The organism is Rhodospira trueperi (assembly GCF_900101965.1).
Classification (GTDB): domain Bacteria; phylum Pseudomonadota; class Alphaproteobacteria; order Rhodospirillales; family Rhodospirillaceae; genus Rhodospira; species Rhodospira trueperi.
This window is the reverse complement of record NZ_FNAP01000003.1, coordinates 287,513-333,296: the sequence shown is the minus strand read 5'-3', so window position 1 is coordinate 333,296 and position 45,784 is coordinate 287,513. Positions and strand designations below refer to the sequence as shown.

45 protein-coding genes and 1 other RNA gene (1 of these 46 only partly in view) are annotated in these 45,784 nt (G+C 66.8%); 15 read left to right on the top strand and 31 right to left on the bottom strand.

Annotation, left to right across the window (positions count from 1 at the left end; all coding sequences use genetic code 11):
* Window positions 1-51: 51 nt before the first annotated feature.
* The 8 genes from BLS85_RS19770 to csb2 all read right to left on the bottom strand — a co-directional run bounded on the left by BLS85_RS19770 (window position 52) and on the right by csb2 (window position 5,259).
* Complete coding sequence (locus BLS85_RS19770; RefSeq protein ID WP_425438471.1) at window positions 52-525, bottom strand: SIR2 family NAD-dependent protein deacylase; 474 nt, start codon at window positions 523-525, stop codon at window positions 52-54.
* 312 nt (window positions 526-837) lie between these two features.
* Window positions 838-1,281 (bottom strand): hypothetical protein, encoded by a 444-nt coding sequence (locus BLS85_RS06535; protein ID WP_092783987.1) that lies wholly within the window; start codon window positions 1,279-1,281, stop codon window positions 838-840.
* A 3-nt stretch (window positions 1,282-1,284) separates the two neighbouring features.
* Entirely contained in the window at window positions 1,285-1,431 is a 147-nt protein-coding gene (locus BLS85_RS18650; RefSeq protein WP_143027110.1) for an IS3 family transposase, read from the bottom strand.
* A 98-nt stretch (window positions 1,432-1,529) separates the two neighbouring features.
* Window positions 1,530-1,670, bottom strand: coding sequence for a hypothetical protein (locus tag BLS85_RS19615; RefSeq protein WP_342729218.1), 141 nt, complete (start codon window positions 1,668-1,670; stop codon window positions 1,530-1,532).
* 695 nt (window positions 1,671-2,365) lie between these two features.
* Window positions 2,366-2,830, bottom strand: coding sequence for a tyrosine-type recombinase/integrase (locus BLS85_RS06525; RefSeq protein ID WP_245699109.1), 465 nt, complete (start codon window positions 2,828-2,830; stop codon window positions 2,366-2,368).
* Between the two features lie 245 nt (window positions 2,831-3,075).
* The gene (gene vapC / locus BLS85_RS06520) at window positions 3,076-3,474 is read right to left on the bottom strand and encodes a type II toxin-antitoxin system tRNA(fMet)-specific endonuclease VapC (protein WP_092783978.1); all 399 of its coding nucleotides are present in this window, start codon (window positions 3,472-3,474) and stop codon (window positions 3,076-3,078) included.
* Window positions 3,474-3,707, bottom strand: a complete 234-nt coding sequence (gene vapB, locus BLS85_RS06515) for a type II toxin-antitoxin system VapB family antitoxin (RefSeq protein ID WP_092783975.1) — start codon at window positions 3,705-3,707, stop codon at window positions 3,474-3,476. The genes vapC and vapB overlap by 1 nt, the downstream gene beginning before the upstream one ends.
* A 181-nt stretch (window positions 3,708-3,888) precedes the next feature.
* The gene (csb2, locus tag BLS85_RS06510) at window positions 3,889-5,259 is read right to left on the bottom strand and encodes a type I-G CRISPR-associated protein Csb2 (protein ID WP_143027109.1); all 1,371 of its coding nucleotides are present in this window, start codon (window positions 5,257-5,259) and stop codon (window positions 3,889-3,891) included.
* On the opposite strand from csb2, the gene BLS85_RS06505 reads away from it, so the two are divergent.
* The 3 genes from BLS85_RS06505 to hslU all read left to right on the top strand — a co-directional run bounded on the left by BLS85_RS06505 (window position 5,179) and on the right by hslU (window position 7,665).
* Window positions 5,179-5,565, top strand: coding sequence for a BrnA antitoxin family protein (locus BLS85_RS06505; RefSeq protein WP_245699108.1), 387 nt, complete (start codon window positions 5,179-5,181; stop codon window positions 5,563-5,565). The two genes, csb2 and BLS85_RS06505, sit on opposite strands and share 81 nt — an antisense overlap.
* A 163-nt stretch (window positions 5,566-5,728) precedes the next feature.
* Window positions 5,729-6,298, top strand: a complete 570-nt coding sequence (hslV, locus tag BLS85_RS06500; RefSeq protein WP_092783969.1) for an ATP-dependent protease subunit HslV — start codon at window positions 5,729-5,731, stop codon at window positions 6,296-6,298.
* Window positions 6,299-6,351: 53 nt separating this feature from the next.
* Window positions 6,352-7,665, top strand: coding sequence for an ATP-dependent protease ATPase subunit HslU (gene hslU, locus BLS85_RS06495; RefSeq protein ID WP_092783966.1), 1,314 nt, complete (start codon window positions 6,352-6,354; stop codon window positions 7,663-7,665).
* Between the two features lie 57 nt (window positions 7,666-7,722).
* On the opposite strand, the gene BLS85_RS06490 is transcribed toward hslU, so the two are convergent.
* Window positions 7,723-8,946, bottom strand: a complete 1,224-nt coding sequence (locus BLS85_RS06490) for an amidohydrolase family protein (protein WP_092783963.1) — start codon at window positions 8,944-8,946, stop codon at window positions 7,723-7,725.
* Between the two features lie 202 nt (window positions 8,947-9,148).
* On the opposite strand from BLS85_RS06490, the gene BLS85_RS06485 reads away from it, so the two are divergent.
* Window positions 9,149-9,508 carry a YqcC family protein gene (locus BLS85_RS06485; protein ID WP_092783960.1) on the top strand — a complete coding sequence of 120 codons (360 nt, stop codon included), beginning with the start codon at window positions 9,149-9,151 and terminating at the stop codon, window positions 9,506-9,508.
* Between the two features lie 166 nt (window positions 9,509-9,674).
* Here the strand turns inward: BLS85_RS06485 and BLS85_RS19040 are convergent, their stop codons facing one another.
* From BLS85_RS19040 to BLS85_RS06440, 10 genes are all read right to left on the bottom strand, one after another.
* Entirely contained in the window at window positions 9,675-9,827 is a 153-nt protein-coding gene (locus BLS85_RS19040; protein ID WP_176793425.1) for a hypothetical protein, read from the bottom strand.
* A 514-nt stretch (window positions 9,828-10,341) separates the two neighbouring features.
* Window positions 10,342-11,151: a M48 family metallopeptidase gene (locus BLS85_RS06480; RefSeq protein WP_245699107.1), complete on the bottom strand. Its 810-nt coding sequence runs from the start codon at window positions 11,149-11,151 to the stop codon at window positions 10,342-10,344.
* Entirely contained in the window at window positions 11,148-11,669 is a 522-nt protein-coding gene (locus BLS85_RS06475; RefSeq protein WP_092783957.1) for a YcgN family cysteine cluster protein, read from the bottom strand. Before BLS85_RS06475 ends, BLS85_RS06480 begins: the two co-directional genes overlap by 4 nt.
* Window positions 11,670-11,707: 38 nt before the next feature.
* The gene (locus BLS85_RS06470; protein WP_092783954.1) at window positions 11,708-13,102 is read right to left on the bottom strand and encodes a cobyrinic acid a,c-diamide synthase CobB; all 1,395 of its coding nucleotides are present in this window, start codon (window positions 13,100-13,102) and stop codon (window positions 11,708-11,710) included.
* A 6-nt stretch (window positions 13,103-13,108) separates the two neighbouring features.
* On the bottom strand, window positions 13,109-14,212 hold the full coding sequence (locus BLS85_RS06465) for a response regulator (protein ID WP_092783951.1): 1,104 nt from the start codon (window positions 14,210-14,212) through the stop codon (window positions 13,109-13,111).
* Between the two features lie 194 nt (window positions 14,213-14,406).
* The gene (locus BLS85_RS06460; RefSeq protein ID WP_092783948.1) at window positions 14,407-15,261 is read right to left on the bottom strand and encodes an ABC transporter permease; all 855 of its coding nucleotides are present in this window, start codon (window positions 15,259-15,261) and stop codon (window positions 14,407-14,409) included.
* Between the two features lie 17 nt (window positions 15,262-15,278).
* Window positions 15,279-16,553 carry an ABC transporter permease gene (locus BLS85_RS06455; protein ID WP_092783945.1) on the bottom strand — a complete coding sequence of 425 codons (1,275 nt, stop codon included), beginning with the start codon at window positions 16,551-16,553 and terminating at the stop codon, window positions 15,279-15,281.
* Between the two features lie 312 nt (window positions 16,554-16,865).
* Window positions 16,866-17,966, bottom strand: coding sequence for an ABC transporter substrate-binding protein (locus BLS85_RS06450; RefSeq protein WP_092783942.1), 1,101 nt, complete (start codon window positions 17,964-17,966; stop codon window positions 16,866-16,868).
* A gap of 77 nt (window positions 17,967-18,043) precedes the next feature.
* The gene (locus tag BLS85_RS06445; protein WP_092783939.1) at window positions 18,044-19,144 is read right to left on the bottom strand and encodes an ABC transporter substrate-binding protein; all 1,101 of its coding nucleotides are present in this window, start codon (window positions 19,142-19,144) and stop codon (window positions 18,044-18,046) included.
* A 70-nt stretch (window positions 19,145-19,214) separates the two neighbouring features.
* Entirely contained in the window at window positions 19,215-20,306 is a 1,092-nt protein-coding gene (locus BLS85_RS06440) for an ABC transporter ATP-binding protein (RefSeq protein WP_092783936.1), read from the bottom strand.
* A gap of 482 nt (window positions 20,307-20,788) precedes the next feature.
* Between BLS85_RS06440 and BLS85_RS06435 the strand changes: the two genes are divergently transcribed.
* The 3 genes from BLS85_RS06435 (at window position 20,789) to BLS85_RS06430 (ending at window position 24,776) form a co-directional block, all read left to right on the top strand.
* Window positions 20,789-21,511, top strand: a complete 723-nt coding sequence (locus BLS85_RS06435; protein WP_092783934.1) for an N-acetylmuramoyl-L-alanine amidase family protein — start codon at window positions 20,789-20,791, stop codon at window positions 21,509-21,511.
* A 245-nt stretch (window positions 21,512-21,756) separates the two neighbouring features.
* Window positions 21,757-22,398, top strand: coding sequence for a hypothetical protein (locus BLS85_RS18645; RefSeq protein ID WP_143027107.1), 642 nt, complete (start codon window positions 21,757-21,759; stop codon window positions 22,396-22,398).
* 566 nt (window positions 22,399-22,964) lie between these two features.
* The gene (locus tag BLS85_RS06430; RefSeq protein WP_176793423.1) at window positions 22,965-24,776 is read left to right on the top strand and encodes an ATP-binding protein; all 1,812 of its coding nucleotides are present in this window, start codon (window positions 22,965-22,967) and stop codon (window positions 24,774-24,776) included.
* An 86-nt stretch (window positions 24,777-24,862) separates the two neighbouring features.
* On the opposite strand, the gene BLS85_RS06425 is transcribed toward BLS85_RS06430, so the two are convergent.
* The 11 genes from BLS85_RS06425 to BLS85_RS18640 form a co-directional block, all read right to left on the bottom strand.
* Window positions 24,863-25,492 (bottom strand): thiamine phosphate synthase, encoded by a 630-nt coding sequence (locus BLS85_RS06425; RefSeq protein ID WP_245699106.1) that lies wholly within the window; start codon window positions 25,490-25,492, stop codon window positions 24,863-24,865.
* A 7-nt stretch (window positions 25,493-25,499) separates the two neighbouring features.
* Complete coding sequence (locus tag BLS85_RS06420) at window positions 25,500-26,723, bottom strand: CoA transferase (protein ID WP_092783928.1); 1,224 nt, start codon at window positions 26,721-26,723, stop codon at window positions 25,500-25,502.
* 63 nt (window positions 26,724-26,786) lie between these two features.
* Window positions 26,787-27,650, bottom strand: a complete 864-nt coding sequence (locus tag BLS85_RS06415) for an HTD2 family dehydratase (RefSeq protein WP_092783925.1) — start codon at window positions 27,648-27,650, stop codon at window positions 26,787-26,789.
* 108 nt (window positions 27,651-27,758) lie between these two features.
* The gene (locus BLS85_RS06410) at window positions 27,759-28,349 is read right to left on the bottom strand and encodes a protein-methionine-sulfoxide reductase heme-binding subunit MsrQ (RefSeq protein ID WP_092783922.1); all 591 of its coding nucleotides are present in this window, start codon (window positions 28,347-28,349) and stop codon (window positions 27,759-27,761) included.
* Between the two features lie 265 nt (window positions 28,350-28,614).
* Complete coding sequence (locus tag BLS85_RS06405; protein ID WP_092783919.1) at window positions 28,615-31,347, bottom strand: DUF4159 domain-containing protein; 2,733 nt, start codon at window positions 31,345-31,347, stop codon at window positions 28,615-28,617.
* A gap of 104 nt (window positions 31,348-31,451) precedes the next feature.
* Complete coding sequence (locus BLS85_RS06400) at window positions 31,452-32,420, bottom strand: LAPAL motif-containing putative phage structural protein (protein ID WP_092783916.1); 969 nt, start codon at window positions 32,418-32,420, stop codon at window positions 31,452-31,454.
* Window positions 32,421-32,528: 108 nt separating this feature from the next.
* On the bottom strand, window positions 32,529-33,350 hold the full coding sequence (locus BLS85_RS06395) for a TIGR00282 family metallophosphoesterase (RefSeq protein ID WP_092783913.1): 822 nt from the start codon (window positions 33,348-33,350) through the stop codon (window positions 32,529-32,531).
* Window positions 33,350-33,991, bottom strand: coding sequence for a 5-formyltetrahydrofolate cyclo-ligase (locus tag BLS85_RS06390; RefSeq protein ID WP_245699105.1), 642 nt, complete (start codon window positions 33,989-33,991; stop codon window positions 33,350-33,352). Before BLS85_RS06390 ends, BLS85_RS06395 begins: the two co-directional genes overlap by 1 nt.
* An 81-nt stretch (window positions 33,992-34,072) precedes the next feature.
* A non-coding RNA gene (gene ssrS / locus BLS85_RS06385) (6S RNA) lies at window positions 34,073-34,231 on the bottom strand.
* Window positions 34,232-34,240: 9 nt separating this feature from the next.
* The gene (locus BLS85_RS06380; protein WP_143027106.1) at window positions 34,241-34,609 is read right to left on the bottom strand and encodes a cell division protein ZapA; all 369 of its coding nucleotides are present in this window, start codon (window positions 34,607-34,609) and stop codon (window positions 34,241-34,243) included.
* A 7-nt stretch (window positions 34,610-34,616) separates the two neighbouring features.
* A complete protein-coding gene (locus BLS85_RS18640) occupies window positions 34,617-34,934 on the bottom strand; it encodes a hypothetical protein (protein WP_143027105.1) in 318 nt (105 codons plus the stop codon).
* Between the two features lie 121 nt (window positions 34,935-35,055).
* Here BLS85_RS18640 and BLS85_RS06375 point away from each other — a divergent pair, with 121 nt between their 5' ends.
* From BLS85_RS06375 to cysN, 5 genes are all read left to right on the top strand, one after another.
* Window positions 35,056-35,496 carry a hypothetical protein gene (locus BLS85_RS06375; protein ID WP_092783907.1) on the top strand — a complete coding sequence of 147 codons (441 nt, stop codon included), beginning with the start codon at window positions 35,056-35,058 and terminating at the stop codon, window positions 35,494-35,496.
* A 138-nt stretch (window positions 35,497-35,634) separates the two neighbouring features.
* Entirely contained in the window at window positions 35,635-35,898 is a 264-nt protein-coding gene (locus BLS85_RS06370) for a hypothetical protein (RefSeq protein ID WP_092783904.1), read from the top strand.
* A gap of 111 nt (window positions 35,899-36,009) precedes the next feature.
* Entirely contained in the window at window positions 36,010-37,158 is a 1,149-nt protein-coding gene (locus tag BLS85_RS19035) for a hypothetical protein (protein ID WP_092783901.1), read from the top strand.
* A gap of 181 nt (window positions 37,159-37,339) precedes the next feature.
* Entirely contained in the window at window positions 37,340-38,233 is an 894-nt protein-coding gene (gene cysD, locus BLS85_RS06360) for a sulfate adenylyltransferase subunit CysD (RefSeq protein WP_092784079.1), read from the top strand.
* Entirely contained in the window at window positions 38,233-40,143 is a 1,911-nt protein-coding gene (gene cysN / locus BLS85_RS06355; RefSeq protein ID WP_092783898.1) for a sulfate adenylyltransferase subunit CysN, read from the top strand. The genes cysD and cysN overlap by 1 nt, the downstream gene beginning before the upstream one ends.
* A 33-nt stretch (window positions 40,144-40,176) precedes the next feature.
* Here cysN and BLS85_RS06350 read toward each other — a convergent pair whose 3' ends face one another.
* The gene (locus BLS85_RS06350; protein WP_092783895.1) at window positions 40,177-40,827 is read right to left on the bottom strand and encodes an MlaC/ttg2D family ABC transporter substrate-binding protein; all 651 of its coding nucleotides are present in this window, start codon (window positions 40,825-40,827) and stop codon (window positions 40,177-40,179) included.
* Between the two features lie 561 nt (window positions 40,828-41,388).
* Between BLS85_RS06350 and BLS85_RS06345 the strand changes: the two genes are divergently transcribed.
* The 3 genes from BLS85_RS06345 to metH all read left to right on the top strand — a co-directional run.
* A complete protein-coding gene (locus BLS85_RS06345; protein WP_245699104.1) occupies window positions 41,389-42,399 on the top strand; it encodes an ArsR/SmtB family transcription factor in 1,011 nt (336 codons plus the stop codon).
* 44 nt (window positions 42,400-42,443) lie between these two features.
* Window positions 42,444-43,340: a methylenetetrahydrofolate reductase gene (gene metF / locus BLS85_RS06340; RefSeq protein WP_425438470.1), complete on the top strand. Its 897-nt coding sequence runs from the start codon at window positions 42,444-42,446 to the stop codon at window positions 43,338-43,340.
* Window positions 43,341-43,470: 130 nt separating this feature from the next.
* Window positions 43,471-45,784 carry the 5' portion of a methionine synthase gene (gene metH, locus BLS85_RS06335; RefSeq protein ID WP_092783889.1) on the top strand. 1,217 nt of this gene lie beyond the right edge of the window, so only the first 2,314 of its 3,531 coding nucleotides appear in the window; the start codon lies at window positions 43,471-43,473; its stop codon lies beyond the right edge, outside the window.

Sequence of the window (45,784 nt, the reverse complement as noted above, 5' to 3'; positions counted from 1 at the left end):
TCTTTGGTCCACATCGTGCGTCGCTCGGCTGTTCATACCAAGCACCTTGAATCACGCACCCAATCCGGGCGCAAGACCCTTTTGGGTCAGGCTCTTATCCCCCATAATGCGCTTAACTCGATTGAGAATATCTCCGAAGTTTGGGTCAGAAATAGAGTACCCGACGAACAAGACAGTGCGGTTGAATAGCGTATCTTCGAGCCGTCGGCTTGCCCGAGGGTTACGTTCACCCCAACATCTATAATCCTCTCGCGTAAGTGTGTGAGGGTTGTCTAAGTTTCCATGTATAGCGTATATCAATTTTTTAACTGAGTGAACTCCTTCCCATAGATATAAGTCCTCCGTTATGATCGACCGAAACTTATTGTCTTTATTTAGAAGGTCATCGTAGTTTGTCGTTACGAAGTAGGCCCATGGCAAATCTTTCAACTCTTTATGTGCTTTCGATGGATCAAAATTTTCGGCATCAATACAATTTGCGACTTCCGCGATCAGAGCTGGACGATCCCTAACCGTCACCGCCATATCCAGCACTCTTAGGGGATCATCGCTGAATTCCGACCTGTTTATTCCGAATTCCTTTGCAATGTGGTCAAGCAAGCCATCCCACAACGGCAGTCGGCGTCGGCTCCCGTCCTTCGCTGGGGCGAGGTGCGAAAGCCCAGCCCCCACAAACAGAACCAGACGTCCCGCTTGGAGTTCCTTTGCCAGAAATTTCAGGGGTCGCTCTGGCACTGGATCGTGACGCGCCACATTGGGCCTCCCTCACTGTTCGCAATCAGAGCATATACACGCTCATATTCAACGTTAACAGGCTGCGGAAAAAGTCCGAATAAGCTAACCTGGAAAATTCTGAGCTGGCCCCAAGACTCTGGACAGGCGCTCGGCCGGCGTGCGCCAGCCGAGCGCGCCGTGCGGGCGAACGTGGTTGTCGTCGTCGCGATTGCGGCACCACCCGAGCACCGCGTTCGAGGCGAACTCGGTCCCGTTATCCGAGATGATCAGGCCCGGTCGGGCGCACGCGTCCACCAGCCGCAACAACTCGCGGACCACCCGACGGCCACTGATCGATGTGTCGGCGATCGACAGCAGGTTGACCCGGTTTGCCACGTCGATCACCATCAGGAATCGGATTCGCCGTTCACACGCCAGGCTGTCGGACGCGAAGTCCAGCGCCCGCGCCTGATGCGGTCGATCATAGACCGCCGGGACCTGCCGCGATCCCAACGCCCACTTGCGGCCCCGACGCCGCCGCACCGCCAGTCCGTCGTCCGTGTACATCCGTTAGGCCCGCTTGTGGTTGATGCGAAAGCCCTCGCGCCGCAACAGAACTGTCAGCCGGCGATAGTCGAACCGGCGCCGTTCCGCGGCCAGCGCCCGCAGACGCTCCCGCTCCGGCCCATCTGGCGGTCGTCGCGTACGGTAGCGCATGCTCGACCGCCCAACCCCAAGAACCCGGCACCCCCGCCGCTGGCTCACCCGATGATCCGCCAACAGATGGGCCACGACCTGCCGTCGAACGGCGGGCGTCACGTTTTTTTTGACGCCACATCCTTCAGCATCGCGCTGTCCAGCTGCTGGTCGGCGGCGATCCGCTTCAGCTGCGCGTTCTCCGCCTCCAGGGCCTTCAGCCGCTGCGCGTCCGACACGTCCATACCCCCGAGCTTCACCTTCCATTTCTAGAACGTCGCCTCGCTGAAACGGCTCTCCCTCATGATCGTCCGGTACTCTTTTATTGGGTAGGACCCTACTCAATCCCGGACCACTTTCCAGAGGCAGGGTCAGTTTGCCCCCCCCCCCCCCACCCGCCCCTCATGCCCGCTGCGGAGGCTCCGCAAGATGTCTCCCCGTTTCCTTTGTTATTTCAAAAGGTTGGGGGCGAAGCGCTCCAAAGGAGGAGGGTCGCCTCTTGAAAAACGATGTGCAGACAATAGGATAGACGACATTGGAGGCGTTCTTTTGTCTTGCCTTCTTTCAAGGTACATTTCCCAGTACGCTCATTTACGCTCTCCTGTACTACCATATCTCCAAATTCAAACCATGACTTTTGGTTATTATTGTGAATTTTGCACTGGGGAGTAGATTTGCCCGCGACCAAGCGGCGGGTTTGGTCCCGGCCTCGCCCGCGACGGAAACTGCCCAGCGTCGTCGCCGGTCAACATCGGGTCCCCATGCGCATTGACCCAATCTTGTTTATCCCTCTGTTCGACCGGACCCACGGCCATCCCTCCGTCCCGACCTGCCAGCCGAAACGCCAGCGGGTGATGGGTCGGTCAAGGAGGGCCGAAGGCCCCCGCGCGACGCGCGGCATGTCCTTGACCGGGCCGAGACCGATGGCCCGCTGGCAAGGGTCGGGCGGAGGGGTTCAGGGCTCCAACCTGTTGGCGATGTCTTCCGCCACCCTGTCGGCCGCGAGACGTTGCGCGGCGTCGATGTGCACATAGCCTTGCGTGACCCCGCGCGCCGCGTGGCCGAGCAGCGCGGCGATGGTGAGTTCCGAGAACCCCAGGTCCCCGGCCACGCTGGCGAAGGTGTGACGTAGGGTATGCGGCGTCACGTCGGTCAGGCCGGCCATGGCACACAGCCGGCGAAGCGTGTCCGGCGCGGCTGTGAACGGGCCGTCGCCCTGATCGGCCGGAAACACGAAGGGCGACCCGCCGGGACCATGCGGGGGTGTCAGCAGGTCCAGGGCGCGGCGCCCGATGACCCGCACCTGCGGCCCGCTCTTGGTGTCCGGGAAGCGGACGCAGCCCTGCTGGTGATCGATCCAGTCCCATCGCAGGCCCCGGGCCTCGCCGATGCGGAATCCGGTCAGCAGCAGAACACGCACGACCGCCAGTCCGGTCGGATGAAGGCCGGCCGCCCACGGGGCGCCCTTTGTCGTGCGCGAAACCCGGGGAAGCATGGGGGACGCAGGCGGGGGGATGTTTCGGTGCGATGCCAAACCGTGAAAGCGTCGGTACGATGCGTTGACGCTTGGCGCGGCCGGGCCGGTGGCATGGCATCACGGTCGTCGTTCTGGCTATTTCGACCAGCCAACACTCGGATGACCAGCAACGAGCGTCCACCGCCGCGCTACAGCCAGTTCTCAACCCGCACGCCCGGCATGCGTGCGAACTCCCGTACATTGTTGGTGACGACGATGAGCCCCTCGCTGCGGGCGTGGGCGCCGATTTGCATGTCGTGCGGACCGCACGGCGTTCCGGCCCGTTCCAGTTCGGCGCGAATTTGCCCGTAATGGGCGGCGGCTTTGCTTCCGAACGGTAGGATGTCCAGCCGGGCCACGAAGTGCTCGATCGCCGTAAGGTTCTCGACTCGGCGGGCCGACTTCTCCGCGCCGTAGTGCAATTCCCCCAACGTGATCGACGATATACAGAGTTGTTCCGCCAGCGCGTTGAACGTTTCGCGCACCTCTGGCGGATAGGTCTTCATCACGTGGATGCAAATATTGGTATCGAGCATGTAGGAGAGCATCAGAAGGACTCGCGTGTCTCCACGACAGGTTGTTCACGTTCGGCCATGAAGTCGTCGCTCACGCGCGGCCCGTTCAGGAACAGTTCGTCCCACCGTTTGCCTTGGGGCACGATGACGCGACTGCGGCCGATAATGAGAATATCGACCTGATGCACGTCCTTGGGGAAGGCGACGGCCTTGGGCAAGCGAACAGCTTGGCTCCGATTGGACGTGAAAACGGTCGAACTGGTCATGCCATGTCTCCACGCGGGATATTCCACTGGGATATACATAGCGCGAGGCCAGCAGAGGTTCAAGGCGTTGAGGAGAAACGGACTACGAAAAACCCTCGCCCGGGGCATCTTGAATGCCTTGCTCTGCATCGCCACACGAAACGGGATTTCACCCGATCAGGATCCCTCGGCTCACGTTTGGTCAGGGTCCAAGGGAGGGACCGAACAGGCCGAGGCCGTAATGGCGTCCGAAGCCCTCCAGCGCCAGAGACCATTCCCGCGCCGCATCCATCCACAGCCTACGCAGGCCGGAAAGTTTGGCTTGCGCGGTTCCGTCGAATCCGCCGGGCAGCCAGACCGTGACGTGGTCGATCCAGCCGTCGTTGTCGCCGTCCTCCGGCAGCCAGAAGGCGTGGGCGTGTTCCGGGACGCGCAGCGCCTTGTTATCCTCACCGTGGCCGGAGATCTCTGGCGGGGCGTTGAAGCGACCGGTTTGTTTGTCCCGGCCAAACGTGCTCATGGCCGCGAGACGCATCAACTCGCCAATGCGGATGGTGTCCTCCACGCGCGGGCGCGGGCGGCCGGTCAGCACCCAGCGGGCGACGGTGGGACGCGCCTTGCCCGCGTGGATGGACGGCCCGGTGGGGCGGCGACGGCGGCGGGCCGTGGGGGACAGCGGCGGCCGGACATAGACGACTTCTTTTGATGCCGGCGGACGGGTCCAGCCCACCTTTTGCAGGTCGCCGGTGTCCAGCGACAAAGCGTCGAGCAGGGCGTCGGGGAGGGTCCCGCCCAGGGTCTTTTTGACCTTCTCGGCCAGGGCCTTGGTCGTCGGCGGCTTCTTGCCGGTCGCAGTGTGTTCCGCCGTCAGTCGTGCTTCGGTCTCCCCGATCAGGCGGTCGCGTTCCTCGGCATACCGGGCCGCCGGCAGCGGCGCGAGCACACGCACGGGATCGCCCTTGGCGTCGGTCTGGCCGGCGCCGTTGACGGGCCGGCAGTTGGCCTTATCGACGGGCCACTCGGTTGAGGCCGTCGCCTCGACCCAGCTTTCGGCGCGACCCAGATACCCCAACCCGCCCGCCAAATCCTCGGCGAGGGCGTAGAGGTCCTCGTCCAGGGTCACGTCGGGCCAGGCGGCGACAATCTCGGTATCGGCGGGCAGATGGGCGAAGGCGTCAAAGATGAGCGTCGTCTTCACCGGCGCCGCCATGTAGTGGCGGGTGTGGCTGTGAACCGCGTCGTCCGGCAGGTGAAAGACGGGCGGCGCCTCGGTCAGGGCCTCGATCAGGCGGGCGAGCGTGTCCCGGGGCCAGCGGTCGTGATCGCCCTTGCGCCACCACGTCGCGATCAGCGCCCGCAGCAGCCGCCCGGCTTGCCCGGCGGAATCAGCGGCGCGATAAGCGCCCAGTCCTCGTCGTCCACGTGCCTCGCGACGGGATGACGCGGGTGATCCGTTATCGCCGCGCCGGCCCCGTGGAACGGGAGATGTATCGTGTCTGACTTGAGAACGAACAGCATGAGCCTTGGGGAGGTCAAGGACGCCGTCCGCACCCTCACCGTGGACGGGGATCATGTGTGGGACGGCCAGGACGAGGATGATCGCCCCGCCACGGAGGAGGAAATGCGCGCCGCCCGCGAGGCGGGCATGGCGCGAAGAGAGGTTCTGGTTCACCCGGGCCGGACGCCCGTTGTCCTGGGCGTCGACACCGACGTCGTGGAGGCCTTTCGCGCGGGCGGTCCGGACTGGCGCGCGCGCATGACCGCGGCGTCGAGGGCATGGGTGGACACACACCCGGCGGAATCCCCGCCGGGCATTCCACCCTTGACCGGGGTCGAGTCGGCTCCCCATGTAGGGCGCGCCCATGCCAGCGGCGGATGAGTTTGACTCATCCGCATTTCGGCACCGGCCCGCTCCCCCACCCGGCCACCCAACGCCAGTCTGTTGCGGAACGCCGGGTGGGGGAGCGGGCCGGCCACGGACTTCAACGGTCATGTCAATGATCGTTGGAATTCCTTTTCCGTCCGGTCCGGAGGTTTCCCGTATGACGCCCGCGAACCCGCATGATCCCATCCAGTGGCACGGCACCACCATCCTGACGGTGCGCAAGAACGGGCGGGTCGTGATCGCCGGTGACGGTCAGGTCTCGTTCGGCCAGACCGTCATGAAATCCAACGCCCGCAAGGTCCGCCCCCTGTCCGGCGGCAAGGTGCTGGCGGGCTTCGCCGGGGCCACGGCCGACGCGTTCGCCCTGCTGGAGCGGCTGGAAGGCCAGCTTGAGAAGCACCCCGGCCAGCTCACCCGCGCCTGCGTCGAGATGGCCAAGGACTGGCGCACGGACCGCTACCTGCGCCGGCTGGAGGCCATGATGGCCGTGGTCGACAAGGAGGTCTCGCTGGTCCTGACCGGCAACGGCGACGTGCTGGAGCCCGAGGACGGCCTGATCGGCATCGGCTCCGGCGGGACGTACGCCCTGGCCGCCGCCCGCGCCCTGGCCGACCGCGACGACATGGACGCCGAGGCCATCGCCCGCAAGGCCATGGCCATCGCCGCCGACATCTGCGTCTACACCAATCACAGCGTGATCGTGGAAACGCTCGGCGGTGACGCCTGACCGCCGCGCGCCAGACCCTTCGCCCGTCCCGTCAAAAACCTTCGGACACCGTCATGCCTGCCTTTAGCCCCCGCGAGATCGTCTCCGAACTGGACCGCTTCATCATCGGCCAGGGGGACGCCAAGCGCGCCGTCGCCATCGCCCTTCGCAACCGCTGGCGTCGCCAGCAACTGCCCGAGGGGCTGCGCGAGGAGGTGCTGCCCAAGAACATTCTGATGATCGGCCCCACCGGCGTCGGCAAGACCGAGATCGCGCGTCGCCTCGCGCGGCTGGCGGAGGCGCCGTTCCTGAAGGTGGAGGCGACCAAGTTCACCGAGGTCGGCTACGTCGGTCGCGATGTGGAAAGCATCGTGCGCGATCTGGTCGAGGTGGCCATCACCGAGACCCGGGAGCGCCTGCGCAAGCGCGTCCATTCCAAGGCCGAACTGGCGGCCGAGGAGCGCGTGCTCGACGCCCTGGTCGGCGATACCGCCAAGGACACCACGCGCCAGAACTTCCGCAAGATGCTGCGCGAGGGCCGGCTGGCCGACAAGGAAGTGGACATCGATGTCCGCGACACCGGCGGCACGTCCATGCCCATGCTCGACATTCCCGGGATGCAGGGCACCCAGGCCGGCATGCTCAACCTGAACGACATCTTCGGCAAGGCCTTCGGCGGCCGCACCACGCGCAAGCGCATGACGGTCGAGGCCAGCTACGAGGTTCTGGTGCGCGAGGAGGCCGACAAGCTGCTCGACGAGGATCAGGTGGTCAAGGAGGCCATCGAGGCCGTGGAGAACAACGGCATCGTCTTCCTGGACGAGTTGGACAAGATCACCGCCCGCAGCGACGCGCGCGGCGGCGCGGATGTCTCGCGCGAGGGCGTGCAGCGCGACCTGTTGCCGCTGATCGAGGGCACCACGGTCACCACCAAGCACGGGCTGGTGCGCACCGACCACATCCTGTTCATCGCGTCGGGCGCCTTTCACATCGCCAAGCCGTCGGACCTGCTGCCCGAGTTGCAGGGCCGCCTGCCCATCCGCGTGGAGTTGTCGGCGCTGGACCGGGACGACTTCGTGCGCATCCTGACCGAGCCGGAGGCCAGCCTGATCAAGCAGTACAAGGCGCTGATGGGCACCGAGGAGGTGACGCTGGACTTCGACGACGCGGCCATCGTGGCCATCGCCGATCTGGCCGCCGAGATCAACACGTCGGTCGAGAACATCGGCGCCCGGCGCCTGCACACCGTGCTGGAACGGCTGTTGGATGAGATCTCGTTCACCGCCTCCGACCGGAGCGGCGAGACCATCGTCGTCGACGCGGACATGGTACACGAGCGCGTCAGCCCGCTGGCCAAGTCCTCCGACCTGTCGAAGTTCATTCTGTAGGAGGCAGTCCTCCGGCGCCGCCGCGGGCGTCGGAGAAGCCCCTCGACCGGCACGCGGTCAGGCGAAGTGCCAAGTGCTGGGCTCGGCCGGCCGCGGCGGTGGGGGGACGCCGGGCCCCATCGGCACAACGGGCGTGTCGATACCGTCGCCGAGGTATGCGAGCGGGTTGGTTTCGGCGATCTGCCGGAAGGACTCCAGTCCCAGCCCGTGGCGGATGCGGATGCAGTGCTCCCGTTCGCTCAGGGTCTCGTTCTCGGACATGTAGAAGTCCGATCCGAACAGAACCTTCGGCTTGATCCTTGGGTCTTCGAGCAGGACACTGAGCATGGCAATGTTGGAGTCAAAATCAAACATGGTGTACGAAATATCAGCGTAAACATTGTCGTATTTTTCCATGAGATCGCGGATATCCTTGAGCCACGTCTTGTTGGCTTCTTTTTCGTATTGTCCGTCGCCGTCCGGGTCACGCATGTAGGCGTTCCACGCTACTGATCCCCCGAAGTGCCCCATACACAGTCGTAGATTCGTGAAACGCTTGAGAACGGGTTCATATCGTTTGGGCGACGCCAGCGCCGATGCATAGTCCTTGCGGTCACGATATCTTTTGGCGCGAACGGATCCGGTGGAGCAGTGGACCATCACGGGCAGCTTCTTTTCGTCGCAGTACTCAAGAACCTCAAGGTACCTGAATTCGTCTTTCTCGTTTCCGCCCGCATCTTTTTCTTTCACGGTTTCATCCAGACTGTAGCCAAGGGGCGGGTACAGTTTCACGCCTTTGAACCCGCGTTTTTCAATCCAGTATTCGATGCATTCCTTGGCGTTTTTAGGGGAGTCGCCATTTTCTTGACGAGGGCCGTCATTTTCGCGACGGGGATCGAAATGGACAAAGGGTATCACCTGCCCATTTGTTTTGACGCTCAGGGTTGCCAGTTCTTCGTGTTGCGAGGCAATCCCATGGTCTTCGCCATTTTCGCCTTTGGCCGGCTTGCCGTACCCCATGCCCTCCATGTCCATGGGCAGAACAATAAACCTCGTATCGTCCGGATAGAACTTGGCAATGTCGTTGAAAACCGCCTCTTGGCTTTTGTTGAAGCCCGCCTTGGTGAATTTGGCGAGACGGTCAAGACGATCCGTATCGGAAAACGGATTCGCGACCTTCATCCCCTTCGACGCGATTCTTAACAGGCGCGGATGTTTCTTAAATACCCGCGCCACGCCCATGTAATCGTCCGGAACATGCTTCATCGTGAACAGATGAATATGGCAGTTGTGGATGGTCATCGGTGCGTCCCCCAAACCGCGTCGCGTCAACGAAAAGACAAGGGGGACTGTGCCTCTGAATTATGGCGCGAATACGATAACCCGTGCCAACGCGCCTCGACACTCGCATTCGATGAGAGCGGCGGTGCCCCCGGCATCCGGCATGGACATCCCCAGGGACCGGCGACCATAAATGCGAGGGCTCAACGGTTCGGGAGGCACCATGGCAACCGAAGCGGAACGCACCGCCATTCTGGCGCGGCTGGATGAGGTCGAGACGGAAATGAAGCGCGCCGGCCTGTGGCTGGAGCCGTTGCCCGATCCGCCCGCGACGGGTCCACTCGACCCGGCGACGGGGTTCGAGGCGTGGCTGCAGGGCGTCTTTCTGCCCAACGCCCGGCGGGCGGCCGAGACCGATTCCCTGCCGCCGCGCAGTCAGGTCGGGGTGATGGCGATGCGGCAGTATGACCATGATGGCGCGATGCCGGAGGCGCTCCTCCTGGTCAGCCTGTTGCACGACGTCGATCGCATGATCGAGATGGTGGCCCGGAAAAAACGCCCGAGGAAGAAGGCGCGGCGCTGAAGAAGAGCCAACCGGTTTTTCCGCGGCCCGCGAAAGCAGATCCCGAGCGACTCCCCAAAAAAAAAGCTGGCGGTGCGCCAGCCGTGTTTCACACGCTGCCGTTCCGCCAGCTCTTCATTGTCGGTCGCGATGCATCACAGGATGCCGTTCCCTCTGAATGTCTCGCTTACATCGCCGGTGTTTTCGGCGGGCCCGCGAGAACCGGAACCACCTTCGTCAGGCGGTCTTCAAACGCTTTCATTTCCGCCGCGACATGATCGTCGATGCGGGGGCCATGAAACGACATGGCGTACCGGAAGAAAACCAGGAAGCGCAACATAACCGCGTCCTCCCTTTCTGGGGTGAACCATTCGACCTTCGTCGTCGATGGTTTGAATATAGCAACGACGTGGACGGAGCGCAACGAAAAAAGCGCACCGGGTGCGCAAAAACGGGAAAACACATTACATACCAATTTTGTATTGATCGATCTCATATGTCGAAAGGCGCAACCATGCGTCAGAAGCGGGATCGTGGGGGGCGGGAGGCGCGCGACGACGGAGCGGGCGCGGGACAAAGTGTGACGCCGGTCACAGCGGTCTGCCCCCGTGTCGGTCATAGTGAGTCTAGGCCATAAGTTCTATGCCGAAGGTCCGATAGCGGCACAGACGCAGACCTTGATCCCGGCGGGTCTCTCCAACCTGGGCATCGGGCTGGTTTCGGCGGCGGTCGGTGACACGGGGCGCCGCGGACCAGGAGAGGGGCTCCAGAACGGAGATCCGCACATCATGATCCCCAACTTCCCGGGGGCGGCGGTTTCGTCGCCCCCTTTCTTTTTGTGACACCCAGCCGGGTCACCCCGTCGTTGTCCTCCGGGTCGACCCGGTCGCGCCGCCGATCCGGTGCAGGGCGGCGGCGTGCTCGCGCAGCCAGGTCCGGGCCGGCCCGCGCAGGCCGGGCGCCAGCGTCTCGACATGACGCCAGAAGGCCGGCGCGTGGTTCATCTCCCGCAGATGGGCGACCTCGTGCGCGGTGACGTAGTCGAGCACCCAGTCCGGCGCCATCACCAGCCGCCACGAGAACGAGAGACCGCCGGAGGGCGAGCAACTTCCCCAGCGCGAGCGGGTGTCCCTGAGGGTGATCCGCCCGGGCGAGACCTGCAGACGGTCCGCGTGGGCGGCGACGCGGGCGGAGATCTCCTCGCGTGCCCGCGCGCGCAGCCAGTCGAGAACGCGCCGGGGCAGGTGCTCGGCGCGACCGGAGACACACAGGGCGCCGTCCTGTATCCACACGCCGCGCCGCGCCTCTGGGCGGTGGCGGATGCGGTGCGGCACGCCCAGAATGGGCACGGTCGCGCCATCGGCCAGCGTCTCCGGCGGCGGCAGCCGCCCCAGACGCTCACGCACCCACTCCGTCTTGCCATCCAGGAAACGCAGCGCCCGCGCCGCGTGGCGGCGGTGTGGAATGACCAGAACCACCCGATCGGCGACCGCGTCCACCTTCAGGGCGATGCGGCGCGCCCGGGGATTGACCCGCGTGACCACCGGGATCTCGCGGTCACCGAGCCGGACCGGCGGCGCCGCCGTTTCCTCGATGGCGGCTGGCGGCGGTCCCAGGCGCGACCCAAGGCGCGGGCCACCCCACCGCCGCCGCGCGCCGCTCACAGGTCCTCCCAATCGACCACATGGTCTTCCAGATCGTCGGCCTCGCGTTCGCTGATTGCCCGGCCGCGCACCGAAACCCCGGCGCGATGGACGCTTTCGGCGTCACCCGAGACCAAAGGATGCCAGTCCGGCAGCGGTTGGTTCTCCGCCAACAGCCGATAGGCACAGGTGGACGGCAGCCAGGCCAGCCGAGCCACCATGCCGGGCACCAGCTTGACGCAGTCCGGCACATGGTCCCAGCGGTTGGCGTAGTCGGCACAGCGGCACGAGTCCAGGTCCAGCAACAGGCAGGCCGCATTGGTGAAGGCCAGGGCGCCGGTGTCCTCGTCCTGGAGTTTGTTGAGGCAGCATTTGCCGCACCCGTCGCACAGACTCTCCCACTCGGCGTCGGTCATCTGGCGCAGGGTCTTGCGCTCCCAGAACGGGCGCGAGTCGCCTCCGTCCGCCGCGTCGGCGGCGGCCGACGGCCCGGCGGCGCCGACCGGGTGGCGCGGATGTTTGCGGCGACGGAAGCGCATGGCCGTACTTCACCTGACCCGGCCGGGACACGCAAGGCTCAAGGCCCCGCCCCCGCCGGTTCGGCCGCGATCAGGTGAATGAAGGAACCCGCAACCCCGCCCACGCGCAACCCTGTGGTGCCCAGGTCCTTGCCCCGGGCATCGCGCGCGGTGAACAGCGGGTCGGCCGGCCCCTCCTCCGTGGTCCGCGCGAAATGGAACTCGTGCCCCCGATAACGACGGCCCGCCGGCCCGAGCGCCGTCTCGCCCAGAGTCGTCACCCGCCGATAGCCCAGGTGCAGGCGCCGTTCGGCGAAGCTGGTTTCAAGCGGCAACAGCCCGGCCATTTCGTGACGCGCGCCGTCGGCGTCAACCAGACCCCGGCCCAGCACCATGTAGCCGCCGCATTCGCCCAGGACCGGCGCGCCCCGCGCCGCCGCCGCGCGCAGGCCCTCCAGGAACCGCGCCGCCCCTGCCAACCGGCCGGCGTGCAGTTCCGGATAGCCACCGGGCAGCACGACGGCGTCGGCGTCGGGCGCCGGCGCCTCGTCGGCCAGCGGCGAGAACGGCAGAACCTCGGCCCCGGCGGCACGCCACCCATCCAGGGTCGCCGGATAGGTGAAGGCGAAGGCGATGTCGGCGGCCAGCGCGATCCGCTGTCCAGGGGGCGGCACCGGCACCGGCGCGGACGCCGGCGGCGAGACCGGACGGCCCGGCCGCGCCAGCGCCGTCAGGGCCTCCAGGTCGATGTGCCGGGCGGCGCGATCGGCGGCCCGGTCCAGGAAGGCGGCCAGATCGGGATGCTCACCGGCCTGCACCAGGCCCAGGTGTCGCGACGGCAGGGCCAGCGCCGGATCGCGCGGCATCGCCCCCAGCACCGCCACCCCCGGCGCCAGCGTTTCCGTCGCCACTCGCAGGGTCTCGGCGTGGGTCGGCCCTCCGGTGCGGGTGAAAATCACGCCGGCCACATCCACATCCGGACGCGCCGTCCGGAACCCGTGCACCACCGCGCCGGCGGACGCGGCCATGCCGCGTGCATCCACGACCAGCACCACCGGCCAGCCGAGACGGGCGGCCAGCGCCGCCGTTGAGCCGTCCGCCAACGGATCGTGCCCAGGCTGGCCGGGCGTCATGGCGCCGTCGAGCAACCCCATGACGCCCTCGCACAGGATCAGGTCGGCCTCGTCGTCGGAGGAAAGCCGCGCGGCGAGCGTCTCCAGCAGCGGCGGTGCCATGGCCCAGGCATCCAGATTGACGCAGGCGCGACCGCCGGCGGCGGCGTGAAACGCGGGGTCGATGTAGTCGGGGCCGGCCTTCGCCGTGGCCACGCGCAGCCCACGCCGGGTCAGCGCCCGCACCAGGGCCAGCGTGACCGTGGTCTTGCCCGATCCGCTGGACGGCGCCGCCAGGATCAGGCCGGCGCCCGGCGACGCGAACTTTCCGGGGTTCGGCATCGCGCGTTACCGGGCCCGCCGGGGCGGCGCGGGTTTCTTTGGCTTGGCGCGGTTGCGGCTGTGCTTGGCGATGGCATCGCGCAGGGCTTCCAGCAGCAGACGCCCGACCTCTCCGCCATCGCCCTTGACCTTGTCGCGCACCACGATGCGCATGGTGTCGATATGGGCGCGGATGATGGCGACGCTGTCGTCATCCTCCGGGCAGCCGGGTTCCGTGGCCTCGAACAGGGACAGCGCCAGCGTGGTCATCAGGGGATAGCCGAACAGGCCGCCCTGTCCGCGCAATTCGTGGGCCAGTCCGTTGATGTCGCGGTAGATGCGGCGCCGGGCGTCGGCGTTCGCCTCGGCCTCGGCCAGCATGCGACCGAGCCGGTTGAGGTAGTCCCGCGCCCAGTCGTGGAAATCCAGCGCCACTCGGTCGAGTTCGGCCTCCGCCCGTTCCAGCATTTCAAGCGGAAGATCGAACACCGCCTGACTGCCCCGCCCGAGCTTGTCCTTCAGCGTGTTGGGTAGGTGGAAGATCCAGACGTCGGCGTTCTTGGCCGGCTCGTTGATCTTTTCCGATGAGAAGCTGGTCTTGACCGGACGGTTGGGATCGCGGCGCTCGCCGACCTCGATCGGTGGGGGCAGTGCCTGACGGCGCCGATCCGGCCCGAAGTAATCCTTGGTCAGGATGAAGGGGCGGGGCCGTTCGATCAGTTCGCGCAGGTGCTCCAGCACGGAGTTGATGGAGAACGGCTTGGCCAGGAACTCGCCGACGCCCAGGTGGCGGCTGGCCTCCACGTACTCCTCGTCCGCCGCTCCGGAGAGCATGACGAACGGCATGAACCGGTTGGGGCTGTCCTTGCTGGTGCGCACCCACTGCAACAGTAAGAGGCCGTTGATGGGAGTCATCAGCAGGTCGGAGATCACCAGATCCACGCCGGCGGTGCCGGCGACGTCGGGGCGACGCCTGACCTGACGCAGGAAACGGATGGCCTCCTCGCCGTTGTGGGCCTTGTGGATGCGCTCGAACCCCAGGTGGCGCAGCACCCGGTCCAACAGGTCCAGCATGAAGGTGTTGTCCTCGACCAACAGAATGGTGAGGTTTTCCAGGCCACTGGTCTTCATGCCCCGGGGCCCCGCGCGGACGCGCAACCGGAACGAACGGGGATGCCCGGGGGGGGCAAGCGGCGGGCGCGGACGGACATGGCGCGAGGACTTTCTGGGCGCGGGGCTCCTGTCCTCCCCACCATCGCGGAATCGGCACCGTTTGAAAAGGCTTGCGTGCGCGTGTTCGGGGGACGGGAGACCCCTTGCGACCGTTACGACGGGGTCAGCCCGCGCAGCCGCTCGCCGCGCCGGCGCAGCAGTTCCAGCGTCATCAGCAGGACCACCGACACGCAAATCAGCAGTGTCGCCACCGCCAGAATGGTCGGGCTGATCTGCTCGCGGATGCCCGCCCACATCTGGCGCGGGATGGTGCGTTCCTCGAACCCGGCCAGGAACAGCACCACCACCACCTCGTCGAAGCTGGTGATGAAGGCGAACAGCCCGCCCGAGATCATGCCCGGCAGGATCAAAGGCATGGTGATGTTGAAGAAGGTGTAGGTCGGCGTCGCCCCCAGGCTGGAGGAGGCGCGGATCAGGTTGGTGTCGAAGCCGGACAGGGTGGCGGTCACGGTGATGACGACAAACGGCGTGCCCAGCGCGGTGTGCGCCAGAATGATGCCGGGCAGGGTCTGCGCTAGGCCGATGTCGGAATAGAAGAAGTACATGCCGGCCGCCGTGATGATGAGCGGCACGATCATCGGCGAGATCAGCAGGCCCATGAACAGGGTGCGGGCCGGCATGTGCGCCCGGCTGAGCCCCAGCGCCGCCAGCGTCCCCAGGCTGGTGGCCAGGATGGTGGCGCTGATGGCGACGATGAAGCTGTTCTTGATCGAGTGCAGCCACTGCTCGTTCTCGATGATGTCGCGGTACCAGCGTAGCGAGTAGGCCTCGGAGTCCAGGTTCAGCATGCCCTGGGTGAAGGTGAAGTACGGCTCGGCGTTAAAGGACAGCGGCACGATCACCAGGATCGGCATGATGAGAAAGAACAGGATCAGGCCGCACAGGACGCGGAAGGCGTAGAACCAGAGGCGTTCCAGCGGACTGGCATAGGGCGGCAGGGTGGACATGGTTGCGCCTCCGGGCCTTATCCGAACTTCATCTTGTCGATGCCGATCAGCCGATTGTACAGCCAGTACAGCACCAGCACACCGGCCAGCAGAAGCGCGCCCAGGGCGGCGGCCAGCCCCCAGTTCAGCGACTTCTGCATGTGATAGGCGATGAAATTGGAGATGAGCTGGCCGGTGCGTCCGCCCACCAGCGCCGGCGTGATGTAGTAGCCGATCGACAGGATGAACACGAGGATCGACCCGGCGCCCACCCCGGGCAGCGTCTGCGGCACATACACCTCGCGGAAGGCCCGGAAGGGCGTCGCCCCCAGGGAGCGGGCCGCGCGCATGTGGCTGGGCGAGATGGTGCGCATGACCGAGTAGATCGGCAGCACCATGAACGGCAACAGGATATGCGTCATGGCAATGATGGTGCCGAACTGGTTGTAGATCATCTGTGCCCGGTTCTCGTCAGCGATCAGGCCGATCCACACCAGCACGTCGTTGATCACGCCCTCGGTCTGCAACAGCACGATCCACGATGTCGTGCGCACCAGCAGCGAGGTCCAGAATGGCAACAGCACCAGGATCATCAGGATGTTGGACTGGCGCATGGGCAGGGTGGCCAGCAGGTGGGCCACCGGGAACCCCAGCACGAGGCACAACGCCGTCACCAGTCCGCTGATCCACAGCGTGCGGCCGAACATCATGACGTAGATCTGCTCGCGCTCCGGCTGCTCGACGATGTTGCCCTGCCAGTCGTAGCGCAGGTCGAGGGCGGCCAGGAAAAAGGACAGGGTATAGCGCGGCGACGCCTGCTGGATGATGCCCCAGGTCTCGGGCTCGCCCCAGCGCTCGTCGATGGCGATGAAGGTTTCCATCCACGGCGGCTCGCCGCGCCGGGCGACAGTGCGCGCCGTCTGGGTGATCAGGCTGCGCAGGCCGCTCTGCTCGTAGTTCAGGCGGATGCCGACCTTGGCGACCTCGCGCACCTTGTATAGCTGGATCATCTCCTCGGCGAGCACGGCGAACACCGCTTCGTCGGGCGCGCTTTCGCCGTCCCAGGTCTCGTTGAGCAGCGCGACGGTGCGCGGAATCTGTTCCTGCAACACAGGGTTGTCGACGGCCCGGAACAGCATCATACCGATGGGGCCGACAAAGGTGACCATGATGAAGGCGAACAGCGGCATGACCAGGGCTAGCGCGATCAGGCGCTGGCGCCGGGTGACGCGGCGCAGCGTGATCTTCAGCGGTACGCCGTCGTTGGTGCGGAGCACGCCGTCGGCGGCGGAGGCGGTGGGCGCATCGGTCATGGTCGGTGCCCTGGTCGGTCGTGGGAAGGCGGTACGGCGGTGGGGAGGCGATGGGCGCCATGCTGGTGCCGGTCCCGACCGCCTCCGTGTCAACGTGTCGCCATCAGCGTCGGCGAAAGCCGACCGGAAAAACGAACTGTCATTGCGACCCCTCGTCGAAAGACGAGGGTGAAGCAATCCAGAGCGGAGGATACCACTGTTCGCCCTGGATTGCTTCGTCGCTTCGCTCCTCGCAATGACAAATGAAAGGAGAGTTGTGTGGTTCAGATGGCTGTTCACGGGGAGGGGTGGGGTGAGGTCTTGTCCCCCGCCCTACTGCGCCAGCCAGGCGTTGAAGCGCTCGTTCATCTCGTCGGCGTGGTCGGCCCACCAGTAGTGATCGACCTGCAGCGCGTTCTGGAAATTCTCGGGCGCCGTCGGCATGTGCGGCCCCATCTCGATGCCGGTCTCGACATGGCGGCCGATCATCGGCACCGAGGACTGGCGCGGCGGGCCGTAGGAGATCCAGGAGGCCAGGGCGGCCTGCTGTTCGGTCGCCGTGGCGAATTTGATGAAGTCCCAGGCCAGGTCGCGCTTTGGTGTGTCGCGCGGGATGACGAACAGGTCGAGGTCCCAGATCTGCCCGTCCCAGACGATCCGGAACGGCTTGCCCTCGACCACCCGCGCATTGAAGATCCGGCCGTGCGGGGCGTTGGCCATGACCACCTCGCCATCGGCCAGCATCTGCGGCGGCTGGGCACCAGCGTCCCACCAGACCACTTGGTCCTTGATGCGATCGAGCACGGCGAAGGCCCGGTCCACGCCCTCGGGGGTGGAGAGCACGTCGTAGACCTCGGCGGCCGGCACGCCGTCGGCCATGAGCGCCATTTCCAGGTTGTACTTGGCGATGCGACGCAGGGCGCGCTTGCCCGGGTAGGTCTCGGTATCGAACAGGTCGGCGATGGCGCTGGGCGGATTGTCGGGGTAGCGGCTTTCGTCGTAGGCGAAGATGCTGCTCCAGACGATGGCCCCCACGGCGCAGTCGGTCAGGGCGCCGTCCAGGAAGTCCTGGGTGGCCGGGGTCCCGTCGGGCGCCGGCGGCAGTTCGTCCAGCGGCAGCAGTTCCAGCACGCCTTCGTCGCACAGGCGAATGGCATCGGACAGTTCGACATCCACCACGTCCCAGTCAACGTTGCCGGACTCGACCTGCGCCTTCACCGGCGCGACGCTGCCGTCATAGTCGATGGAGTTGATGGTGTGGCCGGTTTTGTCCTCCCATGGCGAGTAGTACGCCTCCATCTGAGCCTTGGTGTAGGCTCCCCCCCAACATACCACGTTGAGGTCTTCGGCGAGGGTCGGGGACGACACCCCAGCCAGGACCAGGGCACAAGCTCCGGCCAGCGAGGCGCGGGCCGTCTTGATCGCAAGCGACATGGGATCGAAACTCCTTGGTCTTGTTGGTGTGGGGATGCGCGCCGCCGGCTGCGGGCGCACCCCCAGGCTTAGCCGCGCTACTGCGCTAGCCAGGCGTTGAAACGCTCGTTCATCTCGTCGGCGTGGTCGGCCCACCAGTAGTGATCGACCTGCACGGCGGTCTCGAAGTTCTCCGGCGCCGTCGGCATATGCGGGGCCATCTCGATGCCCGCCTCGGCGTGCTTGCCGACCAGCGGCACGGAGGACTGGCGCACCGGGCCGTAGGAGATCCACGCCGCCTGATCGGCCAGCGGCTGGGTGCCGGTGGCGAACTTGATGAACTCCCACGCCAGGTCCTTGTTGGGCGCGCCCTTGGGGATCACGAACAGGTCGATGTAAAACACCTGTCCGTCCCAGATGATCTTGAACGGCTTGTCCTCGACGGCGATGGCATTGAAGATGCGGCCGTTGTAGGCGCTGGTCATGGAGACCTCGCCGTCCGCCAGCATCTGCGGCGGCTGCGCGCCGGCATCCCACCAGACGACGTCATCCTTGATCTTGTCGAGCATGGCGAAGGCGCGGTCGACGCCCTCGGGCGTCGACAGCACGTCGTAGACGTCGCCCGGTGCCACGCCGTCGGCGACCAGGGCGAATTCCAGGTTGGCCTTGGCGGTGTTGCTGAGGCCGCGCTTGCCCGGGTAAGTCTCGACATCGAAAAAGTCGGCCATGGAGGATGGCGGATTGTCCGAGAACTGGCTTTCGTCATAGGCGATGGCCGTCGACCAGACAATGTTACCGACGCCGCAGTCCATCACCGAGCCGTCGATGAAGTCCTCATCGGCCGGGGTGCCATCGGCGGCCGGCGGCAGGTCCTCCAGCGGCAGGATTTCCAGCAGGCCCTCGTCGCACAGGCGCACGGCGTCGGACAGTTCGACATCGACCACGTCCCAGTCAACGTTGCCGGACTCGACCTGCGCCTTCACCGGGGCGACGTTGCCGTCGTAGTCGATGGAATTGATGGTGTGGCCGGTCTTTTCTTCCCACGGCGTGTAGTAGGCTTCCTGCTGGCTCTTGGTGTAGGCTCCACCCCAGGAAACGACGTTCAGATCCTCGGCCAGGGCTGGGGACGCGGCACCGGCCAGCGCCAGGGCGCAAGCCGCCGCCAGCGGCGCGCGGAAGCGTTGGGTCGCAGAGGTCATTGGATGTGTCCTTCCTGTTCCAGGGTCACGGTGAACGGAGGCCGCCCGCCCTGTGGCATTCGGCGGGCGGTCAGGCGTCCAGGGCCCGGCAGTCCTCGGCGTGCCAGCCCACGCGCAGGCTCTCGCCCGCGCGCAGATGAACGTGCCCGGACCAGTTGGGCACCTTGACGATGAAATCGTCGTGGCCGCACACCCGCATGCGCGAGCGGATGTGATCGCCCACGTAGATGACTTCCAGCACCTCGGCGTCGAGGATGTTGGGCGTGCTGCCGGGGTCGGGATTGATCGACACCCGCTCCGGCCGCAGCGACATCAGCGTCCGTTCGCCGATGCCTCCGGCCCGGATGTTGACGGCGCGGATGCTGGCGCCGCTGTCGGATCGCACGGTGCACAGCGGGCCGTCCACCGCCTCGACATGTCCCATCAGGCGGTTGTTCTCGCCGATGAACTGGGCCACGAAGGCGTTGGCCGGCCGCTCGTACAGCGTCGCCGGCTCGTCCAGCTGCTGGATGACGCCGTCGTCGAACACGGCGATGCGGTTCGACATCGTCAGCGCCTCGGTCTGGTCGTGCGTGACGTAGACCATGGTCACACCCAGGCTTCCGTGGATGTGCTTGAGTTCGTACTGCATCTGCTCGCGCAGGTTCTTGTCCAGCGCGCCCAGCGGCTCGTCGAGCAGAACCAGTTGCGGCTCGAACACCAGCGCGCGGGCCAGCGCGACGCGCTGCTGTTGGCCGCCGGACAGTTGCGCCGGACGGCGCCGGCCCAGGTGGCCCAGTTCCACCATGTCCAGCGCGCGCTGGACGCGGCGCTCCATCTCATTCCGGGCGACACCGCGCACCCGCAGGGGGTAGCCCACGTTCTCCGCCACGCTCATGTGCGGAAACAGGGCATAGTTCTGGAACACCATGCCGATGCCGCGTTCGTGAGGCGGTACGTTTTTGATGGGTTGACCGTCCAGCGTGATCTGACCGTGCGTGGGGGACTCGAAACCAGCCAGCATCATCAGACAGGTGGTCTTGCCCGACCCCGACGGACCGAGCAGGGTCAGGAACTCGCCCCGGGCGATGTCGAGGTTGAGGTTTTTGACGACCAGCGTTTCGCCGTCGTAGCTCTTCTGAACGTCCTGGAACCGAACGAACGGATCCCGTGTCTCGGACATGCTGCCCCGCCGTGCTCCGAATGCGCTGCCGTGTTGGGTGAGTCACCGGGCGATGATTGGCGCCGCCCACGGGCTCACCGTGGAATTGAACGAGACGGTAGCATGGCAGAGCAAAAAAACAACAGGCGGAACAAGCCCTCCCAAATAGACGCTCAAGGGTTCTTGAAATGAAGAAGGTGCGACACCCAGAGGGTAGATCAAAAACCGAAGAGATGAATTTCAAGACGTTGGGAAATGTTGCGACTCTCTGCGCCATGTTGCCGGCAAAGCCCGCTGGTTTCTCGCTCAGGCAAGGCCAAGTTTCAGTGCGCCGCCCTTGCGCTTTTCGTCTTGCTTGGCGTGGCAACTGCCCGCGCCTTGGGCACAATGCCCGCAGAATCTTAATGAGCTGCCTGCGCTTTTTGCATACGTGGAGACCGATCATCCGAAGGGCGGTCCTGCCAAGGAACAGCGGCGCGGGCCGGTTCGGTCTCATCGTGCTGATGCTGATGACGGTGTGGGGGGCCGACTCGGGCGCGGCGGCCTGTGATCGGGATCGCCTGATTGTGGCGCTGGACATCGGCCACTCGGTGGCCTCGCCCGGCGCGACGAGCGCGCGGGGGCGGCCGGAGCATGCCTTCAACGTCGATCTGGCGTCACAGGTGCTGGCGCACATGCACGCGGCCGGACTGTCGGGGGCCGCCCTCATCGCGCCGGCCGATGCCGCCCTCGACCTGTGGGAGCGGCCACGCCGGGCGGCGGCGATGGGGGCGCACCTGCTGCTGTCCATCCATCATGATTCGGTGCAGCCGCGCTATCTGGAGCAGGGCACGCTGGACGGCCGCCCGGCCCGCTTCAGCCGCCATGCCCAGGGGTATTCGCTGTTCATCTCCGGCAAGAACCTGTTCCCGGAGGAGAGCCTCGCTGTCGCCAAGGCCATCGGCCGGGCGCTGGCGGACTGGGGCCTGTCCCCCAGCCTGCACCACGCCGAGCCCATCGCCGGCGAGAACCGCCCGCTGTTGGACCCCGACCTCGGCATCTACGATTTCGCCGATCTGGTGGTGTTGAAGGCGGCGGCCATGCCGGCGGTGCTGATCGAGGCCGGGGTGATCGTCCATCCGGAAGAGGAGGCGCGCCTGCGGGACCCGTTCCACCAAGACATTCTGGCGGAGGCCATCACCCGGGGCGTGGTCGAGGCGTGCGGGGTGCTGGTGGGGGGGGAGTAGGGCGCAATGATGGTCCGGCCATCAAGGCCGGGTTCAGCGCCGGGTTTAGCGGAAGAACAGCGCGGCGATGCGGCAAGGACCCGCGCCCGCCATCTCGGAAAAAAAGCGCCCAGGCTCTGCCGACGCTGCGCGACGCGTAACTGAAGGGCTATAATGCTAACGTTGCTTGATTGTGGGTTATGGCGCCCATAGAATGTCGCTTTCGAACCGTGGAGTCCGGGCTTCTTGTGACAAGGGAGAATGCCATGCGCCTCTATGATATCGGAGAAGCCTTTGTTTCTGGTGTTTTTTCTATTCCGGTCGACCTTTATTATGGCAGCAGAAGAACATTCGAGGACATGGGGTTGTTCGGCGAAGAAGTCCAGAATGAGAATGCTGCAGAGCGCGGGCGGATTGCCGATCTAATAAAAAAGGCCTTTAATAATAAGCAGGTTATATACAAACTCGTGCAGATTATTCTTGATGATTTTTTTGCACAACTCCCAGAGTCAACCAAGGGAAAACTCAAAGAAGCGCTCGACAAGGCGGGGATATGGACGGCTTCTCGGTATGGGGCCCAAATCACGCTGTCGAGCTATTTAGGTCAAAAAATCGCCGCAGCCGTTGTGACCAAAGCGATTGTCAAGAGGCTTGTCTCTGTTGGGGTCGGCGCTATTGTTTCCGTTATCGTTACGCAAGGTATAATTGAGCGTTCGTCGGAAGCCTCGAAGAGACTCCGGAGAGCGAATCCACGATTGCATCAAAAGCTAAAGAGAGAATCTCTCGATGTTATTTACTTCCTTGTTGAAGAAGAATTGGCTCCATTGATTGAGTGCAATACAATATCTTTGAGAAATCCAGGGGCGATAGAGGAATTTGTAAAAACAATAGAAGAGAGCATAAAATGAAAAAACTACTTATTCGGATCATCTGCGCTGCATGGGAGATTGTAGTCTCCTTTTTTCAGGGGATCTATATTTTTATTTCGATTGTCGTTTCTTTCATGTCATTTTATTTATTTCATGACTGGTTTTCGTCAAGTGGCGTTGAAGATCCGAACCTATTGTCGGCCGTCCTTGCTGTGGTGTTTTTTCTGTTTTTATTGGCCTTGTACGTACTGACGCCATACGTGCTGAGTGCTGTTTTCAAACGGACAGCCGGCCGATGATAGATCATGTCGCGATCCGCCCTTGGTGGCCGATCCCCTGTGCCGCACCCCACCGCGCCTCAGAGTTTTGCAAGAGGCTCACCAGCCATTCCTTTTAGAGCGAGTGTTTTTCTGCTCGCGCTCCCATCGATTGCACTGTCCGGCACTTGGCAGGTTTTTGTTTTTTCCGCATCGGTGTTGCCGGATTTTTTTCAAGGGCGTTACACTTCAGTCCGGCGCGACGCGCCACCCCGGCGCGCGGGCGCAGGTCTGGTGGAGCGGGCGTCAAGACCCGGTCAGCCTCCGGACGAGGAGACGTCCTGGAACATGTCGGTTCGAATCCTCCGGGCCGTGTCCCTGGCCTTGGTCGTCGTCGCCATGATGATCGTGGGGTACTTGGCGTGGGCCATTACCGCGACCTATGAGCATGAATACGTCCTCGCGCGGCACTCCCTCGCCCGCACGCTGACCCACCGCATCGACTCCGTTATTGAGCGCACCCTGTTCATGGCCGATGCCGTGGCTGCCATGCTGCTGGCCAGTGACCACGTGACCGAGGCGGAGTTCGCGGCCTTTGTGGAGAGCGTGAATCTGTTCGGTCCCCCCGAGGCGGTGCGGGCGGTGGGACTGTCGGTCCTGGTGGACTCAGAGCAGTGGCCCGCGCTGGCGCGGTCCCTGACCGAGCGCCAGGCGGAGCGGGCCGCGCTGGGGTATCCGCCCCTGGTTCTGGCCGCGCCGCCCGGTCCCGCCGCCGGGGCCTATGCGGCCCCCATGCTGTATGCGGAATCGCCGGAAGGCCGCGCGGGGATCATCGGCTTCGACATGGCGTCCAACGCTGAGCGATTGGAGACCCTGCTGGCGTCACGGGACGCAGGGGAGGCCCGCGTGACGGCGCCCGTACGCCTGTCGCAGGATCCTCGGGGCGCGCCGCCCAGCATCCTCATCATGAAGGTTCTGGCTCAGCAGATTCCGCTGGCGGTGAATACGGGGGATGCCCCCGGCGTCATCGCCGTCAGCCTGACGCCGGGGCGCCTGATCGGCGCCGTCCTGGGGGACGGCACGGCGGCCGCCGCGTCGCAGCCGCGCGTCCGGGTGGAGGATGTGACCGGGGACGCGGTGTCCCGGGATCTCTATCACTCGCCCGGTCTGGGGCCGGACAGTGAGGCGTTCGACGCGGTTCACCTTCCAATTCTGAACCGGACGTGGCGGGTTTCGTTCTATCCGCCCCTCGCCGGCGGTGATGGGCACCGCACGTGGCTGGTGAACGGTCTGACCGGGGTGGCTCTGCTGGTTCTGGTGGCCCTGGGTCTGGTGCTCGATTCCAACCTGCGCTTCCGCGTCACGCTGCAACAGCGGGTGGACGAACGCACGACCGAGTTGACCCGGGTGAACGCCGACCTGCGCGACACCGCCCGGCGCGCCGAGGCAGCGAACGTGGCCAAGTCCGAGTTTCTGGCCAACATGAGCCATGAACTGCGCACGCCGCTGAACGCCATCATCGGCTTTTCCGAGCTGATGGCCAACCGGGTCTTGGGGCCGTTGCCCGAGACCTATGCCGAGTATCCCGATCTGATCGGGGGCAGCGGCCGCCACCTGCTGGAAATCGTCGACAACGTGCTCGACCTGTCGCTGATCGAGGCCGAGTCCATGAAATTGGAGCGCGAGCGGTTCGGTATGAGTGCGTTGGTGAATGAGGTGCTGGCTCTTCTGTCGCGGACGGCGCGCGACAAGGGGGTGTCCTTGGAGAACGGGACGGATGCCCTGCACGCCTTGTTTTTGGATCGCAAGCGGATACGGCAGACGCTGTTCAATGTGATCGGCAACGCGGTGAAGTTCACCCCGCCGGGCGGGCGCGTGGTGGTGCGCAACCGGTGCGGTGACGGCTCGCACCGCCTCATCATTGAGGACACCGGCCGAGGCATGTCGGCGGCTCAGATCGCCGTCGCCCTGCGCCCCTTCGGGCAGGTCCACGGCGACCCCATGACGCGCCAGCACGGCGGGGCGGGGCTCGGCCTGTCACTGTCGGCGGAAATCATGCGGTTGCACGGTGGCCGGCTGGAGATCCACAGCCGCCCGGAGGAGGGCACGTGCGTGATCCTCGCCTTCCCCGCCGACGCCGACAACCCCGCCCACGACTGATCGAGGCGGGTGACCGAAGGGCCCCCGCCGGCTCTCGACTTGGCGGCGGCTGTCTTTCGGCCAGCCGCCCGACAGGTGCGGACCATTTAACCGGAAACCGTATGATCCCACCCGGACACCGCCGCCAGTCCGGCCGCGCCGCTGTGACGTAGACGGGGGGCGGTGGCGGGAGTGATCCCGCCCAGGGCAACCGTCGGCAGGCCCGCCCGCCGGCTCATCAGGGTGAACCGCACCGGGCCGAGCGTGGCCGCGTCCGGATGGCTCGCGGTGGGAAAGACCGGCGACAACACCGCCATGTCCGCGTTCAACGCGCGCGCCCGGGCCAGGGCGCGGGGACCATGGCACGCGACGCTGAGCAAGCGTCCTTGCCTTTTCGCCCACGCCAGCGCGGGGGCCAGCACACTCCGGCGCGCCAGTCCTTCCGGCAGGTGCAGGCCGTCGGCGCCCAGCACCGCCGCCAGCCGCCAGTCCCCGGCCACCAGCAGCACCATGCCCCGCGCCCGGGTCCGGCGCCGCAACGCCCGGCCGCGCGCCAGGGCCTCCGCCCAGGCGAGTCCGTACGGGCGCCAGATCAGGCCGGCGCCGCGCGGCATCCGCCTCAGAACCGGCATCGGATCCGGCAGACGCGCCGGATCGCTCACCAGCCACGCGGCGGGCAGCGGCCGGTTTCCGACCGCCGTCAGCCGTCGCGCGGAGTCCGCCAGTGATCCCGCCACCAGCGTCCTATCCCTTCCGGGGGCCGCCGACGACGCCGTCGTCGAACAGCCTGGAGACCTGATGGTCGTCAAGACCCAGGATGCCGGAGAGAATATCCTCCGTGTGCTCGCCCAGGTGAGAAGCCCTGACCGGCGGTTCCCGCTCGGCCGCGCTGAACTCGAACGGCGAGCCCGGCACCAGGTATTCCCCGATGCCCGGTTGGTCGATCATCTCGAACATGGGATGGGCCGTGCTCAGGTCGGGGTCGGTCTCGACGGCTTGTTTGAAGCTACGGAACTCCGACCAGGTCACGCTGTTCTGATTGAACAGGTCGGCGAAGTCCTCGACGCGTCGATCCGCAAACCAAGGCTTGAGGATTTCGGTGATGGCGTGGCGGTGGATGAAGCGCTCGCCCTCCTTGTTCAGGTCCGCGCCCAAACGCTCGCCCAGCGCCGTGAAGGCGTCCGCCAGCCCGGTGACCTTACCCAGGCCGCGCCATTGCCGGTCGGTCAGGGCCACCAGCATAATGCGCCGGCCGTCGGCGGTGATGAAGTCCTGCCCATAGGCGCCGTACAGCGCGTTGCCGTACTTGGGCCGGTCCACGTCGTTGACCATAACCTCGCCCAGGATGCCCAGATTGCCGAGCATCGCCAGGGCCACATCCTTCAGCGCCAGTTCGACCAACTGGCCCTCGCCGGTCAGGCGGCGGTGTCGTTCCGCCGCCAACAGGCCGAGTGCCGCCTTCTGCCCGGTGATGCAGTCCCAGGCCGGCAGCACGTGGGCAATGGGATCGCTCGATCCCTCCGGGCCGGTGGCGTGCGGGAAGCCCACGGCGGGGTTGACGGTGTAGTCCACCTGGGGGGCGCCGCCGCGCGTGCCCAGGATGGAAATCATGATCAGGTCGTCGCGGTGCTGGCGGAGAGAATCGTAATCCATCCAGCCCCGAACCCGCAGGTTGGTCAGGAAGATGCCGTTGCCGGGGCCGGGCGCGCAGATCAGGTTGGTGACGATCTCCTTGCCCCGATCCGTGGTCATGTCCACGGCGATGGACTTCTTGCCCTTGTTGAGGCCGGCCCAGAACATGGACCGGTTGTCGGACGTCACCGGCCAGCGGTAGTGGTCCAGGCCGCCCTGAAGGCGGTCGAACCGGATCACCTCGGCGCCCAGTTGCGCCAGGGTCATGCCCGCCAGCGGGGCGGCCACGAAGGACGTGCCCTCGACCACCCGGAGCCCTTGCAGGAGTTGCGCCACCTCGATCCTCCCCGTTTTGTTTCAACCCAGTTCTACGCCTTGGGTGTTCGCCCGGATCTCGGTTCACCCCTCCGTCCAATGCACGGTGGCCTTCATGCAGACCAAGCCGTCTCCGTTCACGGTCATCAGGTCGTGGCCGCCGTCGTCGCGCGCGTACCCGTGCACGGCCACGGGATCGAAATCGAACAGCGGCCGCACGCCCCGGAAGGCGTAGGACGCGACCCGCCGCGTCGGTTCGCGCCGCCGCGCCGATTCCATCAGCATCATGGCCTGAAGCGGCCCGTGGACGACAAGGCCGGGATACTTCTCGGTTTCCATCGCATAGGGACGGTCGTAGTGGATGCGGTGGCCGTTGAACGTCAGCGCCGAATAGCGGAACAGCAGCACCGGATCGACCGCGACCGGGTCGCGCCAAGCCGGATCGGCCGGCGCCTCCTGCGGCGGCGGCGGTTTGAAGACCGTGGGCATGGCGATGTAGACGATGTCCTGCTCCTCTTCCACCGCCAGACCGCGCGGCGTCGAGACACGGTGGCGCACGGTCACGAACACCATGTCGCCGGCCTTGCCGCTCTTCTCCTGAACGTCGAGGATCTCGGAGTCCCTGGTGATCGTGTCCCCGACCCGCAACGGATCGCCCTGGAACGTCAGGCGCCCGCCGGCCCACATGCGCCGCTCCAGGGGGATGGCCGGCAGGAACCCGCCGCGCTTCGGATGGCCGTCCGGCCCGACGTTGGACATCGGCGCGTCCGGCAGGAAGTACAGCCAGTGCCACAGCGGCGGCAGCGCATCGCCGGGGGTCGGCTCTACCGCCGCATCATTGAGGGTGGCCTGCATCAGCTTGACGGGTACCGGGGTGGCCAGGTCGATGGCGGTCTGGTACCGGCCGATGGCGGTCCGGGGCGAGTCCTCCGGAGCGTTGGGGGGCATCGGGTGATCTCCTGAGGGCGGCGAACGACGGTGGGGGCGGGCGGCCCCGTCCTCCAAGGTTGGGACGCGAGCCGCCGCCGACAACCATGCGGGGGCGGCAAAAGGCTACTACACCGACCGTCCGGCCTGCCAGCGGCCGAGACGCACGGCGTACAGCACCACCAGGGTGGTGATGTAGATCATGGGGTCCAGGATGTCCGCCTTGACCATCAGGACATAGTGCGCGGCGGCCAGGGCGCCGGCCACGTAGACCAGCCGGTGCAGGCGCTTCCAGCGTTTGCCGCCCAGGCGCTTGATCATGCCGCTCGTGGAGGTGGCGGCCAGCGGGATCAAGGCCACGAACGCCGCCATGCCGACCATGATGTACGGCCGTTTGGTCAGATCGCCGAAGAACGTCGGCCAGTGCAGGCCGATGTCGATCACGACGTAGGCCAGCACATGCAGGCAGGCATAGGCAAACGCCCACAGGCCCATCATGCGGCGATAGCGGATGAAGCGCGCCGTCCGGGTCAGGTGCCGCAGCGGCGTCAACGCCAGCGTCAGCACCAGCAGACGCAGCGCCCAGTCCCCCAGGTGTCGGACGATGGTCTCGATGGGGTTGACGCCCAGGTCGCCCGTGACGGCCCACCAACCCAGCGCCAGAAGCGGCAGCGCGCAGCCGATGAACACCGCCCACCACTCGATGCGGTCGCGGGTCATACCGCCCTCCGAAACGGAAGATCGTTTCGGAGGGTGGCCGGCGCACGCGCGCCGGCGGGCCGAAGGCCCGGAGCCGCGCGCCCCGAAGGGGCGTTGCGGCGAACGAAAAACCAAGACTCACGATCTCTGGTCCGTCGCAGAGATACCGTGCTGGACGAGTCAATCCTCTCGTCGGCCAGGATCAGACAGCGGCGGCTGTCATCGGGTCCAGTTCCGCGCATTCCCCGTCTCCCTTCAGGCCACCCGATCCGGGTTCGGTGAGTCCTCAGTTCGTCAGCCGTTCCATGATCGCCGGCAGGTGCACCTGATCACCCTTGTAGTTACCGGTCAGGGCGTACAGCACCAGATTGACCCCGAACCGATAGGCCATTTCCCGCTGCCGGTTGCCGCCGGGCACGGTGGCGAACAGCGCCCGGCCGGTCTCGTCCGTGGCCCAGGCGGCGGCCCAGTCATGGGCGCCCACCACCAGGGATGACACGCCGTCGTGGGTGGACGGATCGGCCTCGACCCACACCGTCTGACCCTGGGTGCGGCCCGGGAAGCGGTCGAGCAGATAGAAGCTGCGGGTCAGGACGTGATCCTCCGGCAGCGGCTCCAAGGGCGGAATGTCCACACCGTCGAGCACGCGCGCCGGATCGCCGCCGGGATGCACGTCCAGCAGGATCATGCCGCCACCGCGCAGATAGGCGGCGATGGCCCGGCGGGCCGACGATGTCACCGGGGGCTGTCCCGGCGTGATGGTCCAGTACAGCAGTGGAAACACCTCCAGGGCATCGCGCGCCGGATCGACCGCCACCGGCTCGGCGAGTTCCGCCGACGTGCGCCGCGCCAGCACCCGGGTCAGGGCGACCAAGCCGGCTTCGGTGACGCGGTCGGTCTCTGCCTCGCCGGTGTCCACCCACGCCAGCCGGGTGTGCAGCGCCCCGGCCAGTGCCTTCGGATCGATGGGCGCGTCGTCCGCCCGCGCCGGCCCCGGCCCGGCCAGCGCCGCCGCACCGACGGCCAGCAGCACGGCGGCGGCGGTGGTCGCCCGCGCCGTCCGACCCGGCAGCAGGCCGCGAAACGCCAGCGACACCAGCAGGTCCACCAGGGCCAGAACCAGGGCGGCGGTCAGCAGCGGCGGGCGCAGGTCGCGCTCGCCGGCCGTGGCGTTCAGGCTGGCCGCGTGCGCGTTCTCCGGCAGCGCGCCCAGCATCTCCGGCGCCGACAGCGCCGCCCCCAGCGTGTGGGCATGCAGGTGTCCCGGGGGACCGTACAGACCGGGCGGGTGCGCCGGATCGATCCGGGGGGCCTCAATCATCGCCGACGGCAGCGGACGGGTGCCGGGCGGCGGATCGACCGCGCGGCCGAAGCCGTCCAGGATCCGGTACGGCGGCAGCGGGGTGCCCGCCTCGGTGCCGGTGTCGCGTCCCCCGACCCCCGCGCTCGTGTCGATCAGACGGCGCAGCATGTCGATGAACAGGCCGGACATGGCCAGCGAGGACCAGCGCGGATCGGCGGTGACATGCACCAGAACCACCCGGCCGCGCCCCACGGTCGCGCCGGTCACCAGGGGTGTGCCGTCCTCCAGGCGCGCCCAGGTGCGGGCGGGCAGGTCGGGCGCCGGCTCGGCCAGCACCTGCCGTGACACCGTCACGTCGTCGGGCGGGGTCAGGCCGGCGAAGGGTCCGGTGTCGGGGAAGGGGGCCAAGTGGGCCGGCGCGGTCCATGACAGCGCGCCGCCCATGGCGCGCTCCCCGGGGCGCAGCCGCACCGGCAGCAGCTCGGGTGCCAGCTCCGGCAGGCGCGGCCCGGCGAAGCGCACCAGCGTGCCGCCGTCGCGCACCCAGTCCACCAGCGCGGCCACCGCCTCGGCGTCCGGATGGGCGCCGTCGGTCATCAGCATCAGCGCCAGCCCGCCCTGAAGCAGGTCCGTCACCCCGCCCTCGCGCGGTCGGGCCAGCGGCACCAGCGCCTGCCGCAGATAGTGGGTCTCGTCCAGTAGCGGCACCGGGGCGCCTTCGCCCGCGCCGGTGCCAACCACGAGGCCGACCGGCCGGCGTCGCCAGCGTCCGTCCGCCGGCACCACGGCGGCGGCGCCTTGGTGCCCGGCGATCTCCACCCGGCCCAGGTCCGGCAGCACTTCCGCCGGCAGGTCGAGGCTGACCGGGGTCGTCGTGGCGCCCTCCGGCAGGGTCGCGGGAACGCTCAGCACGGCGCGGCCCTGGGCATCCAGCGCCCGCACGGTGACGGCACGGGCCGGCAGCCGGTCGGCGGCGGGCCGGGTCACCTCCAGGGCCGGGCCGGATTCGCCCGGTGTGGTCAGGGGCCGCAGGATCAGGGGGCCCTCGTCGGGGGCGGCCCGGTGGACCGTCAGGCCGCCAAGGTCACCCAACGCGGTCATCATGGCGTCGGTGTCCGGCGCGGCCAGCCCGTCGTGTACCCAGACCGCGCGGCCCGCCTCGGGCCGGGCCGACGCGAGGCGATCCAGGGCGGCCGTCAGGTCCTTGTCCCAGGGTTTGGGGTCGAGCGCCCGCAGCACCGTGGCCGCGTCGCCGGGCGCCATCGGCGCCGGCGGATCGGCGACCGCGTCCGGGGCCTCGGCGGCGGTGGTCAGCACCATCACCGCCCGCCCGTGCCGCCCGGCCCGGGCGACGAGGTCCAGCATCAGGGCACGCCGCTCCGACCACGTGGGCGCCGCCGCCCAGGTGTCGTCCACCACCAGGATCAGGGGACCGTCACCGTCCGCCGCCGTGTCTCCGGCCGGAGATAGAACCGGCCCGGCCAGTCCCAGGATCAGCACCAGGGCGAGCAACAGCCGCAGCAGGATCAGCCACCACGGCGTGCGCACGGACACCTGTTCCTCGGCCCGCAGGCCAAACAGCAGGCCGACGGCCGGAAACGCCAGACGGCGCGGTGCCGGCGGCATGGCGCGCATCAGCCACACCAGCAGCGGCAGCGCCGCCACCGCCAGCAGCACCCAGGGAGCGCCGAACGCCAGAGGACCCAAGCTCAGCATTGTCACCGGCCCTCGCGGAGGTTGCCACGACTCATTCGATGGTATGTATGTCGCCCCGGGCGACGGATCGAGGCTTGGCCGTCAGTTTCCCGCCTGGTGTGCATTTACTCATCAGAAAGTGCGTCGCCTTCCCGGAATCTCAGTGTTTTTTGTTCCGGCGGAAGAAGAACATCGTGAACTTTGACGACGCGATAAGTTGCCTCGCCAATGATCTCGCTATTCTCATTCATAATGTATGATTCTTCAAGGTCAACATCCAAGGAACTGCCGGGCGGCGCGTTCACTGCGCCAGACTGGAATGTGTTGAGCCAATCGAGATCATCTATCGACGCATCAATCGCCCTTTTATAGACAAGGGTCCACTTTGAGGTGCCCTCGTACACCGCCTTTCGAATGCGGACGCCCGTCCGGATGTTCGATTTCTGGAGATTCTGCGGGATCACTTCGGGCAAATCCGAGCCGCCGGGCTCCGGAATCTCGTCCGAAGAAAACTCGGTGAACACCGTGTCGCCATCATAGAACTTTAGTGAATCATACCCCGTCTCTCGCAGAGGAGCCAGCACATCAAGGGTTTTTCGCCTGATATTCTTGTCGGCATATAGCTCGTAAACCGCCTTGCTGATGATGATCGGTTCGTCGGCGCCCTCAACCCGAACCTCTATAACACTGTTTCCATCTTTCATTTTTAGTACCGTGACTGACTCAATTTTCCTTCCTCGAATATGCTTAATAAATTTGAAAAGGCCCCAACCAACTCCGCCTGCGGCTCCTCCGACCAGACCTATCCATTCCGCTATTTCCTTGGCGGCCACAATCCGTTCGTCTGTGATGAGAAGTTTGGCTTGTTCCCAGATCGTCAACGCGAGTTCAAGATTCAACTCGAAGCACTTCTGCTCCAGGTTCGCGTTGACATAGACTTTGACGCCAGCGCGGTCCCCATTGGCGAATGTGTTGGCGGCTTTCACCACCTCGCTGAGAGACAGCAGCGCGGGAGCCAAATGGGCAACGTCCATCGAATGCCCGCTCAGTGCGGGACCGTCGAAACGGATGACAGAATGGACGCGCTCAACCATGGGAACTGCTCCTGTCCCATCACTATACGGACGTTGAAGGCGGAAAGGAATCCCTCAGGATCAGGATCGAGACGCCCCCTGCGGATCGAGTCCGCTGGGCACTGGTGCCTACGGCGTCGTCGCCAGCAACCGTCCGCCCCGGCGCAACGGCACGATGGACCGCGCCAGTCCGGTGGCGTCGTCGGTCTCCACCACCACGCCGCACAGGGTCGCCGGCCCGGACGCGGGCTTTAGCCGGTCGGTCGGCATCTTGCGCACGAACCGCTGCGTGGCCGGCACCTTGATCATCCCGATCACCGAGTCATAGTCGCCGCACATGCCGGCGTCGGTCTGATAGGCGGTGCCGCCGGGCAGGATCTGGGCATCCGCCGTCGGGATGTGGGTATGGGTGCCGATGACCGCCGAGACGCGTCCGTCGAGGAAATGCCCGAAGGCCATCTTTTCGCTGGTGGCCTCGGCGTGGAAGTCCACCAGAATGGCATCGGCGCCGCGCCCCGGCGGCCCGCCCAGCGGCGCCGCCTCGACCTCCCGCAGCGCGGCGGCGAAGGGATCGTCCAGCGGGTCCATGAACAGCCGCCCCATGACCTGCACCACAAGCAGCCGTCGCCCGCGCGCATCGGTGATGAGCACGGCGCCGTTGCCCGGTGTGCCCGGCGGATAGTTCGCGGGGCGCAGCAGGCGCGGCTCGGTGCCGATGTAGGGGATGATGTCGCGCTGATCCCAGGAATGATTGCCCAGCGTGATGGCGTCGATCCCGGACGCCAGCAACTCCTCGCACAGACGAGGGGACAGCCCGAAGCCGTGGGCCGCGTTCTCGCCGCAGGCGATGACGACATCAAGGGCCAGTTCGTCGCGCAGGCCCGGCAGCGCCGCGCACACGGCATCGCGTCCACTGCGTCCGACAATGTCGCCCAGAAAGAGAATGCGCATCAGCCCGGGCCTTTCGAGAGATCATCCGGCCGGATCACGCCGCGTTCCGTGACCACGGCGGTGAGCGGAACGTCGTGCGGTTCGACAGGAACTCCGCCCTCGGCCAGAGGCACCTCCTGACAGGCGAAGGCAAGGCCGACGGCGGTTGCGGCGCGGCCGTCTAAAAACCGGTCATAGTAGCCCGCCCCAAAGCCCAGTCGGTGGCCGCGTCGGTCGAATCCCACCAACGGCACCAGGATCCAGTCCGGCTCCACCGCCGGGGCTGTCGCCGGAGGCTGACGGGTGTGGAACGGCCCCGGCTCCAGCGCGTCCGGATCGCCCTCCCAGACGCGGAAGATAAGGCTCGGAGCGGCGCCGGGCGGTGGCGTGACGGGCAATGCGAGGGGATGCCCGCGCGCCCGCAGCGCCTCCAGCAGGGGACGGGGGTCGATTTCCCCCGCCAGCGGCCAGAACCCGGCCACCACCGCGCCCGGCGGCGGTGACGGGAGGGTCAGGGCGTGGTCGCGCGCGGCCAGCGCTGCCTGGGCGGCGGTGTCCGGATCCAGCGCCCGCCGCGCCGCCAGCAAGTGCCGACGCAGTGCCGCCTTGTGGGCGGCGGCGGCGCACAGTGTTGGATCGCAGATGAGAGAAGAAGCGGTCACGCGCGGCCCTCGCGGAAACCTATGCGAACAGCCGCCGGACCCAAACCGTACGGCGGGCCGGGGTCGCTGACGGGAAGACGGTGCGGAGCCACCCTGGCCGTTGGCGGTGCGACCTCCACATGGGCCGCGGACACAACGTGGGCGCCGTGTGACGAGACCAGGGTCCCGACAGGGACAGCTCCCTTTCTTAGACGTATAGCCCCCGGGAGTGTGCGTGCCTGACGAACCGGGCAGCCCCGCCCCCTCAACCTAGGCCTGGTCCAGGTGCGCGGCAAGGGCCTCGATGCGCTGGGCCATGGCTGCGATGACGGCGGCGGCCTGATCCTCCGCCTCCGCATGGGCGCGGTCGCGGGCCTCGGCCCGCTCCGCCTCGACGCCCATGGGCTCCACGCGCGCCAGCAGTTCGTCGCGCTCGCGTTCCACGTCGGCCAGCGAGTCGGCCAGTGTCAGCCCGATCATGATCAGGGCCATGCCCTCGCTGAGGTGACCGAGCCGCCCGCTGAGGTCGTCGGCCATTGAATCGAGCCGTTTGCTCAGATCGATGACGTTCTGTTCTTCCCCCTCGCCACAGGTGATGCGGTAGTCGCGGCCGTTGACGGTGATGGTAACCTGCGGCATGGGCCGTTCATCCTTCCAGGTCGAGAAGGGCGCGCAGTCGCGCCACGGTGCCGTCGAGCCGGCCGTCGACCTGCTCGACCACGTCCCGAAGCTGGGTGTAATCGCCGCGCAGCGCCGCGTATTCGTCGCGCAGGGCGGAGACGTCCTGTTGGCGCGCCTCGCTGTCGGCCTCATCCCGGGTCAGGCGATCCGCGCGGGCCGCGACCGCCGTTTCCAGGCGGCTGATGGCCTGCCCCAGCACCTCAAGCGCCTCGTCAACGCGTTGCCCGGCCATGTCGTCCTCCTGGGTCCGCCGACCGTCGGCGGACCGTTTCACGTCGATCATCACCACCCTGTCCGGGTGCCGCGCGACACCGCAAGACGCGTGTTTTCCTGATCGGATTCAGCATGCTACTTTAAGCGGCTGGGATCAAACCTGAGAATAAGGACGCCGGGGAGTCGCGTCAATGGCGACACCGTTGCTTTCCGAACCGGAGGAGTCGCGGCCCTGGACGCGCATTGCCGGCCCGGATGACCTTCTGGCGGCGGCCCGGGCGGCGCCGGCCGGCATGCCCCTGGTGGTCGCCGCGCCCGAAGGCGTGGGCGAGGCCCTGGGACCTGGCTGGCCGCGCGCGCTGGTGACCGTCTTTCGCGAGCGCTGGGCGCGGGTCGAGTCGGAGGCACCGCCCCCGCCCCCGCCCCTGGTGCTGGTGTGGGAGTGCGGCCCGGCCGTGGGGCTCGCCTTGGCGGCGCTGGCCGACTGGCCGGCGCCGCCCGGTTGGACGCTGGTTTTGGCGCTGGACGATGACGTGCCGGCGCCAGCCGTGGAGGCCCTGACGTCCCGGGCCGCGACGGCCGGGGTTCGGGTGCGGCTGTTGCCCCGGGGAGGCGGCGCGGCCGATTCCTGACGTGTCCAACATCGGCGCCCGATTTTTGTTGCGAGCGGTTCTTAAAATCAATACCGTGCAGACCGTAACGATGGCCTGATCACCCCTGCCAGCCGGGCGGCGGATCGGGCCTCCCTTCCGGACAAGGACCAGGGTCGCATGACCGAGACAACATCCGCCCCCATCTCGCCGACAGACGGCCTCGCCGCTGGAACCGAGGCGCCGTCCGCCCCGGCCGTTGATTTCGGGCAGGAAGCCTCCGCCGGGCCGTGGGACCTCGCCGCCGTCGGCGTGGTGGTGCTGGTGGCCGGGGTCTACCTGTGGCGGACCTATTTCGGCCGGCGCCGCACCGCCTGCGCGGGCTGCGGCAAGGCCAAGGCCTGCCCGGTCAGCGCGAGCACACAGGAGGCGCCGCGCGCCTGATCCCGCGCGGGGCATCGCGACGGTTTTCTTCGGCGCGGATCGGCGCTATGTCTGTCGCAGGCGCGCGGGGCTGTCGTCCCGCCCCCCGTGGTGCGATGGACCCCATCCGGCATGATCGAGTTTCTTTGCGCTGTTACCGCCCTGTTCGGCGGGTTCGGGCTGTTCCGGGCCGTGATCGGGCCGGGACGCGGTGGGCCGTCGCCGAACGAAGCCCAATGGCGCCTTCTGCATGCCCTGCTCGGCAGCAGTCTGATCGGCATCGCCGCGCTGGTGGCCGCGCCCCTGGGCCTATTCGGCGCCTGGGCGGCGGCGTTCGCGCTGTGCATTCCCCTGGCGCTGGCCCGTCCCGACTGGATGGTGCCGGGCCGCCGCCCGGATCGGCGGCGCGGCGCGATGGGGTACGGCGTTCTCGTCCTGCTCATGGCCGGGCTGTATCTTGTGATGCCCGACATCGCCGACCCCCGCAGCCCGGGGGATCCCGTCGTCGTGGACATCGTGGCCTATGCGTCCCTTGTCATGGGCCGGCTGTGGCTGTGGCGCGCGCGGGCGGATGCACCGTGGCGCCGGCTTGAGGAGGCGGACGACCTGAAGGCCCTGGAATCGGGACCCTGGTGGGACCGGGTGTGGGCGCGTCAGCAGGCCGACGCCGCGTTCGCCGATGTCGGCGGGGGGGGCGAGGCCAGTGCTGAGGCGGCGGGGGGCGACGCGTTCGAGGAGGCCGCGACGAAGCCCGAGGCGGCGCCCAAGGCCGATCCCGAGGCCGCCGAGGACGCCGCGCTGAAGGTTCCCGGGTATGATCCCGAGCTGTTGGTGGAGGAACTGGCGGCCTTTCGCGCTCATCACGGGCGGATCCGGGGGGTGGCCCTGGCGTGGCCCAATCATCCGGTGTCCGAGGCGCTCATGCATGTCTCCGTCATCCTGCGGGAGACGCGCGCGTTCCTTCAACTGCACCCGGACAAGTACCGTGATCTGCGCCCCATCCTGGTCGGTCACGCCGAGACGGCAGCCGACATCGCCCGGCTGGTGGACCGCATCAAGGGCGTGGGCGAGAGCCTGGACGATCCGGAGGAAGTGGCCCATCGCCTGTTCGCCCTGGCCAACCTGATGCGCGAGACGCGGCGCAAATCGACCCAGGCCGAGCGCGACCGCCTCAAGGCCAGCATGGCGGTGATCGACGACGAACTCAGCGCGCTGTCGGCGGTGCGCGATCTGCGCGCGCGCATGGATCGGGAGCGCGCGGCCGACGGGCCGTCCGGGTGATTCCCGGCCGGCGCATGTGTTCCGGCGAGTCCGTCGTCAGCGGAAAACGGGCTTCGGCGAAACAGGACCCGAGTATCAGGGCTGCCTACGCCTTGTTTCCAGTAGGTCGTGGAGAACGGAGAGACCCTTGCATAGTGCGGAGACGGTATCAGGGCGGGGAGGGCTGCCCGGAAACGCCCGTCTGAGCCATCTGAAGCGGCTGGAAGCTGAAAGCATCCACATCATCCGTGAGGTGGTCGCCGAGGTCCGGAACCCGGTGATGCTGTATTCCATTGGCAAGGATTCGTCGGTGATGCTGCATCTGGCCCGCAAGGCGTTCGCGCCGGGGCCGCTGCCGTTCCCGCTGATGCATGTCGACACGACGTGGAAGTTTCGCGAAATGATCGAATTCCGTGACCAAACGGCGCGGGAACTGGGCCTCGATCTGATCGTGCATGTGAACGAGGACGGCGTGCGCGACGGTGTGGGGCCGATCAGCCATGGCTCTTCCGTGCATACCGATGTGATGAAGACCCAGGGGCTGAAGCAGGCGTTGACGAAGCACGGCTTCGACGCGGCCTTCGGCGGCGCGCGCCGCGACGAGGAGGCCAGCCGCGCCAAGGAGCGGGTGTTCTCCTTTCGCACCGCCGCCCACCAGTGGGACCCGCGCAATCAGCGCCCGGAACTGTGGTCGCTCTACAACGGCCGCATCAAGACCGGCGAGAGCATCCGCGCCTTCCCGCTGTCCAACTGGACCGAACTGGATGTCTGGCAGTACATCCTCCAGGAAACCATCTCGGTGGTGCCGCTGTACTTCGCCAAACCGCGCCCGGTGATCCCGTACAACGGCATGTGGGTGATGGTCGACGATGACCGCCTGCCGATTCCCGAGGGCACCGAGCCGGAGATGAAGAGTGTGCGTTTCCGCACCCTGGGCTGCTATCCGCTGACCGGCGCGGTGGAAAGCACCGCCGCCACGGTGGCCGAGGTGGTGGCCGAGATGCTCAATTCGCGCACGTCCGAGCGCGCCGGGCGGGCCATCGACCACGACCAGGCCGGCTCCATGGAACTCAAGAAGCGGGATGGGTACTTCTGATGGCCGACGACGGACGGACGTTCGACGCCGCCGCGACCGAGGCGGTCCTCAGCGGCAAGGCCGCCCAGCGCGACCTGCTGCGCTTTCTGACGTGCGGTAGCGTCGATGACGGCAAGAGCACCCTGATCGGCCGGATTCTCTACGATTCCAAGCTGATCTTCGAGGATCAGCTCAAGAGCCTGGAGCGCGACAGCAAGGCGCGCGGCCGGGCAGGGGGGGCGCTGGACCTGTCGCTGCTGGTGGACGGCCTTCAGGCCGAGCGCGAGCAGGGCATCACCATCGACGTGGCGTGGCGCTACTTCACCACCGACCGGCGCAAGTTCATCGTCGCCGACACGCCGGGCCACGAGCAGTACACGCGCAACATGGCCACCGGCGCCTCGAACGCCGAACTGGCCGTGCTGCTGGTGGACGCGCGCAAGGGTGTCCTGGTGCAGACGCGCCGCCATGCCACCATCGCCCGGCTGATGGGCCTGCGGCACGTGGTGCTGGCGGTCAACAAGATGGATCTGGTGGACTACGACCACGCCACGTTCGAGTCCATTCGCGCGGACTTCGTGGACTTCGCCGCCCGCATCGACCTGCCGGAGCCGGTGTGCATTCCGGTTTCGGCCCTGATGGGCGACAACGTGGTGAACCGGGGCGACGGCATGCCCTGGTATGACGGCCCAGCGCTGCTGCCGTTCCTGGAGGAGGTGGACGTCGTCCAGGACAGCGTGACGGCCCCGTTCCGCTTTCCGGTGCAGTGGGTCAACCGGCCCAACCTGGATTTTCGCGGCTATTGCGGCACGGTGGCGTCCGGTGTTGTGCGGCCGGGCGACCGCATCGTCGTCAATCCGTCGGGCCGACCGACCACGGTGGCCCGGGTGGTGGACTTCTCGGGCGATCGCGATCGGGCGGTGGCCGGCGAGGCGGTCACGCTGACGCTGGCCGACGAAGTGGACATCGCCCGGGGCGACGTCATCAGCCCGGCCGACGCGCGTCCGGAAATGGCCGATCAGGTGGCGGCGCACATCGTCTGGATGGCCGAGGAGCCGTTGCTGCCCGAGCGCAGCTATCTGATGAAGATCGGGCATGCCACGGTTCCGGCCCAGGTGACCGAGATCAAACATCGCCTGGACGTCAACACTCAGAACAAGCTGGCGGCCAAGCAACTGGATCTGAACGAGGTGGCGTTCTGTAATCTGGCGATGGCCCGGCCGGTGCCGTTCGACCCCTATGAGGACAACCGCGCCACCGGGGGCTTCATCCTGATCGACCGGACCACCAACCACACCGTCGGCTGCGGCATGATCGCCTTCGGCCTGCGCCGCGCCGCCAACATTCACTGGCAGGCGCTGGAGGTGGACAAGGCCGCGCGCGCCCACCAGAAGCATCAGCGGCCGTGCGTGCTGTGGTTCACCGGCCTGTCGGGCGCCGGCAAGTCGACGGTGGCCAACCTGGTGGAAAAACGCCTGTTGGCCATGGGCCACCACAGCTACATTCTGGACGGCGACAATGTCCGCCACGGCCTGAACCGCGACCTGGGCTTCACCCCGGAAGCCCGAGTGGAGAACATCCGTCGCGTCGCCGAGGTGGCGCGCCTGTTCGTCGATGCCGGGCTGATCGTGCTCGTGTCGTTCATCTCGCCGTATCGGGCGGAGCGGCGGCTGGCGCGGGAAAAGGTCGAGGACGGCGAGTTCCTGGAGGTGTTCGTGGATGCGCCGCTGGAGGTCTGCGAACAGCGCGACCCCAAAGGCCTCTACAAAAAGGCCCGCGCCGGCCAGCTCAAGAACTTCACCGGCATCGACTCCGAGTACGAACCGCCGGAGGCGCCCGAACTGCACCTGCGCACCGACCGGGCCAGTCCGGACGAACTGGCGGACGAGGTCGTCCAGGCGCTGCGGGCACGCGGGCTGCTCAAGGGATAGGGCGGCCGGCCGTCGGCCAGCCGCCTTGCGCCATCACAGTTCCGTCTTTTCCCGCATTTCGGCCACGCGCTGTTCCAGCGTGTCGTTCAGGCCGTCCAGCCCGCCGGTTTCCTTCAGCACCGACGCATATTCGGAGCGCCACGTCTGGGACATCCAGATGCCTTCGACCGAGATATCGACGATACGCAGGCCCTCGTCCCGTTTGCGCAGACGCCAGGTCACGACGAAGGGCTTGCCGTCCTGATCGCCGATCCTGGTCTCGACGAAATGCCCCTTGTCGCCGTCAGGGATCACGTTGGTGACGTGCAGACGCTGGCCGCCGTAATCATCGAATCGGCTGCCCCAGTTGAAGACATTGAAGTCCTTGAAGAGCTTCAGGAAGCGCTCGCGCTCCTCATCCGTCGCGGAGCGCCAGGCCCGCCCCACCACGAATCGGCCGACGGCCTCAAGGTCGAAGGCGTCCTCCAGCAACGCTTCGAACTTCTCGATCCGGGCTTCCGTCGAAATATCGGGTTGCAGGATTTCCTCAATGGCCCGGTCGGACACGGCCATCAGAAAGGCGTCGGGTTCGTCGGGCATGTCCGCCGCGAGGCCGGCGGCCGGCGCCGCCAGGATCAGGGCCACAGTCAGGAGGGCTGTCCGCAGCCAGTCCGTGAGGCGAAACGTCAACGGAATCGATGTCATGGCGCTCTCGTTCGTTGGGGCGGGGGGACCGCCGTGCGGTCGTGTGCCGGTGCATGCCGGTGCTGAACCACCCTTCAGCCTATCGTCCAATCGGGGCCGGACTTGGAATAGACTGAGAGGATTCGGTGATGATGGCTTTTGGCTAGCATGGATTGCCGCTTGAATCCACGGGGCGCGCGCGGGGCCAGCAATTCTCAGGATGGAGGGAGAACACCGGTTGCGGCCGGTGCCGGCCTGTTCTCCTCCCCCCCTTCGGGGGGAGGTTGGGAGGGGAGCGAGGCGATGTCCGCACGGACCCCGCTTGCCGCATCAATCCCGCAGGCCTTTTTTCAACCCCACCCCACCCCAGCCCTCCCCTATCCAGGGGAGGGAGTCAGGCCCGCGCCTGGGGCGCCCAGCCGTTCACTTCGGAGGCCGCGCGGCCAAAATGAGACCTGCTGGCGCGGGGCGGCGGCGCTTCGGCGCGATCCGCCTTGTGTTCATATAAAGATATGTTTATATGTGGATGCAGGCGGGGACGACAGAGTTCTGCGGCTGGCCTGGACGGGATCGCATCGACGGATGAACGGGACCATGGAGCAGGTGCTGGGTGGGCTGCGCGCGGCGGGCGAGGAAACCCGCCTGCGGCTTCTGGCTCTGTGCGCCCGGGGGGAACTAACGGTGACCGACATGGTGGCCATTCTTGGTCTCAGTCAGCCGCGCGTGTCGCGGCATCTGAAGGTCATGTGCGACTCCGGTCTGTTGGAGCGGGTCCGCGAGGGTTCCTGGGTGTTCTACCGTCTCGCCGGGCGCGGTGCCGGTGCCACCGTGGCCCAGGCCATCACCGCGCTGCTGCCGGACGATGATGCCATGCTGGCCCGCGACCGGGACCGGCACGCCGAGATCCTGCGCGCCCGCGCGGAGGCCGCGCAGAGCTACTTCCGCGCCAATGCCGCCCAGTGGGACGACCTGCGCCGTCTGCATGTGGACGAGGCCCGCGTGGAGCAGGCCCTGCTGGATCTGCTGCCGCTCGCTTCGGTGCGTGATCTGCTGGATGTGGGCACCGGCACCGGCCGCATGCTCGGGCTGTACGCCCCTTACATTCGCGAGGGCCTGGGCATCGATATGTCCCGGGAAATGCTGTCGGTGGCTCGCGCCAACCTTCAGGCCGCCGACGCCGCCCACTGTCAGGCGCGGCTGGGCGACCTGTATCATTTGCCCTGTGACGACGGGTCGCGCGACGCCGTGACCGTCCATCAGGTGCTGCATTATCTGGAACGTCCGGCCGAGGCGGTGCGCGAATGCGCCCGCGTGTTGCGGCCCGGCGGGCGGCTGGCCATCGTCGATTTCGCGCCGCACGACCTTGAGGACCTGCGCGAGCGCCATCAGCACCGCCGACTCGGGTTCTCCCATGACGACGTGGCCGGCTGGTGCGCAGACGCCGGCCTGACGGTGGAGCAGATCCTTGATCTGCCCGGCGGCGCGCTGACCGTGACCCTCTGGCTTGCCCGTCGCCCGGAGGGCGCGTCCACCCCGACCGACACAACCACCGACACAACCGAAGACTCCCCAGGCAAGGAGCACGCCGCGTGACTCTCGATCCCCGTACCACCAGCGATCTCGTCTCTGCCCTGCCGTTGTGCAGCCGCCTGCCCGACGACGTGAAGGTCTCGTTCGAGTTCTTCCCGCCCAAGACGGACAAGATGGCCGAGAGCCTGTGGGCCGCCGTCAAACGCCTGGAGCCCCTGGGTCCGCAGTTCGTGTCCGTCACCTACGGGGCCGGCGGCTCGACCCGCGAGCGCACCCACGACACGGTGGCGCGCATCGCCCGCGAGACGACCCTGAAGGCGGCGGCGCACCTGACCTGCGTGGACGCCACCCGCGAGCAGGTGGACGACGTGGCGCGGCGGTACTGGGACGCCGGCATCCGCCATATCGTCGCCCTGCGCGGCGATTCGCCGGAAAGCGACGGGGTCTATCGCCCCACGCCGGGGGGCTATGCCTTCGCCGCCGATCTGGTCGAGGGCCTGAAGAAGGTGGCCGACTTCGAGATCAGCGTGGCCGCCTATCCGGAACCGCACCCGGAGGCCGCCAGCCCCGAGGCCGACCTGGACGCGCTGAAACGCAAGGTCGACGCCGGGGCGACGCGGGCCATCACCCAGTTTTTCTTCGACGTCGACGTGTTCAACCGGTTCCGCGACCGCGCCGCCGCCGCCGGCATCACGGTGCCGATCGTGCCGGGCATTCTGCCGGTCAGCAACTTCGCCACCGTCACCAAGTTCGCCGGCATGTGCGGCGCCAGCATTCCCCAGTGGATGGCCGAGACCTTCGCCGGGCTTGACGACGACCCGGACACCCGCAAGCTGGTGGCCGCGATGGTCGCCGCCCAGCAGTGCCGGGCGCTGGCGGCGGCGGGCGCCGACCAGTTCCACTTCTACACCCTGAACCGGGCGGACCTGACCTACGCGATCTGTCACGTGCTGGGGGTGCGCCCGCCAGAGCCCGTGCCGTCTCCCGCCATGGCGGAGGCATAGAAACACCTTGCCGCAGGTTGGGGTAAGCGAAGCGAACCCCAACCCCAACACCTGACGGCGCTGTTGGGGTTCGGCACTTCGAGCCTCACCCCAACCTACGATTCGTTCCCCAAGTCCACAGGCGGCATCCATGAGCGACTTTCTCGACCATCTCTCCCGGCATGTTCTGTTGTGCGACGGCGGCATGGGCTCGCTGGTGCAGGCGCTTCCCCTGTCCCTGGACGAGGATTTTTGGGGCAAGGAGAACTGCACCGAGGTCCTCAGCCTGTCCCGCCCGGATGTGGTGCGCGACATCCACCGCCAGTACTACGCGGCCGGCGCGGACGTGGTGCAGACCAACACCTTCGGCGGTTCGCCCATCACGCTGGCCGAGTTCGAGCTTCAGGACAAAGCCTTCGAGATCAACAAGCGTGGCGTGGAACTGGCGCGGGAGGCGGCGGAGACCTTTTCGGATGACCGCCGCCGCTTCGTGCTGGGTTCCATCGGGCCGGGCACCAAGCTGCCCAGCCTGGGGCACATCGACTACGACAGCCTGGAGGCGTCCTTCACCACCCAGGCCGAGGGGCTGGTCGCCGGCGGTTGCGACGGCGTGCTGGTCGAGACCTGCCAGGACCCGTTGCAGTTCAAGGCAGCCATCAACGGCACCAAGGCGGCGCGGATCAGCCAGAACCGGCCCGATGTGCCCATCTTCCTGCAGGTGACCGTGGAGACCACCGGCACCCTGCTGGTGGGGGCCGACATCGCCGCCGCCGCCACGGTGGCGCAGGCGCTGGGGGTCGACTCCATGGGCCTGAACTGCGCCACCGGGCCGGCGGAGATGGCCGAGCACGTGCGCTGGCTGTCCGAGAACTGGCCCGGCCGCATCAGCATCCAGCCCAACGCCGGCCTGCCGGAACTGCGCGACGGTGCCACCTTCTACCCGCTCACCCCGCGCGAACTGGCCGACTGGCACCGCCGCTTCATCGCCGAGGATCGGATCAATCTGGTTGGCGGTTGTTGCGGCACCACGCCGGAGCACATCACCGCCGTGGACGCTATGCTGCGGGAGACGGCAACTGAGGGCGCCCACCGCCCCGCCGCCCAGCCGCGCACCACGGTCTGGGTGCCCTCCGTGGCGTCGCTATATGGGCGGGTGGAACTGCGCCAGGAAAACGCCATCCTGTCCATCGGCGAGCGCTGCAACGCCAACGGCTCCAAGAAGTTCCGCGACCTCCAGGACGCCGAGGACTGGGATGCCATCGTCGGCATCGCCCGCGATCAGGTGAAGGACGGCAGCCACACGCTGGACGTCTGCACCGCCTTCGTCGGCCGCAATGAACTCTCCGACATGACCGAGGTGATCACCCGCCTGCGCGGGCAGGTCAACGCGCCGTTGGTGTTCGACAGCACGGAAACCCCGGTGCTGGAAGCCGCGCTGAAGCTTTACGGCGGCAAGCCGATCATCAACTCGATCAACTTCGAGGACGGCGAGGAGATCGCGGCCGAGCGCCTCAAGCTGGCCTGCAAGCACGGGGCCGCCGTCATCGCCCTGACCATCGACGAGGACGGCATGGCCAAGACGGCCGACAAGAAGCTGGAGATCGCCCAGCGGCTCTATGACTTCGCCGTGAACCAGCACGGCCTGCCGGCTTCCGACCTGATGTTCGACCCGCTGACCTTCACCATCTGCACCGGCAACGAGGACGACCGCCGCCTGGGCATCGAGACGCTGGAGGGCATCCGCCTGATCCGCGAGGCCCTGCCCGAGTGCCAGATCGCGCTGGGGCTGTCGAACATCTCCTTCGGCCTGAAGGCGGTGGCGCGGCACGTGCTGAACTCGGTGTTTCTGGACCACGCGGTCCGCCACGGCATGACCGGCGCGATCATCCACGTCGCCAAGATCAAGCCGCTGCACGCCATCCCGGAAAAAGAGGTGAAGGCGGCGGAAGCGCTGATCTACGACAAGCGGGAAGAGGGCGGGGAAGATCCGCTCCAGGCGTTCATCGCCCTGTTCCAGGACCGCTCGGCCGAAACCGAGAAGAAGAAGGAGCGCCCGGCCTCGGTCGAGGAGCGCCTGAAACAGCGCATCGTCGACGGCGACCGTCAGGGGCTCGACGCCGACCTCGACGAGGCGATGCAGACCCACGAACCCCTGAAGATCATCAACGAGTTTCTGCTGGGCGGCATGAAGGTGGTCGGCGAGCTGTTCGGTGCCGGCAAGATGCAGCTGCCCTTCGTGCTCCAGTCGGCCGAGACCATGAAGACGGCCGTGGCTCATCTGGAGCCGCACATGGAGAAGATCGAGGGGCAGGAAAAGGGAATCATGGTCCTGGCCACGGTGAAGGGCGACGTCCACGACATCGGCAAGAACCTCGTCGACATCATCCTCACCAACAACGGCTACAAGGTCGTCAACATCGGCATCAAGCAGCCCATCGCCAACATCCTGTCGGCGGCGCGCGAGC

Bases quoted from the DNA above. Each gene is read 5' to 3' on its own strand.
- vapB (WP_092783975.1), bottom strand. From the start codon at position 3,707: ATGACCAGTTCGACCGTTTTCACGTCCAATCGGAGCCAAGCTGTTCGC.
- hslU (WP_092783966.1), top strand. From the start codon at position 6,352: ATGCCTGCCTTTAGCCCCCGCGAGATCGTCTCCGAACTGGACCGCTTC.
- BLS85_RS06490 (WP_092783963.1), bottom strand. From the start codon at position 8,946: ATGACCATCCACAACTGCCATATTCATCTGTTCACGATGAAGCATGTT.
- BLS85_RS18640 (WP_143027105.1), bottom strand. From the start codon at position 34,934: ATGATCGACGTGAAACGGTCCGCCGACGGTCGGCGGACCCAGGAGGAC.
- BLS85_RS06470 (WP_092783954.1), bottom strand. From the start codon at position 13,102: ATGCCGAACCCCGGAAAGTTCGCGTCGCCGGGCGCCGGCCTGATCCTG.
- hslV (WP_092783969.1), top strand. From the start codon at position 5,729: ATGACGCCCGCGAACCCGCATGATCCCATCCAGTGGCACGGCACCACC.
- BLS85_RS06415 (WP_092783925.1), bottom strand. From the start codon at position 27,650: ATGCCCCCCAACGCTCCGGAGGACTCGCCCCGGACCGCCATCGGCCGG.
- BLS85_RS06535 (WP_092783987.1), bottom strand. From the start codon at position 1,281: ATGTACACGGACGACGGACTGGCGGTGCGGCGGCGTCGGGGCCGCAAG.
- BLS85_RS06440 (WP_092783936.1), bottom strand. From the start codon at position 20,306: ATGTCCGAGACACGGGATCCGTTCGTTCGGTTCCAGGACGTTCAGAAG.
- BLS85_RS06395 (WP_092783913.1), bottom strand. From the start codon at position 33,350: ATGCGCATTCTCTTTCTGGGCGACATTGTCGGACGCAGTGGACGCGAT.
- BLS85_RS19040 (WP_176793425.1), bottom strand. From the start codon at position 9,827: ATGTTGCGCTTCCTGGTTTTCTTCCGGTACGCCATGTCGTTTCATGGC.
- BLS85_RS06375 (WP_092783907.1), top strand. From the start codon at position 35,056: ATGGCGACACCGTTGCTTTCCGAACCGGAGGAGTCGCGGCCCTGGACG.
- BLS85_RS06445 (WP_092783939.1), bottom strand. From the start codon at position 19,144: ATGACCTCTGCGACCCAACGCTTCCGCGCGCCGCTGGCGGCGGCTTGC.
- BLS85_RS06370 (WP_092783904.1), top strand. From the start codon at position 35,635: ATGACCGAGACAACATCCGCCCCCATCTCGCCGACAGACGGCCTCGCC.
- BLS85_RS06410 (WP_092783922.1), bottom strand. From the start codon at position 28,349: ATGACCCGCGACCGCATCGAGTGGTGGGCGGTGTTCATCGGCTGCGCG.
- BLS85_RS06345 (WP_245699104.1), top strand. From the start codon at position 41,389: ATGAACGGGACCATGGAGCAGGTGCTGGGTGGGCTGCGCGCGGCGGGC.
- BLS85_RS06465 (WP_092783951.1), bottom strand. From the start codon at position 14,212: ATGAAGACCAGTGGCCTGGAAAACCTCACCATTCTGTTGGTCGAGGAC.
- BLS85_RS06475 (WP_092783957.1), bottom strand. From the start codon at position 11,669: ATGCGCTTCCGTCGCCGCAAACATCCGCGCCACCCGGTCGGCGCCGCC.
- csb2 (WP_143027109.1), bottom strand. From the start codon at position 5,259: ATGATCCCCGTCCACGGTGAGGGTGCGGACGGCGTCCTTGACCTCCCC.
- cysN (WP_092783898.1), top strand. From the start codon at position 38,233: ATGGCCGACGACGGACGGACGTTCGACGCCGCCGCGACCGAGGCGGTC.
- BLS85_RS06455 (WP_092783945.1), bottom strand. From the start codon at position 16,553: ATGACCGATGCGCCCACCGCCTCCGCCGCCGACGGCGTGCTCCGCACC.
- BLS85_RS06435 (WP_092783934.1), top strand. From the start codon at position 20,789: ATGCTGATGACGGTGTGGGGGGCCGACTCGGGCGCGGCGGCCTGTGAT.
- BLS85_RS06485 (WP_092783960.1), top strand. From the start codon at position 9,149: ATGGCAACCGAAGCGGAACGCACCGCCATTCTGGCGCGGCTGGATGAG.
- BLS85_RS19770 (WP_425438471.1), bottom strand. From the start codon at position 525: ATGGCGGTGACGGTTAGGGATCGTCCAGCTCTGATCGCGGAAGTCGCA.
- BLS85_RS06405 (WP_092783919.1), bottom strand. From the start codon at position 31,347: ATGCTGAGCTTGGGTCCTCTGGCGTTCGGCGCTCCCTGGGTGCTGCTG.
- BLS85_RS19035 (WP_092783901.1), top strand. From the start codon at position 36,010: ATGATCGAGTTTCTTTGCGCTGTTACCGCCCTGTTCGGCGGGTTCGGG.
- BLS85_RS18645 (WP_143027107.1), top strand. From the start codon at position 21,757: ATGCGCCTCTATGATATCGGAGAAGCCTTTGTTTCTGGTGTTTTTTCT.
- vapC (WP_092783978.1), bottom strand. From the start codon at position 3,474: ATGCTCTCCTACATGCTCGATACCAATATTTGCATCCACGTGATGAAG.
- BLS85_RS06380 (WP_143027106.1), bottom strand. From the start codon at position 34,609: ATGCCGCAGGTTACCATCACCGTCAACGGCCGCGACTACCGCATCACC.
- BLS85_RS06460 (WP_092783948.1), bottom strand. From the start codon at position 15,261: ATGTCCACCCTGCCGCCCTATGCCAGTCCGCTGGAACGCCTCTGGTTC.
- BLS85_RS18650 (WP_143027110.1), bottom strand. From the start codon at position 1,431: ATGCGCTACCGTACGCGACGACCGCCAGATGGGCCGGAGCGGGAGCGT.
- BLS85_RS06430 (WP_176793423.1), top strand. From the start codon at position 22,965: ATGTCGGTTCGAATCCTCCGGGCCGTGTCCCTGGCCTTGGTCGTCGTC.
- BLS85_RS06400 (WP_092783916.1), bottom strand. From the start codon at position 32,420: ATGGTTGAGCGCGTCCATTCTGTCATCCGTTTCGACGGTCCCGCACTG.
- BLS85_RS06450 (WP_092783942.1), bottom strand. From the start codon at position 17,966: ATGTCGCTTGCGATCAAGACGGCCCGCGCCTCGCTGGCCGGAGCTTGT.
- BLS85_RS06350 (WP_092783895.1), bottom strand. From the start codon at position 40,827: ATGACATCGATTCCGTTGACGTTTCGCCTCACGGACTGGCTGCGGACA.